Genomic DNA, 57,671 nt, shown 5'->3' on the forward strand with positions numbered 1-57,671 from the left:
TCCAGAAACAGCTCACGCGGAGCGTTGAAGTGGGCCAGCAGCTCCGGCGACAGGTAGAACGCGGTGGGGTCATCGTCGATCATCCGCGTCACCTGCGAGCGATGGGCCGCAATGGCTTCGTCGCGCTGGGCCATGACCGAGCCGATCGGGACCTGCCACACCCGCATTTCTTCGGAACCGGGCATATCGCGCTCGTCGCCCAGTTCCCAAAGCCAGATCAGGTATTCGAGCACCCGCGGCTGGTAGGGCAAGTCCGCCAGTACGGCGTTTAGTATCTGCCACGACGCCCGATGATCGGGATGAGGGTCACGGCGCCAGGGCACAAACACCGCACTGGGATTACTCCTGATCAGCAGCTGCCGCATCTGCGCAACCGCATCCGGGAAGTTTGGTTGGGCTGGTGTGGGTACCTCCCGATCTTTCAGCCGCATGAACAGGGCGTTGCTGGCCGGGACATCCAGCCGGTCGACAGCCTGAAGGGCTTCGGCTTCCCGAACCTGGCTCAGTCGGTCGGCGGGGTAGCTGAGCGAGTTGGGGTGCGACATGGTGCCATCACTCACGAACAGTACGTGTACCTCATACCCCTGCTGCCGTAGTAAGGCAATAGTTCCTCCGCAACCCAGCGATTCATCGTCCGGGTGGGGAGCAATGATCAGCGCGTTACCAATCTGGTGCAGGTCAGCCGGATCGATGAGGTGAGCCCGCTCGTCCAGCACGTGTTTTTTATCCATGCCAGAGATCATGAGCGGGGGTAGTATTATGCAGCACGTACCGGCCAATGTCGACCAGGGTGGCGTCAGGAGCGGGTTGGCGCAGGTAGAAGGTCAGGTCGCGGTGAATCCGTTCGAAGGGCAGCGGTCGCATCAGCCCCCTGGCTCCCACCGAGCGTTCGGCCAGCGGCATCACGCGCAGGCATATTTCTTCGATAGCAGTCCGGGTCATGTTCGCATAGGCGACCAGTCGTCCGGCTTCCTGTTCTTGTGCCAGCCAGTCGTCGGCTTTGGCACCAGCCGCGTTGATCCACTGATTGCCCGATTCGATCAGATAGGCCATCTCAGCGAGCCGGGCCTGCTGAAACGGATCGTCGGTTCGGTTCATCGACGACAGGAACGAGCGAGTTGCTTCATACAGCGCTTCGGCCCCGCCCAGTTGTACCGCTGCAAACCGGATTGCTCCCCCGCTGAAGTGCGGCTGCCGGAAGTAATCGCCGGGCTGGCCCAGCAGGTCGGCCTCGTCCAGCACTACCCCCGTAAAGTCGAGCTTATAGCTTACCGACGCCCGCATGCCCAGGGGCTGCCAGAACTGATCGTCCTGCGGAATGGCTTTCACTTGTTCGGTCGGGATGATGCACATCTGCCAGCCAGACCGGCCCTGCCCTACCAGCTCACCAGTTACCAGTGGTCGCTGAATCCAGCCCGAGCCCGAGCCGAATGTTTTAGCGCCTTCGAGCTCATATCGCCCTCCACCCAGCGCGTGGATACGGACGCCGTCGCCCGCCTGGGTGTTCCAGACACTGAAGAGCCGGTTGGCCTGTTCTACGTCGGCATACCATCTCTGTTTCTGCTCCGTACTGGCATACTGGGCTATCAGTTGCAAGGCGTTGATATGTCCTTCATAAACCCGCCCCACGGCCAGATTACCGGCGCCGATACGTTTCAGCAACTGGAGCAACCGGGCCGTGTTGGCCTGTTGGGGGTCGAGGGGATGGCCGGGCAGGGTAACGGCCAGTAAACCGGCGTCGGCCAGCCACGCAAAAACAGCCTCCGGAAAGGCATCGTCACGATCGGTCTGAGCGGCCTGATCGGCTATGTTCTGGATAAGCTGGTGCAGCTGCCCGGCATCGGGCATGGTCGGCGCCGTCGGTCTGGGGCTGTCGGTCTGAACTACTGTCATAGCCAGACAAGGCCCGGTTCGAGCCAAATGTTTAGTCCACTTTCCCTTTCAAACCACTATCTTATCGAGAGGTCCGTCGGGATGGATCGCCGATCTTCGTCCATAATATGCGGGAAACCTGCTGGGGACGCCCGTTTTTTTCGTACCTTTGCGGGAAATTTGTCCAGCATCAATGGCTTCGTTTAATCCGGTTAAGATTTTTTCGGGCAGTCAATCCACCTATCTGGCTGAGAAAATTGCACATTATTACGGCAAAGATCTTGGCGGCTATACCTGCCGGCGATTCAGTGATGGCGAGATGTCGCCCAGTTTCGAAGAATCGGTTCGGGGGTGCGACGTGTTCCTGATCCAGTCGACGCCCCCTCCGGGCGATAACCTGATGGAACTGCTGCTGATGGTCGATGCCGCCCGGCGCGCATCGGCGCACTATGTCACGGTGGTCATTCCTTATTTTGGCTATGCCCGTCAGGACCGCAAGGACCGGCCCCGCGTTGCCATTGCGGCCAAACTGATGGCTAACATGCTGGCCGCATCGGGAGCCGATCGCCTGATGACCATCGACCTGCACGCCGGACAGATTCAGGGTTTCTTCGACTTCCCGGTCGACCATCTGGAAGGAACGTCGGTGTTTGTGCCTTATATCAAGAGTCTTAACCTCGACAATCTGGTCATTGCCTCGCCGGACGTGGGTGGCGCCAACCGCGCCCGTACGTTCGCCAAGCATTTCAACGCCGACATTGTGCTGTGCGACAAACACCGCAAACGGGCCAACGAAATCGCGTCGATGCAGGTCATCGGCGATGTAGAGGGCGCCAACGTCGTACTGGTCGATGATTTGATCGATACGGGCGGTACCATGGCCAAAGCGGCTCAGATTATCCTGGAGAAAGGCGCACAGTCGGTGCGGGCGGTTTGTACTCACCCCGTCATGTCGGGCAAAGCCCACGAAAACATAGCCGGCTCGGTACTCGATGAACTGGTTGTTGCTGATACGTTACCGCTGCGACAGCCGAACAGTAAAATTAAGGTGCTATCCGTGGCTGAGCTATTCGCCAAAGCCATCGGCCGCATCCGTGATCACGAATCTATTAGTTCTTTGTTTATTAGATATTAAGTGATGGAGTGACTACGAGATGGCGCTTTTTGCCCGTCACGAAAGCACTCAGGCACTTATTCACCCAGTTAAATTTTATCAGTATGAAACAAATCGAGATTGTAGGGTATCAACGAGCGAATCTCGGCCGTGCGGAATCACAAGCGATTCGGGCCGAGGGCAACGTTCCGTGCGTATTGTATGGCGGAGAGAGCCAGGTACATTTCTATGCACCGGCTATTCTGTTCCGCCAGTTGCTCTATACGCCCAATGTATTTGAGGTGCTGCTGAACATCGAAGGTACCGAGTACCGGGCGGTTCTGCAGGAGGCTCAATTCCACCCGGTAAGTGATGTGCTGCTGCACGTTGACTTCCTGGAAGTGGTACCGGGCAAACCCGTTAAACTGGCCGTACCCGTTCGTCTGGTCGGTACAGCACCGGGTGTGCAGAAAGGTGGTAAGCTGGTAACCCGCGTTCGGAAACTGCGCGTGAAAGGCACCATCGAGAATATTCCTGAATTTATCGACGTGGACGTAACCGGCCTCGATCTGGGTAAATCAGTTCGTGTGGGTCAGATTCCGGTTTCGAACATCGAAATGCTCGAACAGGCGTCGAACCCCGTTGCCAGCATCGAAATCCCACGCGCACTGCGGGGTACGGTTGGCAAATAAGCCGATTGGCAAGTCGTTCAGTAAAACTAATAGATTAGCGGAAGCCCACTCACCCGAGTGGGCTTTTTGCGTATTTTGCCCGCTCATCAACTTCCATTCATTACATATGAAGACCATTCTAGTGGTAGGCCTGGGCAAAGTTGGCTCGCTGGTCGGTACGCTGCTCAACAAGCGGTTTACCGTAACGGGTCTCGATCGGCAGGCACCCGCCGAAGCTGTCCCTTTTCCGGTAGTAACGGGCGACGTTACCGACGAGGCTACCTTAGCCGATACCGTCAGCAGTTTCGATGCCGTGGTGTCCTGCCTGCCGTATAACCTGAACCTACCGATTGCCCGTGCCGCCTACGAGGCCGGTATTCATTATTTCGACCTTACCGAAGACGTGCCCACCACGACTGCGATTCGGGAGATGGCTAAAACGGCACGGGGCGTTATGGCGCCCCAATGCGGTCTGGCTCCGGGCCTGATCGGCATCGTTGGTGCCGAACTGGCTGGTCGCTTCGATACGCTTCGCGATATTGAATTGCGCGTGGGTGCGCTGCCCCGCTATCCGAACGGCCTGCTGGGGTACTCGTTTACCTGGTCGCCGGCCGGCGTCATCAACGAATACCTGAACGACTGCGAGGTCATTGCCAACGGACAGGTGAAGATGGTACCGGCCCTCGATGGCATCGAGCAGATCAACATTGAAGGGCAGGAGTTCGAAGCCTTCAGCACCTCGGGCGGACTCGGCACCATGTGCGAAACCTACGCCGGTCGGGTCGACACGCTCAACTACAAAACCATCCGCTACCCGGGCCATTGCCGGCTGATGCGGTTTTTGCTGTATGAGCTGATCCTGAAAGATCAGCGCGCCCTGGTCGAGAAAGTGCTTACCGAAGCCAAGCCACCCGTACAGGACGATGTGGTATACGTGTATGCCGTAGTCGAGGGCTGGAAAAACGGGCAGCTCGCCCGCGAAGAGTTCTACCGCGCCTACCATCCCCGTCTGATCGACGGTCATTCGTGGCGGGCCATTTCCTGGACCACAGCCGGTTCGGTAGCGGCCGTCGTTGAACTGGTAGCGGATGGGCTGCTTCCCCAGACAGGGTTTATCAGGCAGGAAGATATTTCCTTCGCCGATTTTCTCGAAACCCGTAATGGTCAGTTCTTCCGACAGGAAACAAGCGTGCCCGCTTAACTCATATACCCGTTGCCGTGAAAGCACGGCAACGGGTTGGTTTTGACGCCAACGGCAGCGGGGCTCCAATCATTCAGGCTGGAACAGGCTGATAGCAGGGAAAATGGGCGTCGAGGAGGTCTGTACGCTCTTTGGTTGCCAGATTGATGACGTCGAACCGGCGGGTAGCGCTGAACGAGCCCATGTCCGTATCGCTGTTAATCAGAATGGCTCCCATCAAAATCACATACTGACAGTTGTAACTGGTTTTGGCCACCAGCTCCCCGATTCGGTCGTCGATGGCCTCGTAAATGACTTCGGTAGCTTCGTACAGCGGAACCGGCGCCGTGATGATTCGCTGTTTGTGGTTCAGCAGAATCTGCTCAATGGTGTTCATCTGGTAGTCAATATCCCGCACCTCGCCTGCCACAATCGAATCGTTCAGGAGCCGGTTCAGCGCGCCTTTGGCGGCTCCGCAGCAGCTCGATACCCTGGCCTGCCCAAACCGATGAATCTGGCCAACCGTGCCGTCTTTGGAGATCCCGATATGCGGACCGTAGTAGACAAAAACGGCCCCGTTATCCGGAACGTGGCTCGCAAAAGCCCCCATACCGGTCAGGCCGGTAAACGGAAAGCCATCTAGCCCGCCCATTTTAAACGGCCCCAGAAACTCATGCGTCCGGGCCGGATACTGGATGCTGTTGACGTCATCGCTGCATATACTGTCGGCCATCATTATCTGCGTGGGCTCCAGATCCAGTTCATCTTCCACAAAATCGATAAGCCGGTTAACGGTATCAATAGTGGTCATTGCATTCGGGTAATGCTGACGAATGATCGCTAGTTTCTCTCGTTTCTTCATGACGGTTTTCGTTGTGTAAGCCGCTGGTTACCAGACGCCCTTATCTCGCTAAAATAAACGAAAAATGGCCAGTCTCCTTACGACACTGGCCATTTGATCTGTATTATTTAGTAAGCGTACGTTCGTTATTTCTTCGTCACCCGGATGGAGATACGGCGGTTTTGAGCGCGGCCCTCTTCGGTGTCGTTGCTGGCAACCGGGTGCTCCTGCCCATACCCTTCCGACTCCAGCCGATCAGCGGCAATACCCAGCGCCGTCAGTTCTTTCTTTACCGACTGGGCGCGGTCGCCCGACAGCTTAAGGTTGGCGTCGGCGTTGCCCGTATTATCGGTATACCCGCCCAGCTTCACGCTGACGTTCGGATAGGCTTTCAGGATTTCGGCAATGTTCTTCAGCTGCTCCTGCGACTCAGGCTTCAGGGTAGCACTGCCCGTCTCGAACGTCAGCCGGTCAAAATCGAACCAGGTCGTTTTGTCGACGGGTTTGTCGGATTTAATGAAGTTCAGCAGACTGGCTTCGATCCCATCCACGTCGACTCCCGTCAGCAATACGCCACCATCGAGGGTGAGGTCGGTTGGGGTGAAGTTGGGGGTGGCCACGTTGGCGTTATCGGCCGAGGTCGATTTTTCCAGATCCACGCCTTCCACACCGCCAACGGCTTCGATGCCTTCGCGGGCATGACCCGGCTGATCCGACGATTTGATGGCGATATAGGGCGCAATGACCAGGGATACGATCGACATCAGCTTGATGAGGATGTTCATCGATGGGCCCGACGTATCTTTGAACGGGTCACCCACGGTATCGCCCGTTACCGACGCCTTGTGCGGCTCCGATTTTTTGTAGAACATCTCGCCGTTGATCAGCACCCCTTTTTCGAACGACTTCTTGGCGTTATCCCAGGCTCCACCGGCGTTGTTCATGAAAATACCCATCAGCACCCCCGATACCGTTACGCCGGCCAGCAGACCGCCCAGCACCTCGGGACCGAAGATGAAACCGACGATCACCGGCACCGTCAGCGCAATAGCCCCCGGCAGTACCATCTCCCGGATAGATGCCTGAGTCGAGATAGCCACGCATTTTTCGTATTCCGGCTTGCCCGTTCCTTCCATAATACCCGGAATTTCGCGGAACTGACGGCGCACCTCTTCAACCATCGACATGGCCGCCCGACCCACGGCCGCAATGGCCAGCGAGGAGAAAATATACGGAATCATACCGCCCACGAACAGGCCCGACAACACATCGGCCTTGTAAATATCGATGGCCGAAATACCCGATATGCCAACGAAAGCGGCAAACAGCGCCAGCGCCGTCAGCGCTGCGGAGGCAATGGCAAATCCTTTACCGGTAGCTGCGGTGGTGTTACCAACCGCATCCAGAATATCCGTACGACCCCGTACCTCTTCGGGCAGGTAACTCATTTCGGCGATACCACCGGCATTATCGGCAATGGGACCGAACGCGTCGATAGCCAGCTGCATGGCGGTAGTCGCCATCATCCCGGCGGCCGAAATTGCCACCCCGTACAGACCCGCGAAATGATAGGACGTATAGATACCAGCCGCCAGTACCAGAATGGGCAATACCGTCGATTCCATACCGACCGACAGGCCCCCGATAATGTTGGTAGCCGCGCCCGTTGCCGACTGCCGGATAATGGACAGCACCGGCCGACGGCCCATGGCGGTGTAATACTCGGTGATGGTCGACATCAGCGCCCCCACGATCAGGCCCGTCAGAATGGCGTAGAACACGTCCATACGGGTGAACTCGACCCCCCGAATCTGCATCGTCGTGTCGGGAAGAATAGCACCTACCAGAAAGTACGAAGCCACTACGGTCAGGATAATCGACCCCCAGTTGCCCAGGTTCAGCGCTCCCTGTACGTTGCCGTTATCGTCTTTCACCCGTACGAGGTAGCAGGCCAGAATCGAGAAGATCAGCCCCATACCCGCAATCAGAACCGGCAGTACGATGGGCGCATGACCCATAATCGGGTCGTTCGGAATAATAATTTCGCGGCCCAGCACCATGGTAGCCAGAATCGTAGCCACATAGGACCCGAACAGGTCAGCACCCATACCCGCCACGTCACCCACGTTATCGCCTACGTTATCGGCAATGGTAGCGGGGTTGCGCGGATCATCTTCGGGAATGCCGGCTTCTACTTTACCAACCAGGTCGGCCCCTACGTCTGCCGCTTTGGTATAAATTCCGCCAGCCACCCGGGCAAAGAGCGCAATAGACTCAGCGCCGAGCGAGAAACCCGCCAGTACTTCGAGCGCGCGCTCCATCGGGATGCCATTGACTGGCAATATGCCGTTGACCGACTCGGCCCCGGCTACGAAGAAATTATAAAGAATGATAAATAGCACACTAAGCCCTAAAACGGCCAGACCGGCTACCCCGATCCCCATAACGGACCCGCCCGTAAAGGATACGTCGAGGGCGCGCGTCAGGCTGGTGCGGGCGGCATGGGCCGTGCGGACGTTGGCTTTGGTGGCTATTTTCATGCCGATGTACCCGGCCAGCGCCGAAGTGAACGCCCCAAAGGCGAAGGCAATACCGATGCTCCAGTGTGAATTTTCGACCAGCGAGCCTGACCAGGATAAGAGGACGGCCACAATGAGGCCGAAGATGATCAGGACGCGCCACTCGGCTTTTAGAAAGGCAATAGCACCATCTGCAATATACCCTGAGATTTCCTGCATTCGAGCGTCACCGGCATCCTGCCGGGAGACCCATACGAATTTGGCAAACATCACCGCCAGGCCCACCAGACCCAGAAAAGGGACGATGTAAAGACTATTATTCATGCGACTTTGTATAGAGTTTAGAAAAAATAGGACTGCGCGCAAAGATAAAGTTTGACTCTGCATTACCTAGCGAAACAGCGCCAATACTTGCCTTTTTCTGAGGAAAATTGCGTTTTTTCCAAGCGATGTGGGTTTGTCGCCCGAAGAGGCTGTATAAAGTGGGCCGCCAATAGTAATCTGTGTGCTAGCTGTTTATTTTTGCTTTTTCAGAAAACCTACCCCGCTGTGCGTCCTGTTGTCTACCTGATTACCCTATACGCAGCGTTTGCTGCCGCCATCACCTCCGCTCAGGTTCCTTACGGCCCTATAAAGCCAAGCCCGCCGGGCGAGATCCTATCGAACCTGAAAAAGCTGAATGTACTCGGCTCCGTCCTGTACGTAGCGGCCCACCCCGACGATGAAAACACACTGTTTCTGGCGTACCTCTCCAAAGAGCGGCTGCTGCGCACGGGCTATCTGTCATTGACCCGTGGCGACGGCGGACAAAACCTGATCGGTGCCGAACAGGGCGAGAACATCGGTATCATCCGCACCCAGGAGTTGCTGGCCGCCCGGCGCATAGACGGCCCCGACCAGTTCTTCAGCCGGGCCTATGACTTCGGCTTTTCGAAGTCGACCGATGAGGCCGTGCGCACCTGGGGGCAGGACAAAGTGCTGGCCGACGTGGTCTGGATGATTCGTAAATACCAGCCCGATGTGATCATTACCCGTTTCCCGCCCGATGCCCGCGCGGGTCACGGCCATCATAGTGCCTCGGGTTTTCTGGCCGAAGAAGCGTTCAAGATATCCGGCAACCCCGCCCGCTTTCCGGAGCAGCTGGCCTTTGTCAAACCCTGGCAGGCAAAACGCATTCTCTGGAATGTGTTTATCCCGGGTCAGTTTCTGAGCAACCGAAAACCCGACGAAGCCGGTAACCTGATCGGACTGGAAACGGGGCTCTATAATCCGCTGCTGGGCAAATCGTATGGCGAGATAGCCGCCGAAAGCCGCAGTCAGCACAAAAGCCAGGGGTTTGGGGTGCCGGCCAGCCGCGGAGCCAAAGTAGACTACCTGCTGCTGAAAAACGGCGACCCGGTTCAGAACGACCCTTTCGAAGGAATCGACATGAGTTGGAAACGGCTGCCCGGTGGCGAGGCTATTCAGCCGCAGGTCGACCAGCTGATCAGCAGCTTTTCGGCCGATCAGCCGGCCCGGCTGGTTAGTGGCCTAGTACGCCTGTACGGCGCCATCAGCCGGCTGGACACGACTAACCTCTACGTTCGCACGAAGCGGGAGGAAGTGCAGACCCTGATTCAGCAATGCCTGGGCCTGTGGTTCGAAACCAACCCCGCCAGCTATGCCGCCACACCCGGCGAAACCATCAAGCTGACGACCACCGTAGTGGGCCGGTCCGACAGCCCGGTGCGGCTGGTAAAAGTTCAATATTCAACCGGCAAAGACAGCACGCTCAATGTGCTGCTCAAACCCAATGATCAGCTAACCCTGCCCACCACCCTGACCATCCCGAAAACGCAGAAAATCTCGCAGCCCTACTGGCTCGAAAAACCCATCGAGAAGGGTGTTTTTCAGGTCGACAACCAGGCCCTGATCGGTTTGCCCGAAAACCCGGCGGCTTTGTCGGCCACCTACACCATCGAGATTGACGGCCAGCGGTTTGCCTACCGCCGTCCCGTCGTCTACAAATCGACCGATCCGGTTGAGGGAGAAGTTTACCGGCCGTTCATCATTCAGCCCGACGTAACGGCTAATCTCTCCGAGCGCGTCTTCACCTTTGCCGATACCAAAGCAAAAACGGCCGACGTTATCCTGAAAGCCGGACGAGCTAATGTGTCGGGTACCCTCCGGCTCAACGTGCCCGCTGGCTGGCGGGTAGAGCCGGCTTCGCTGCCATTCTCCCTGGCCAATACCGGCGATGAACAGCGGCTGACGTTTACCGTATCGCCGGCGGCAACGGCGCAGAACGGGCTGCTCCGGGCCACGATGACAACCGGCGACGGCAGCACCTTCACGACCGGGCTGCGGACCATTGCCTACAAACACATTCCGACGCAGACGCTCTTCCCGCCGGCCGAAGCCAAACTGGTGAAGCTGGATGTGAACGTACTGGCCAGAAACATCGGCTACATTGTCGGCGCGGGGGATGAGGTACCCGCGGCCCTGCAACAGATGGGGTGCCGGGTTACCCAGCTCGGCCCCGCCGAGCTCAGCCGCGACCTGTCGGGCTACGACGCTATCATAGCCGGAGTCCGGGCCTACAACACCAACGACTGGCTCGGTATCTACCAGAAAAAACTCATGGATTACGTCAGCAACGGCGGCACCATGATCGTACAGTACGTGACCCCGGGTGGGTTTGTCAACAATGGCGGCATCAAAGTAGCTCAGCTGGGCCCTTATCCGTTTACGATTGGCCGCGACCGGGTTACGGAAGAAGATGCGCCCATGACCTTCCTGAACCCGAAACACCCGCTCCTGAATACACCCAATAAAATTACCGACGCTGATTTTACGGGTTGGGTGCAGGAACGCGGCATCTACTTCGCTCAGGACTGGGACAAAGCGTACGAACCGATTTTCTCGGCCCATGACCAGAACGAAGCCGACAAGAAGGGTAGCCTGATTTACGCCCGATACGGCAAAGGCCATTACATGTATACGGGACTGGTTTTTTTCCGGGAGCTGCCCGCGGGTGTACCGGGCGCCTACCGGCTGTTTGCCAACCTGATCTCGGTCGGCAAATAGCCCGACTATCAACTGGCCTGACCAGAATTGTCAGGCCAGTTGCCGTAACCGCAGGTGCTGAAGCAGCATAATGGTTTTGCCGTCTCTGATCTCGCCTGTTCCGATCATGGCCATGGCCTGACTGAGTGGCAGCTCCAGTATATCGATCTCCTCTTCGTCGATCCCGCCACCGGCTTCCCGTTCGGTATCGGCCGTATATTCGGCGAGGTAAAAGAATAGCTTCTCGGTGACCGAGCCGGGACTCATATACGCTTCCATGACCTTCTCGACCGACTGTAGCCGATAGCCGGTTTCTTCTTCCGTTTCGCGCAGAATAGCCGTTTGCGGATCGTCGTTGTCCAGCAGGCCGGCGCAGGTTTCGATCAGCATACCGGCCAGTGGGCCACCGGTATCATTGCCGTTTACGTACGTGGGTAGCCGAAACTGGCGGGTCAGGATAACGGTGTCGGTTTCGGGATTGTGTAGCAGGATGGTCGCGCCGTTGCCACGATCATAGGCTTCGCGCTGCTGCGTAGTCCATTGTCCGTTTTTTCCCAGATAATCGAAGGTATATCGTCGTAATACATACCAGTTGTCAGACAGCAGTTTCTCATCGGTTATGCGAATGCGTTCAGCTACCATTTGTTTGATTATGTTTAAAATTGTTTATTTTTGAACAAAAGAAGAGAAACGACATGAATTTCCAAAATCGCAAACAGCTCATTGTGCAAACGGTAGAGGAACGCGGCTCGGTGGATGTACGCGAACTGGCCGACTTGTTGCAGACCTCCGACATGACTGTTCGGCGCGATTTGGTACAGCTGGCGGCCCAGGGGCTGGTTTACCGGACGCGGGGCGGGGCTATGAAGGTAAGTGCGGCCACCGATGCGTTTCGGTTTGAGAACAAAGCCGCCGTTAATGCTGACCAGAAAGATTATATCTGCCAGCTGGCCGCTCAAACCATTCAGGAAGGCGACATACTCTTCATGGATTGTGGCAGTACCGTTTTCCGGTTATGCCCGTTCATTCGCAACCGACGTATCACGGTCATAACCAATTCGCTGCCGGTCGTAGCCGAGTTGATAAACAGTTCGGTATCGGTGAATCTGGTGGGGGGCGAAGTGGACAAAGACCGGCAGGCAGTACACGGGCTCATGGCCGAGGAGCACATAGCGCGGTACCGAGCCAACCGGGCCTTCATTGGCGTTGACGGCATTTCACTGCGCAGAGGGCTGACAGCCAATAGCGAACGGGAAGCCAGCACGGCCGTAGCCATGGCCCGGCGGGCCGAAACAACGTATCTGCTGTGTCACTCTGCTAAATTAGAAACCGAGAAATACCTCTATTTTGCGCCCTTAACCCTGTTCGACATCCTGATTACGGACAATGAGGCCCGACCCGATGTCGTTGACGCCTACCGGCAGGCGGGGGTTACTGTAATAAACTAACCCATGTGGCAGATCTGGATTGATACAGGCGGCACCTTTACCGACGGGCTTGGCCTGGCCCCCAACGGTGTTTTACACCGCACGAAAGTGCTCAGCAGTAGCCGGCTGCGGGCCCAGCTGATTCATGGCCGACTGACCGCGTCGTGGCTGACCGCTCCCCTCTTCGACGGGTACCAGCTTCGGCTCATCGAAACCGGCGAAACGTTTACGGTAGCCTCGCTAAACACCGACGGGCAGTTAGTCGTAAACACCCCAACCGGCTCCGTAGACGGCTCGGCGCTACTGCGGGCGCAGAAGCTGGACCGGCTAACGGTAGAACTGTTTACGAACGAAGAAGCGCCGGTACTCGCCACGCGGCTGCTGACCCAAACCCCGCTCCATCAGCCTTTTCCGGCCCTGGAGATGCGGCTGGGTACCACCCGGGGCACCAATGCGCTACTCGAGCGAAAAGGGGCCCGGGTTGGGTTGCTGATCACCAAAGGTTTTCGGGATCTGCTCCGAATCGGTACCCAGCAACGGCCCAACCTGTTCCAACTGGCTATACCGCCCGCCGAGGTACTGTACGAAGAGGTCTTTGAGGTTGACGAACGCATGGCTGCCGACGGCCGGGTACTGACGCCACTGGTCGGGCCTGCGCTCGCGCCACTCATCGATCAGCTCCGGCAGCTCAAACCCGAGGCCGTGGCGATCTCGCTGCTGAATGCTTATCGAAATCCGGCGCATGAGCAGCAGCTACGCGATAGGCTGGCTGCCGAAGGATTTCCTGTCATCACTCTCTCCACCGACGTATCGACCGCCCCCGGCTACGTTTCCCGTACCCAGACCGCCGTCATCGACGCGTATCTGACTCCGGTGCTGCGATCGTACCTAAACAACGTGCAGACGCAGCTGGGTAACGGTACCGCGGGCGAACAGCCCGTGCGGGTTATGACCAGTGCGGGCGGGCTGGTGCGGGCGGATCTGTTCCGGCCCAAAGACAGCCTGCTCAGCGGCCCCGCGGGTGGTGTCATCGGGGCAGCGGCAGTAGCCAGCAGCCTGATGCAACCCGGTACGCTTACCCTCGACATGGGCGGCACCAGCACCGATGTAGCCCGGATTCAGCGAACCCCCGACTATCGCTATTCAACCCCTATAGGGCCGTTTGACCTGCAGCTCCCGTCGCTGTCGATTGAAACCGTAGCGGCCGGTGGTGGCTCTATCTGCTGGTTTGACGGCGCCCAGCTGCGCGTGGGGCCACAGAGTGCCGGTGCCAACCCCGGTCCGGCCTGTTACGGGGCCACCTCCGCGTCGGCCCCGGCGCTGTTGACCATTACCGACGTTAACCTGCTGCTGGGCAAACTTCACCCCAGCCAGTTCGGTATTCCGGTCTTTCCCGATAAAGCTATGGATGCCCTACAAACCATACGCCTTCAGATTGAGTCGAAGACCGGCAACCGACCCGATTCAGCTACCCTGCTGCGCGGATTCGAACGCATTGCAAACGAAACGATGGCCGGGGCCATCCGCAAAATTTCGGTAGCCAAAGGGTTTGATCCTGCCCACTATAGCCTGCTGGTCTTCGGCGGAGCCGGCGGACTCCACGGCTGCGCCATTGCCCGGCTTCTGGGTATGGAACGGATTATACTTCCCTTCGACGGGGGGCTGCTCAGCGCCTACGGTATCGGTCAGGCTCGTATCGAACGGATGGCTGCCCGATCGGTGCTTCAGCCCCTTCATCAGGTTAGCGACCAGCTACCGGCCATCGCCAGCGAGCTGGTTGAGCAGGCTACTCGGGCCCTGCGGCAGGATATAGCCGCGGATGCCGCTACCCGAACCGACTCCGTGAGCGTATTTCTTCGGCTCCAGGGGCAGGAGGCCAGCCTGGAGATACCACTCAGCCATAACCTGGCCGACGATTTCCGAACCAGGTACCAGCAACTCTACGGGCACTATCCCGGCACCAGCACCGGCCAGCCCCGCCCGATCGATGTGGAGAGCCTACGGGTTGTTGTCAGTACGATCAGCCCTGACGTTCCGGAAAACGGGCCGCCGGTCAGCCATCAGCATGCCGTTCCGTCGTTCGAGACGGATACCTACCCGGCCTATGACTGGACCCGCTTACGGGAAGGCGACACCTTCCGTGGCCCGGCGTTGCTGCTGAATACCACCTCATCGGCCTTTATTGAACCCGGCTGGCGCGTAGTCATTCAGGCTGACCAGAATGCGCTTATCGACTACATTGCCGACTACGATTCTCCGGATGATTTTAAGCCCGCGCCGGCCTCAGCGGACGAAGCGGAGCAGGCCGACGTTATTCAGCTGGAGCTATTCACCCAGCGCTTTCGGGCCATTGCCGAAGAGATGGGCGCGCAGCTCCAGCGGACTGCGTTCTCGACCAATGTGAAAGAACGACTCGATTTTTCCTGCGCCCTGCTCGATGCCCGGGCCGAGCTGGTAGCCAACGCACCCCATATTCCGGTTCATCTGGGTAGCCTGGGCGTGTGCGCCCGACTTTGCCTCGATAAACTCCCCCTGGCTCCCGGCGACGTTCTTATCACCAACCACCCAAAATACGGCGGTTCTCACCTGCCCGACGTCACCCTCCTGCAGGGCGTCTTTACGGACGATGAGCAGCTGATCGGCTACGTCATCAACCGGGCTCACCACGCCGAAATAGGCGGTAAAGTGCCAGGCTCGATGCCGCCCGATGCTACCCGGCTGGCCGAGGAAGGGGTCGTACTGGAACCCCAGTATGTCGTCAAAGCAGGGCAGTTTTTGTGGGATGACGGTGCGGGAACGGGCTTGCAGGCACGCTTTACGCAGGCACCCTACCCCACCCGCTCCCTGGCCGAGAACCGCGCCGACATAGAAGCCGCCCTGGCCTCGCTACGGGCGGGCGAAACGGCCCTGCGTACCCTCGTCCGGCAATACGGTCTGGCTACGGTTCAGCAGTACATGACCCAGCTCAAGAACGCTGCCACCGCTATTATCACAACCGTACTGCACCGCTTCGACGGACAGACCTTCGCGGCCGACGAATCACTCGACGACGGGCATACGATTCGGGTGAGCCTGACTGTAGCCAATGGGCGTATCACCATCGACTTTTCGGGCACATCGGCCGTACATCCCCAGAATCTGAACGCCAACGTTTCGATTCTGCATAGCGCCATTCTGTATGTGCTCCGGCTGTGGGTAGGGACCGACGCTACCGTCGGCGATATACCACTTAACGAAGGGCTGATGGCGCCTGTGGATCTGGTTCTGCCCGAATCCTCATTCCTGAACCCAATCTTTCCCGACGATGAAACGGAATGTCCGGCTGTGGTGGGCGGCAATACCGAGGTGAGCCAGCGGCTGGTCGATACGCTGCTGAAGGCACTGGGGCTGGCGGCCTGCAGCCAGGGCACCATGAACAATTTTCTGTTCGGCACCGCCACGATGGGCTATTACGAAACCATTGGCGGTGGCACGGGAGCGACGCCGGGCGCTGACGGACGTTCGGCGGTTCATCAGCATATGACCAACACCAAACTAACCGACCCCGAAGAACTGGAACGACGCTACCCCGTCCGGCTCCATCAGTTCGGCATACGCCCCGGCTCGGGCGGCAGCGGTCAGTGGCGCGGTGGCGATGGCATTGTTCGTGAGATCGAGTTTCTGGAGCCCGCCCAGGCCACCCTGCTGAGTCAGCACCGGCTGGTGGCGCCGTATGGCATAGGGGGTGGCCAGCCCGGTGCGGTAGGCCGGCAAACGCTGCTCCGGCAGGATGGCAGTGAAGAAAACATGCCCGGGATTTTCACCCGACCCATGCAGGCTGGCGAACGCATCCGCATCGAAACCCCCGGCGGTGGCGGAATCGGGTAAATCCGCATCGGTCTCCCCTTTTCACCCCAATATCCTGCCAGACCATAGATAGAAAAAACCACCGTTTGCCCGTCAGCACCCTATTTGCCCGACAACTAGCCCGTTAACCAGGCGAGTCGGCTTTTGGGGGCCTCTACCGGGCTTACAGGGGGGAGGCCAATTATCGTTTACTAATTATGTTGTCAACCAGACGGAATTTTTTATCGTCGCTCACGGCACTTACCGGCGCGACGCTGCTCCCCGATATCAAGCCAGCGGAAGGACATCCGGCTGCGCCGGAGCGCCAGCCTCTCTCCTGCAACGCCTATACCTGGAGCACCTTTTACGGGCGTGAGCAGAAAGACTGGATGGCCGACCCCGACGCGTCGTTGAGCGAGTACGTGAAGACCGGGCTAACCGCTTACGAACCGTCGTTTACCAGCGTCGATGAGGTGAAAAAGCTGGCGCCTTACCTGACCAGGTACAAGCTGACGATGCCGTCTCTGTACGTCAACAGCTCGCTGCACCAACCCGACGAAGCCCCAAAATCCATCGCGTCGGTACTGGCTATTGCCGACGCGGTAAAGCCGCTGGGCTCGCGGGTGATCGTTACCAACCCTAACCCCATCCGCTGGGGTACCGACGACGACAAGACCGATGAACAACTGGTCGAACAGGTCAAAAATCTCGACCGGCTCGGGGCCGAACTCCGCCAACGGGGAATGACCCTGGCCTACCATACCCATGCGCCCGAACACCGGCAGGCGGCCCGCGAATTTCACCACATGCTGCTGGGCTCCGATCCTAAAAACGTGTCGCTCTGCCTGGATGCCCACTGGGTATACCGGGGGTCGGGCAATTCGCAGATAGCCCTATTCGATGTGGTCCGGCTTTACGGTAACCGCATCGTTGAGGTACACATCCGCCAGTCGAAAAACGGCATCTGGCAGGAGTCTTTTTCCGACGGCGACATCGACTACCGGCGACTGACCAGCGCCCTGAAAGCGCAGAACCGCCGGCCACTGCTGGTGCTGGAGCAATGTCTCGAAAAAGGCTCTCCAAATACGATGGGAGCGGTTGAGGCCCAAAAACGCAACATCGCTTATTCGAACGAAGTCTTCGCCGGACTCATCTGAGCCCATCAGTCGGTATTAGCAACAATTTCTGTGTGGTCGGGTTATACTTCCAATACATACACACTCATGTTATGACTACCGATCTGAACAAACCGGAAACCCAACAGAAAGAGCCGAAGAACATTCAACCGAATATCGGTCTGGAAAAAGACTCGCTCAAAAAAGCGAACGAACTGCTCAATGCCTACCTGGCCGACCTGCACGTTCTCTATATCAAAACCCGTAAATATCACTGGAACGTAGCGGGCCCGAGCTTCAAAGAATACCACGAGTTTTTTGAAGAGCAATACAAAGCGCTCGAAGAAATGATCGACGAGGTTGCCGAACGAATCCGCACCCTGGGTGGTAAGCCACTCTCGACCATGGCAGAATTCATCAAAGGAACCAGCCTGGAAGAAGACACCAGCGGTGAGGTAAAAACCCGCGATATGTTCGATCGGCTGCTGGCCGATCACGAGCAGATTACCCGCGAACTGCGCGAAGACGTTGACACCTGCGACGAAGACCTGAACGACGCCGGTACGGCCGACTTCCTGACCGGTATGATGGAAGCCCACGAGAAGATGGCGTGGATGCTCCGGAAGTACCTGTCGTAGTAGGCGTTATAAGCGATGAGTTATGAGTTTTAGCGAGTTTGTTTTACATTCATCGCTGATCACTCCTAACTCATCGCTTTTTTGTGCCTAAATCGCTCTCCTTCCGCGCTGGTCTTGGCAGCGTACTTTTCTGGTCGGTCATCTCGGCGGCCTTTATTGGTCCCGGCACCGTTACCACCTGTGCTATGGCTGGCTCCGGCTTCGGCCTTCGGCTACTCTGGGCACTGACCTTCTCCACCCTCGGTACTATTCTGTTGCAGGAAGCCGCAGCCCGGGTAACCATAGCCTCCGGCCTGAGTCTGGGCGAATTGCTGACGCAAACCTACGGCCCCCGGGTACGCTGGCTGATGACGGTACTGTTTGGGGCCGTCGCGCTGGGTTGCGCAGCTTATCAGGCCGGTAATATTCTGGGGGCTGTATCGGGGCTGGCGCTACTAACGGGTGTGTCGAGTCAGGTGTTAACGGTAGGAGTCGGTATTGTCTGCGTAGCGCTGCTGTGGCAGGGATCGACCCGACTCATTGCTAATTTCCTGGGTCTTATTGTCTTCGCTATGGGGCTCTGCTTCGCCTATGTAGCTGTCAGCGTATCACCCAATACGACAGAATTAACCACTGCCCTTTTCATGCCTGCCTTGCCTGATGGGTCTACAGTACTGGTCATTGGGTTGATCGGCACTACCATTGTTCCCTATAATCTGTTTTTAGGCTCGGGCATAGGACAGGGTCAATCGCTGACCGAAATGCGGTTTGGTATTGCGCTGGCCGTACTGATTGGCGGCTTCATTTCAATGGCGATCCTGGTTTCGGGTATGCTCGTTACGGGTGATTTCTCCTTTCAGACGTTTGAACAGACCTTGTCCGCGCGGCTGGGAAACTGGGCAGGTGCGCTGTTTGGCTTCGGGCTTTTTGCCGCGGGCTTTACGTCGGCCCTGACTGCCCCACTGGCCGCTGCCGTTACCGGTCGGAGTCTGCTGGGCTGGTCTGAGCAATCCGGCCGCTACCGGGCAACCTGGCTTATCGTCATGGCCATAGGGTTGACGTTTGGCCTGCTCGGCGTGAAACCCATTCCGGTAATCATTCTGGCGCAGGCGGCAAACGGCCTGCTGCTTCCGCTGGTAACCGTCTTTTTGTTACTGGCCGTCAATAATAAAACCCTTCTACCGGCTCAATACCGCAACCGGCCCTGGCAGAATGTAGCCATGCTGCTGGTCGTAGTGCTTACTGCTTTTCTGGGTTTACGCAATGTATGGCTGGCTATAGCAGCCGGGCAGTTCTAGCGCAGCTCGCTTACCAGCCCGAACTTCCCTATGCCGGATAATGAATAGATACACAGTCGGTAAAAAAATGGGGATTATCGGATACATAGAAATCCTGCCGCTCATTACCTTTACACATATATCATAAGGCAAATAGCCTCTTACCCTGAAGGTTATGAAAGCATCTATTTACGTTAAATGGAGTTTATTCACGGCCGTTATACTGCAAATACTGAGTGGCTGTGCGCCTACCATAACGACCTACCAGCTGGAACCCGCTTCGGGCGATATTACTACCATCGACGGTCGGCCCGTTACAAAAGCAGAAGATAACGGCATAGGCGTTGTGGCGTCTTTCGAACGCGAAGACCTGGAGTACGCTGTACTGGATATTGAAATCAAGAACCGAACCGACCACCCGATCGACATCAACCCCGCCGATTTTCGGTTTGTTGCGCTCGGTCCGCACCAGGATACCCTGCCCGACCCGCGCGGCAACGGCCTGCCCCTCGCCCGATCTGCCGCCGACCCAACCTATGAAGCCAGTCGGATCGGCATTAAACGCAAGCAGGAAGAAAAACGGCTGAAACGGGCTAAGATCATGAATACCGTACTGCTTGTAGCTGCAGTAGCCTCGGATGTATCGTCCTCTACGAATCGAAACCGAACTTCTTACCGGGAGTGGGTGAATAAGCGGATTACCCATGATTTCATGTACCAGGGAATAGCCGCCAAACGCGCCATCGATTACGGTACCTTCGCCAACCGGATGCAACGCTACGATTATGAAGAATACCGCTGGCGTGAACTGGCCCTTAAAGCCAATACCCTTGGGCCTAACGAGTCGATACGCGGGTTTGTATACCTGCCTAAAGTAGCCTCAGCCAACTATATAGCCCTCAGCTATACCTTGCCCGAACAGGCCATCGTACCGCTGCTCTTCAAACAGGGCTTCGTAACGCAAAAGAAAAAACGTCGGCACTAGCCAAACCTACCACTCGTCGTCGTCATCGTCAAACGCCTGCCGGGCTCGCTGCAGCTCCTGTAACGCCTTCTGGTTATTCTGTACCTCTGCCAGCCTGATTCCTTTTTCGTAGAGTCCGGCCGCCTTATCGCGCTCATCCAACTCGGCGTACAAAGCAGCTGCGTGGTAATACGTTGGCAGATAATCAGGATGATCGCTCAGGAGTTGGTCCAAATAAGTCCGTGCCTGCTCGGGCTGACTGTTCATGTATTCCATAGCCAGCGCATAAACATTGAACGGCTCTCCGGGTTCTTCCTGTACAAATCGAATTAATTGTTGGATACGCTCGTTATTCATTCAGGTAAGAAAATTAGTATGCATGCATACTTTCTATAGGCGTATGATTACTTTTGCGCCGTAAAAGTAATGGTTAGTTTTCCGATGTCTGCTGCCAACCGGCAGAAAGCAGGCTTCAAAAAACCGATCATCAGTCACTATATCAACCAAAACCGCATAGCCAATGAAGATTTTAGTGTGTGTGACGAGTGTGCCCGACACCACCACCAAAATTGCCTTTACGGACAATAACACCAGGCTTAACAAAGCGGGTGTAACGTTCATCACCGGCCCTTACGACGACTACGCACTGGCGCGGGCCGTTGAGCTAAAAGAAAAACTGGGTGCCAGCGTAACGGTCTTAAACGTAGGAGAAGCCGACGCCGAGCCCGTTATTCGTAAATGTCTGGCTATCGGAGCCGACGATGCGATCCGGGTTAATGCCGAACCAACCGACGCTTATTTTGTAGCGGAACAGATTGCGGCTATTGCCAAAGATGCGCAGTACGACCTGATCCTGATGGGCCGCGAGTCGATCGATTACAATGGCGGTCAGGTACACGGTATTGTTGGCGAGATGCTTGGTATTCCGTCTATCTCACCGGTTATGCTGCTGGATATCGCCGGCGACACGGCTCAGATCACCCGCGAAATTGAGGGTGGTAAAGAAGAGCTGGAGGCTAAGCTTCCGCTAGTTCTGGGTTGCCAGGAGCCGATTGCTGAATGGAAGATTCCGAACATGCGTGGTATCATGACCGCCCGCACCAAGCCGCTGAAGATCGTAGAGCCAACCGGCACAGACAAACTGACGGCCGTGGGTAGTTATGAACTCCCCGCTCCCCGTGGCAGCGTGAAAATGATCAAGGCCGAAGAAGCCGAAACCCTGATCCAGCTCCTGCGCACCGAAGCTAAAGTTATTTGATAACATGCTGTTTTCACCTGTCGGTTTTCGGGCCTCGTCCAGTGAACCGCGTATCGAAAACTATAAACCGAAATCTCGTATATGTCTGTTCTCATATTTGCCGAATTAGACGAAGGCAAACTCAAAAAATCTTCACAGGAAGCAATTTTTTACGGCGCTAAAGTCGCCGATATGCTCGGCACATCGGCCACCGCCATCGTGATTGGCCAGGCCGACGACAGCGAGCTGGCTTCGGCCGGTCGTTTTGGCGCCACCAAGGTGCTCCACGCGGCCGACGGTAAGCTTAACGAACCTAACGGCATGGCCTACTCAACCGTTGTTGCGGCCGCAGCCCAGCAGGAAAGCAGTAAAGTAGTTGTACTGGCCAAATCATCACTGGCCGATGCGATGACGGCGCGACTGGCCGGCAAACTTAAGGCGGGCCTGGCGGCCAATGTGATCGAATTACCCGATCTGTCGGCTGGCTTCCGGGTCAAAAGTAGCATCTATACCGGCAAAGCCTTTGCCTACAATGATCTGAAAGCCGACGTAAAAATTCTGGCGATCAAGAAAAACACCATCACGCCGGAAGAAACTGAGGCAACGGCCTCCGTAGAGACGTTTTCGCCCGCCCTGAACGAAAGCGATTTTGTAATCACCGTTAAGAAAACCGAAAAAGCCACTGGCGATGTCCTGCTACCCGAAGCCGATCTGGTTGTGTCGGCTGGTCGCGGTCTGAAAGGTCCCGAAAACTGGGCTATTGTAGAAGACCTGGCCAAGGCGTTGGGAGCCGCAACGGCCTGCTCGAAGCCGGTGTCGGATCTGGACTGGCGCCCTCACCATGAGCACGTTGGTCAGACCGGAATCAAAGTAAGCCCGAATTTGTACATAGCCGCCGGTATTTCAGGCGCTATACAACACCTGGCTGGCGTAAACTCCTCGAAGGTAATTGTTGTTATCAACAAAGACCCCGAGGCTCCGTTCTTCAAGTCGGCCGATTATGGTATCGTTGGCGACGTGTTCGACGTATTACCACGGCTTACGAAGGCAGTGCAGGGGCTGTAACTGATCGGGAGTAGCAACAGAGCCACCCCGATTGTCATATAGATGACTAATTTCATAAATTGGTAAGCAACACAAACGCTTACTTATTGTGCACCAGGTGGCCCTGTTACTACTTTTGATTAAATTCGCGCTGTGGATAAGATTAAGCTGGAAATACTAGGACTATCGCCCAGTCAGTCGCAGTCGGGTTCGTTTGCGCTGGTACTGGGTGAGGAATATGGCAACCGCCGGTTGCCAATCATCATTGGCATGTTTGAGGCCCAGGCCATTGCCATTGAGATTGAAAAAATCGTTCCGAATCGGCCGATGACGCACGACCTGTTCAAGCAGTTTGCGGAGCAGTTTCGGTTTACGGTTCGCGAGATCGTAATTTCTGATTTGCGCGAAGGCATCTTCTTCGCCAAAATCGTCTGTTTCGACGGCGTTCGCGAAACGGTCATCGATGCTCGCCCATCCGACGCTATTGCTATCGGCATTCGGTTCGATGTACCCATCTATACGAACGAGTCGATTCTGTCTGAAGCGGGAATCACCGCAAGTGGCACCGACGAAGAGGAAGAGCAGGAAGAGCTGGTCCGCTCGTCGCCCAACCGGCCCTCGTCACGCTCTTTCGGTGATCAGCTGAAAAACGCGTCGTCGGAAGAATTGCAGAAGATGCTCGAAGAAGCTCTTGGCAACGAGGAATACGAGCGAGCTGCCAAGATTCGTGACGAGATGAGCAAACGCAACTAAATCATTTATTTTCAGCATAAGTATACGCAAAAGCCATTCCTGTCAGGGAGTGGCTTTTGCGCTTATTTCTTCCTGCGTTTTCTTACGACCAGTTCCCGGTACCCAAACGCAGGGTCGGGCTCACGCGTATAGGTGATCTCGGGCATGACGCCTATCAACAATTCGGCAGTGGTGTATATTGTACAGCCATCCAGTAGATGACCACCCAGCGTACGCCCTGTCGAGTCGGATACCGACAGATGGATGTGGCTTCCATTGGCGGAAAGAGTCCCAACCAGCGATACGATTTCGAAGTGTCCATGCCAGGTACTGGGTCCTTCCTGATTGGCCAACCGCAGCGTCACGTCAGTCAGACTGCCCACACAGGTCAGTATAGCCCCCGCCCCGATCCGCTGTTGCTGCACCACATTCTCCAGTTCTTTCTTCAGATCCTGTCCCGGCCTGAGCCGGAATGAATACGTTTGCATGGCCGCCCCAACGGGCGTCGGTTGGGCGTATGTGTTGTCTGGAAGCATAACCAGAAGGGGTAAAATCAGCAATAAAAAAGCCTGCATTGGTGTTATGAAATTAGTGATACTGACTGAGGAATGCGAACATACACAACCTGGTTTCGGCAGAAAATTACCCTGCTGCTCCCCTCTCTGCAAGCCTGTTTCTGCCTGCTTTTCTTCACCGCCTTTTCAGGGCCAAACAAATCGGCGGTGCAACCATCTATATCGACAACCGACATACCGCGCCCATCGAAATTCGTTACCGTCGATTATGGCGTAATTGACGCTTACGCCCGCAAGACACCGGAATCGGCAACCCGAAACCTGAATACGCTCAGCGATTACCTGACAGCACCCGCCCGCAGCGAACTGGCCAAGGCCCGCTCGGTCTACGCCTGGATTACGTCGCATGTGCAGTATGACGAGGATGCCTATAGCGGTCAGCGTTACTCTTCCGAGACCGAGTATGCCGGCCGTGTACTCCGGAGCCGGAAGACCGTCTGTACGGGCTTCGCTCTGCTGTATAAACACCTGCTCAACCGGGCCGGTATTGAGGTCGTGAACGTCAAGGGCTACTCCCGTACCAACGATAGTGAGGCAGGTCAGCCGATTCGCTACATTGATCACGAATGGAACGCGGTCCGACTCGATGGCGATTGGTATCTGGTCGATATTGCCTGGGCACAAACAACAGCAAAAGGTGGTCAGCCAAACGACTTTTATTTCCTCACAGAACCCGTTGCGTTCGGCGCCAACCATTTCCCGGCTGACCAGCGCTGGCAGCTTCTTGACAAGCCATTCAGTAAAGCACAGTTCGACCAGTTTCCCAAGATCTATGATGCCTACTTCAGACTTGGATTCGACGACAACTTTCCCAAAACAGGTCTGATCCGGTCGACCAATGCGGTTACACTCACGCTACAAACCAGCCAGCCCGTTGAGTTCATTTGCTCGCTGGGCCGGCAAAATGGCTCTACCACGAGCCATGTTCCGGCCAGCATCCAGTTAACGGCTGATGGCTATCGGTTAACGGTGCCGATCAAACAGCGCGGTACTCATACGTTGCACGTATATGCCAAGCCCAAAGGTACCCGCACCGAACGCTACAAATCCTACGAAGCTATTTCTGCTTTTACCATAGTCAATTAATAACCTTTTTTCCTTGCGTAGTCAGCACCCAATAAAAAAACCGGAAGCGTTGGCTCCCGGTTTTTTTTAGTTGATACTCTGTGCTTATTCTACACCGAACATTACATCCGAACGACGGCCACTGTTGCCACCCCGGCGACGTGGTGTCTGCTTACGAGGTGCAGGCGGTGCCAGCAGTTTCGTACGCTCAGCGTCGGTCAGCGGTTTCAGATCAGTGATCGAGTAGGTGTTGTCGCTGATGATCGTATTGAAGCTTCCCACCTGCTGCTCAGGCTGACCGTTGATCGGCAGCTTGGTGACAGTGAACACAGCGCGGAAGTACGATACCTGCGGACGAACCCGACGACCTTTGTAGCGAATACCACCGTTGTTTTCGATGTTGCTCTTCTCGGTCTGCAGAGTCGTTGCCAGATTGCCTGGGATGTCGCGGAGATTCAGGATAACCGTGTTGGTGTCGAACTCAACTTCACCCGTAGCCAGACGGCGGTTCAGGCTTCTGTAGAACAAACGGTTTTTCTTGATCGTCTTACCGGTGATCTCACCGTTACAGTAACAGATGCTGGTGAAGTCACGTGAGCCAGGCGTTCTGTAGAATACTTCCAGACGCTCCAGACGGTGACGGAACCGAGACTCTTTGTCGATGGGGACACGTACATTGGCGAAGCTTGTTGTAGCCACTTCGCTCATACACGAACCACACTTGGCCGACTGGCGGCTGTGTACCGTTACATAGTAGAAACCACGGTTCAGTTGACCATTCGTAAAGTACTGAGCGGGGAAAGTCAGCGTAGTATCGGTGGTGTTTTCCAGCTGCGCGATCACCTGATCAGCACCCGGAGCACCCGCTACAACTGAATCGGCACGGTAGTACAGACGAGCGGTAAAGGTTTCGTTCTTCGGATTCGGAGTCGTGCTGCGCCAGCTGATAACCGGAGCGGCTGCCGATGGGTTAACAGGCTGATCCGTGTACGAGAGCGATACGCCTTTGAGCGACTGGCCATTGAACTGAACGTTCAGCTGCGGAATAGAATCGCAGGTTGGGCAGACAGTTGGTGCTTTCGGGATCAACTTCTTCTGAACGAATCCTTTGCGAACGGCGACACCAGCGCTAAAGCCACCGTGTTGACGACGGAACTCCAGCAGTTGATCCTGGATACCATTCACAATGATGTAGTTCAGGCGGGTGAAGAAGCCTTGGCCCTGGATACCGATGTTCCAGTTGTTTCTGCCCACCGGGAAGAAAACGCCCAGCGATCCGATTACACCCGGATGATACAGCCGGTAGCTTGGGTTCACAGTCCGAAGCAGAGCACCACCTTCTACGAACGAAGGAATGTTCGTTGGAAGGGATCCACCCTGCGACGGGATGAAGGCCGCGATCGTTGCGGCTTCGGTACGGAACAGACCTCCCCGTACGCCAGCTTCGATAAAGGTGGTAGCGTCTGGGTTACGACGGCTACGAGCTACGGTGAACGTCAGGACCGGACCAACGGTCAGAAACATGTCTTCTGAAGCCCGCTGGCGAATGGTTACCTGATCCCGGTTAACGCCCCGTGCAGCAGCAAGGCCGTATAGGTAATCCCGGTAAACACCGCGCGTAATGTAATTCTGATAACCCAGTGCAGCGCCAACACCGAACCGCAGACGACGGGTTGCAGGTGTCAGGAAGTAATCGATGTTACCCGTGATGTTGAAGCCGGCACCATTGTACAGGGTGTTGTCACGACGGGTAGGACCAAACGTGTTTTCCCAGGTACCGCAATAGGCAAAGTTGGGACCGGCAAACAGTCCGATTCGCCAGGGCGACAGGCGCCGTACGAGTACAAACGTTTGGAACGTGGTGTCGCAATCGTCAAGCTCTGCCACATCGCTCGCCTGTGCTTTGAAGTCATCCCGACGTAACGTGTCGGTGTAAACTCCTTTGCCTAGTCGGTAGATGTTTTCGCGGGAGTAAGCTCGGTTGGGAGTTGTTGAACTCGGTACGGCGTCCCGACGGACTGTGTCAGCCTCTTGAGCAAGACCGACAGAAGGCATTGCAAAACCTAGCAACACGAGTCCAGCCAGCATCCGCATGGGGTGTTGTTGGATAAATGTTCGCATACTTATTGAGTTAATTTTGACGCAATGTTTCAAACTAAACTGTAATTCTCCCAAACGCGGCTACGGAAACTTAGGGAACGGCCTATCCACTGTTAAGGTGTTTTTTTTTACTTTTTAGCCAATCTGTTATGCCTTAGCCACCTATCGGTTAACCTGACAATTCTTCTTGACTAGTTTCCCAAGTAAAATGTTTTCAAAATTTCAGCATCCCTGCAAGGTACCGTGCCTTTGACAATGCTGCTCCTGTCCGTTTGTAACCCGATTGGGCTTGTGGTTGTTGCCGGATGGGTATGCTTACCATCCGCAAACAGCCCTCCAATGGCGAATTTTGGTGCAATGTTAATGGGTTATTACAAAAGTCAATTCATCTGGCTACTTTTTTTTCATCTTCAGAATAAAGTAACCTTTAAAATCATTCCATTTATGTGAGCCTAACGGCGAGATTTCTGCTCATAACCGCTTCAAAACCCCATTTAGCGACTAGAATCGGTATGTTTTACCGGTCTCTATCTAAAAATTATTTATGGTCAATTATAAGTATTGTGTTGTGATTAAAAAATAAGACCAGGTCGTTTTCATTAATAGTTATGATTTTTCTAGTGTAATTCCAATTTGTTCTTCTATTATGGCTGTAATACTAAACACATTAGTGATTAATGGTCCCTAATTCGTCGGTAATCGCTCGCTTCATCTGAAGCATACGCCGATAATGGGGCTTCATCTGACTGTAAGTAAGGTGGGTTTCGCCGACGGATTTGTAGCCATGTTTTTCATAAAAAGCGATAGCGTTTACATTGCTGTCCATTACGTGTAACCAGGTATAATTCCGGCCATAACGGAGGGCGGTTGCGTGCGCATAATTCATGAGCAGTGTTCCAAGACCTAAGCCGGTAAACTCGTTCAAAAAATAGAGTCGCTCGACCTGCAATCCCCCTGGCTCATTAGCAAGATCGCTGTTGAGTTTCATCTTCATATACCCAACCGGTTTGCCATCTACACACGCATAATAAAACTGAACGTCGGCCTCGGCAATCTCTTTCCTAAGTTGATCTGTATTATAGGTATGTTCCTGATACCAGACCCCGTTATCGTACCATAAATGCTGGTAGTGCTGCGGGTAAATAGTCAGGTACAAAGCTGATAGCTCAGCAGCCTGATCGGCCCGCACCGGCGCACTGATTTCTATATACTCCGTACTGCGATTCACTGACGCCCTTTCATAAATTCGCTGGTGGCCGACTTCAGCAGACCGGCAAATGAGTTCAGACAAAAGAGTACTCCTCTGTCAACAAGTGCCTTAGCCTGGTCACCGGTAGCCGCCGTGGTACCTACAATTAAACCCGCTTTCCTGATTCGATCAACTACGCTGCCAATCGTGCGCTTAACCTCGTCATGTCCGGGCCCGTCGTAATACCCCATGCTCATTGCCAGATCGCGGGGGCCTATCACGAACCCGTCTACTCCTTCTACAGCCAGCAGATCATCGAGATTATTGATAGCTTCGCGGTCTTCAATCTGCGGCAGAACCAAGGTCTGCTCATTCGAAAACTGAACGAACTCTCCCTGATTCATGTCCCCCAGCAGGTAATCTGCCGCCCGAACAGGGGCCACTCCCCGACTGCCCAACGGTGGATATTTTACCGCTTTAACGAGGGCTTCCAGCTCCGCTACGGTACGAACCCCCGGCATCATGATTCCCTGCACTCCAGCGTCCAGGTACTGCCCGATGAGCTTGGCGTCATTGCTTCGCGCCCGGGCCAGGGGCGTAATACCACTCGTTTCGCAGGCACGCACAATGTCCTGAACCTGGGCTGTTGTAACAGGGCTGTGCTCACCGTCGATCATATAGAAATCCAGCCCCGAAAAGCCGCACAGTTCTGCTACGGTTGGATCGGTCGTGTTCGACAGCACACCCAGGACAGGCAGGTTATTTTTGAGTCGGGTTTTAACAATGTTTGGCTTCATGAAGCAGATAAAAGAGATCGGTGACAGATCCGAGAGGCTGGCTATATAGGTAAACTGACAAAGTAAAGGAGTTTTGATGGCTAAACTATCCGCCATCGTCCGGGGCTGGCTAGTTAGTACGGCGTCGAAGTTTGTATATGGCTAACGTGCCCATCGGCCTGCCAGCTACCTTTCAATATAAGAGTGGCTGACAATCAGACCGCCGGAGGGTGCTAAAAGCAGCTGGCCCTGGTTGTGGAGAACGACAGGCCTCAGGGCTAAAAAAGGGCTGATAATTTTCGGATAGAAAACAACCAGCCCTTTTTTTAGCACGCCGTATGACGTCTCTTAAGCAGTCACTTTGAATTCAGACGTCAGGTGGAACTGAATGTCCGGATTGTTTTGCTGATTCATTCGCAGCATCCAGTCAGACTCAGCCAGAAATACAGGGTTCTGGTCCTTATCGTAAGCAATCTGGTTGCCTTTAAGCCGGATAAACTCATTGAGTTTAGCGGAGTTTTCGGCCGTTATCCAGCAAGCCTTGGTATAGTTGAGTGGTACCCAGCGGCATTTGGCACCGTATTCGTTTTCCAGCCGGTACTGAATAACTTCGAACTGAAGTTCTCCAACCGTACCTACAATTTTTCGGTTGCCCAACTCTAGGTTGAACAGCTGCGCAACGCCCTCGTCGGTCAACTGCTGAATACCTTTGTCCAGTTGCTTGGATTTCATAGGATCCAGGTTGACCAGCTCTTTGAAGATCTCGGGTGAGAAGCTGGGAATACCCTGAAATTGCAATTCCTCACCTTCGGTCAGGGTATCCCCTATTTTAAATGTACCCGTATCGTAAAGGCCCACCACGTCGCCGGGGAAACCTTCTTCAACTACGCTTTTGCTATCTGCCATGAAGCTGAACGGACTGGCAAAGCGAACGTTCTTGTCGAGCCGGGTATGGTGGTAAAACTTGCCCCGCTCAAAAACGCCCGAGCAGATACGCAGGAAAGCAATACGATCGCGGTGGCGTGGATCGAGGTTGGCGTGAATTTTAAAAATGAACCCACTGAAATTCTTTTCGTCCGGCAGCACTTCTCGTTTATCGGTAGGCCGGGCAATGGGTTCGGGAGAGATATGGCAGAACCCTTCCAGCAGCTCTTTAACCCCGAAATTGTTGACGGCCGAGCCAAAAAATACGGGAGCCAGCTTGCCGTCCAGATAAGCCTGCCGATCGAACGAGTCGTATACGCCTTCGATCAGTTCTACATCTTCGCGCAATTGAGCGGCATCCCGATCACCCACTTTCTGATCCAGCAGGCTATCGGCGAGTTCGATGGGCAGTACGTCGTCCTCAACCTTTGTTTTGTTAACTTTGAAGAAATATAATTTTTTCTCGATCAGGCTGTATACCCCCTTGAAGTCAGAACCCATGTTCACAGGCCATGTCATTGGCCGCACCCGAATGTTGAGTTTCTCTTCCAGCTCATCGAGCAGATCGAACGGATTACGGCCTTCCCGGTCCAGTTTGTTGATGAAAATAATGACCGGTGTGTCGCGCATCCGGCATACTTCCATCAGCCGTTCTGTTTGCTCCTCTACCCCTTTTACGCAGTCGATAACCAGAATAACGCTATCGACTGCCGTCAGCGTCCGGTAGGTGTCTTCGGCAAAATCTTTGTGACCAGGGGTGTCGAGGATATTTATTTTCAGATTGTTGTATTCAAAGGTCATCACCGACGTAGCAACCGAGATACCCCGCTGCTTTTCGATCTCCATGAAGTCTGACGTAGCCGACTTTTTGATCTTATTAGATTTAACGGCCCCCGCCGTCTGAATAGCTCCGCCAAACAGCAGCAGCTTTTCAGTCAGTGTGGTTTTACCAGCATCCGGGTGGCTTATGATGGCGAACGTCCGCCGACGGGCGGTTTCAGCCTGAACAGTAGTTTGCATTATTCTCAGAATCAGACTACAAAGATACAGAATAGAATGGGGAATGAGTACCGGGCGACCTCAAACGAGGGCAGGTCGTTTGAGGCTCGTTCGGTCATCCGATTACAGGAAAGCCCAGGCCAGCAGCGCCCAGCCCGCAATCATCAAAACCCCGCCAATGGGCGTGATAGCCCCCAGCCAGGTAATGCCGGTTGCGCACAGTACATATAACGAGCCCGAAAAAATTAGCGTTCCGCCCAGAAACGAGTTCCCAGCCCAGCCCAGCCACTTGACCGTGGCCGGATTGCTACCAAAAACGTGCATCAACAGGCCTACCAGTACCAGCGCCAGCGCATGGTAAAACTGGTACTTTACGGCCGTTTCGAAGGTGTCGAGCCGCCCCGAAGCGGTTAGTGTTGCGCGCAGGGCGTGGGCCCCGAAGGCGCCAAGTGCAACGCCCAGTAAGCCCAGTATGGCTCCGGATAAGATAAAGAATTTCATAGGATTAAAGCCGAACGTCCACATTCGGCGCTTGCTTAACGAGTGGTAAAGACAGACGTGGACATCTGAGGTTATCGGCTCCCAAAAATAGCACTGCCGACCCGAACTAAGGTGCTGCCTTCCCCGACCGCAATCCTGTAATCACCGCTCATGCCCATCGACAATTCGCGAAACGCAAGCATGGGTCGCTGTATGGTCGCCAGTTTATCGTAGAGCGTTTTGAGGCCGCGAAACTCCCGCCGAATCTGGTCCTGATCGTCCGTGTTGGTCGCCAGCCCCATTAGTCCTATGATGCGAACGTTTGGCAGCGCATCAAGTTCCGGACTATTCAGTAAAACGTCGGCTTCGTCGGGCAGGAGGCCAAACTTGGTCTCTTCGTCGGCAATATAGATCTGGAGCAGGCACTCGATTACCCGGTTGTACCTGGCGGCCTGTTTGTTTACCTCCTGCAATAACTTTAGGCTATCGATCGAATGAATCAGCGTCACGAACGGAGCTATGTACTTCACCTTGTTGGTTTGCAGGTGTCCGATCAGGTGCCACTCTACATCGGCCGGAAGCTGGGGTTGCTTATCGGCCATTTCCTGCACTCTGTTTTCACCAAACAGGCGGCACCCGGCCTCGTAGGCCTCGGCTAACATACTGACAGGTTTCGTTTTTGTGACCGCAATCAGACGGGCGCGGCCCTGTAAATCAGTTTCTATCTGGCGAATGTTTTCGGCAATCATAGGGGGCTGGCCGTCTGTTTTGTAACAGCCGTTTATTAAGATTGTGCAAAGATAGGTTTGAGAACTACGCAGAAACGCGTAGTTTTTCGCCGTGAACCGTCGAATCGTACAATAAGTGACCCAATCAGTTTGTTTTGGTCAAGAATCAACCTAACCTCTCGGCTTACGAATGACACCCATGGAACCCCGACCCCAACCGAAGAACAACAGCCGTAGCTTTCTGCTTGCTGCCCTCTTAATTCTGGCAGCTCTCAACGTTTTATTGCTTTACTTCTGGTACCAGGAACGGCAGGACAACAAAACGAAAGACGCTACCATTGCCGCCAAAACCGAAGAGGTGCTGGTTACCAAAACCAAGCTGGATTCGATCTCGGCTCAGCTGGATGCCAAGATTGCCGAGATTCAGCAATTGGGTGGCAGCGTTGATTCGCTCCTGAAAGTTAAGGAACAACTGGAGGTCGATAAGAAAGAATTACGCAACGTCAACTCATTCGACAGCCGCAAATACGATCAGAAGATCAAGAACTACCAGGCCATACTGGTCCAAAAGGATCAGGAAATTGCCCGGCTGAAAGAAGAAAATAGTATACTCACCCAGCAGAACGAAACCCTGGCTCAGGAAAACTCGGGCCTGAAAGCCGAACGCCAGACACTGAGTGATTCGGTGGCGGCTGTGGTATCAAAAAACCAGGAATTAAGCGAGAAGGTGACCATTGCTGCGGCCCTGCGCGCGGAGAACATCACCGTCAGTGCCATCAATACCCGCGGTAAGGAACGTGACGGCGATAGCTTCAAGGCCCGGCGCATCGATAAGGTCAAGGTGGTAGTTCGGCTGGCTCCGAACGGATTGGCCAAGCAGGATGAGAAAGACCTGTATATGCGTATACTCGACCCGGCAGGGGCTGTCATCGCCGACATGGCAACGGGGTCGGGCGAGTTCACCTATAACGGACAGGGCGTCATCTATACGGCCATGCAGCGGTTTAGCTTCGATAACACCCGCCAGCAGGTTACCTTCGTATACGGGCGCGGTGGTCAGCGTTTCAACGAAGGCAAACATACGATCGAAATTTATTGTGAAGGGTTCCGCATCGGCGAAGGCTCTTTCACCGTGCGGTAATTCCTGACCAGATAGATTGTAAACGAGTGCGATTGGCGGGGCCGGTCGCACTCGTTTCGTTTTTACTGATATTTTCTGGTCGTTCTCTTTCGTGCTTCGGTGATTTTTCTTACCTTTGCGCCCTCATTTCAAACCAATTACGTACAATGTTTCCTAATAACTACGAAACGGTGTTCATTTTAACTCCCGTTTTATCTGAGATTCAGATGAAGGACGCCGTTGACAAGTTCCGCAAAGTGCTGACCGATAATGGGGCGGAGCTCGTTCACGAAGAGAATATGGGCCTGCGCAAGCTTGCCTATCCGATCCAGCACAAGAACACGGGCTACTATCAGCTTTTCGAGTTCAAAGCACCCGGCACGATCATCGAGAAACTCAACACCGAGTATCTCCGCGATGAGCGCATCATCCGTCACCTGACGGTTTCGCTCGACAAGCACGCTGTGGCCTACAACGACCGCAAGCGGAATGGACTGGTGGGAAAGAAAAAACAAACCGAAAACGCTGAGAGCAAGTAATCATGAGCCTGCAGAACGAATCAGTCTCGAAGACCGAGAACCGCAAAAAGTACGACCGCTTCAAGAAAGCCGGTATCAAATATATTGACTACAAAGACGGCAACTTCCTGCTGAAACTGCTTAACGAGCAGGGCAAAATTCTGCCCCGCCGGTTAACCGGTACCAGCCTGAAAAATCAGCGCAAAGTTGCTCAGGCCGTTAAGCGTGCTCGTCATCTTGCCATCCTGCCGTACGTCGGCGATTCATTAAAATAGTTTACGGTTTTCGGTTTACGGGTTCCTGCCTTATCGGCACTCCGTAAACTTATAAACTGTTAACCGAAAACTTTTTTCATAAATGGACATCATCCTAAAAACCGACATCGCCGGTCTGGGCTATAAAAATGACACCGTAACGGTGAAGCCAGGCTACGGCCGCAACTACCTGATCCCGCAGGGGTATGCGATCATGGCAACAGACTCGAACAAAAAAATCGTTGCTGAAAACATCCGTCAGGCAGCTCACAAAGCGGAGAAAATCAAGAACGACGCCCAGTCGCTGGCCGACAACATTGGAGACCTGACGCTGACCATTCCTGCCAAAGCAGGGGAAAGCGGCAAGATCTTCGGACGCGTGACCAACACCCAGGTAGCTGACGCGCTGCGTGAGAAAGGCTTCGACATCGATCGCAAGAAAATTGCGGTTGACGATGTGAAGACCCTGGGCTCGTACGAAGCCGTACTCGACCTGCACAAAGAGGTGAAGCACACGGTGAAATTTGAGGTAGTATCGGCTGAATAAGCGACTACACAATCTCCAGAAAAGGCCCGGCATTTGTTGGGCCTTTTCTGTTTAGTTCAGGCTCGTTTGCTCAATGAGTCCGTAATACAGCTCGAGCGGGGCCTTGCTGTTCTGAAACGCCAGCTGAATTTCGTCAAACGCTTTCCCGTTTTTGAATCGAATATGCCGCCAGTCGTCAGGGACCAGTAGCTTCAGGGTTTCGCATAAAGTCAGTTGACCCGCATTCTGATAGTACGCCAGCTTATTTTTTTCGGCAACCGTTCGATACAGCACATCCCGGGCCCGAACCGACAGCGTTAAATCCCGCAGCCGAAGCTTGGGAAGCTGGTCTATGAAGCGCTGCCGACGGTCAATTTCTTCATGAGCCTGTTCAATAAGTTGGTATAAAGAATCGAAACTAAGGGCTTTGACGCGTTTATCAAGTGACATGCTGGCCGGAAAAGTGGAGTAATTAAGTTGCTCAAATATATAAATCGTAAACCAAAAAGAAACTTTATCTTCATTTGCACAATAAATTTTATCAAGTCATATGTGCATTTTATCGTAATCTCGCATTGATGCGTGCTACTTCCCCTGACGAACGATACTGAAGGGAAGTAACGCGATAATATAAACTTACATACTAATCCACGCTACACCGTCTGACTATGAGTCAATTACCCATCAACAATTACTCTCTTCAGCGGACCTAAACGGACCTGGTTATTGTTAGTTTAGTATGCATTTTCACACTGAATTAACGCCGGTGCCTATTCCGCATCCAATCGGTTTAACTAGCCGAATCGTAACGCTGGGCTCCTGTTTTGCCGAAGTTATGGGACGCCGACTGGCCGATCATAAGCTGATGGTGCTTAACAATCCTTTTGGTACGCTTTTTAACCCGGTGTCGCTGGTGAAGCTGGTCAGTATGGCACTGGATGGCGCTACACCCGATGAAACGCGCTACGTTAACCGCGATGGCGTATGGTTTCATTACGATTTCCATTCTTCGCTATGGGCCCGGAGTCAGCCTGAACTGCGCGATTCCTTACAAAATGTACTTGCCGAAACGGGCGCTTTCCTTCGCACGGCAGATTACCTGCTGCTGACCCTTGGCTCAGCCCTGGTTTACCGACACCTCGAAACCGGTCAGGTTGTTGCCAGCTGCCACAAAATGCCCGGGGCTTTGTTTCAAAAATATATGTATTCATACGAGTACATGATGGATGACATGAAGCACCTGCTCAAGCGATTACACCGGGCCAACCCGAAGCTCAGGGTCATCCTGACGGTTAGTCCGGTTCGTCACACGCGCGATACGCTTCCCTTGAATTCGGCAAGCAAGGCGACCCTGCGGATAGTTGCCCACGAGCTAACCCTTTGGCACGACTGGGTTCAGTACTTCCCGGCTTACGAGATTATGCTGGACGATCTGCGTGACTATCGCTTCTACGAAGCGGATCTGATTCACCCCAACTCCCAGGCCCACGACTATATTTTCGAAAAGTTTGCTGCAAGTGCCTTCGATGACGAACTTCGCGCCTTCGTTGCCGACTGGAAAGCGGTCTCAACTTCCCTGGCGCACCGCCCACTTTATGGCACGGATTCATCCGCTTATCAGCAGTTTCTGATCCGGTTGCGGGAGAAGCTCGAAAAGCTGTCCGGGTCTGTTGACGTTTCAACGGAACTGGCAGAAGTACAAAGCCGTTTAACAGGGCAGAAGAACCAGGATTATGAACCGGGAGAGAAGCAATCTGCCTAGTAGCTGTCATCCTGCTGTTTGCCCCCTCCAGAAAAAATATGTCTGACTACCGATTACATAAAGAAGCCGTTCTACGCGCGCTTGGTACTGTTGAAGAACCGGATCTGAAGCGGGATATCGTATCGCTCGGGATGGTTAAAGAAATAACGCTCGGGATCGACTCGGTACGCTTTACCGTTGTGCTGACTACCCCGGCCTGTCCGCTGAAAGAAGTGATTCGCAAGCGCTGCGAAGATGCCATCCATGCGCACATAGGTCCTGACATAACCGTTACGATTGATATGACATCGGATGTGACGTCAACCCGGATGAACGCACCCACTTTACCGGGCGTTAAAAACATCATTGCGGTATCGTCGGGCAAAGGGGGCGTGGGTAAGTCGACGGTGACGGCTAACCTGGCGATTGCTCTGCACAAATCGGGGGCTAAAGTAGGCATTATCGATGCGGACATCTACGGCCCTTCTATTCCGACCATGTTTGGAGCCGAGGATATGCAGCCGCGGATTTTTCAGGTAGACGGGCAAACCCGTATGGAGCCGATCCGCCAGTTTGGCATCAAGCTGCTATCGATGGGCTTTCTGGTTGCCCCCGGACAGGCTATTATCTGGCGCGGTACCATGGCCGGCCGGGCATTGCAGCAGTTCTTCTCGGATGCAGACTGGGGTGAGCTCGATTATCTGCTGATCGACCTGCCGCCGGGAACGGGCGACATTCACCTGACACTCGTACAGACCGTTCCGGTAACCGGAGCAATCATCGTTACAACCCCGCAGAAAGTGGCGCTGGCCGACGCGACAAAGGGCTTAGCCATGTTCCAGCAGCCGCAAATCAACGTACCTATTCTGGGGGTCATCGAAAATATGTCGTTCTTTACCCCGGCCGAATTACCCGACCACCAGTACTTTATTTTTGGCAAAGGCGGGGGTCGCCAGTTGGCCGAGCAGTTCAGCGTTCCGTTGCTGGGGCAGATTCCGCTCGTACAAAGCATCCGCGAAGCTGGCGATGAGGGCAGGCCAGCTATTAGTGTTGGCGAGCCCGTTGCCTCCGAAGCGTTCCAGGCTACAGCCGAAGCCCTGGCCCAACAGGTAGCCATCCGCAACGCAACTGTCGACCGAACAAAGCGGGTCGAAGTTGCATAAAACCCCGACACCCTGTAACTTTACCGTAAATGCAGAATTTCATGGAGACGGCAGTCAACAACGACCATTTGATTGAGAAAATAGAACGTGCGCTGGACAGCATGCGCCCTTATCTGGCTGCAGACGGCGGCAACGTGAAAGTACTCGAGGTTACCGACGATAAAGTGGTGCGTCTGGAACTAATGGGCACCTGTGGTTCATGCCCAATGTCGGCCATGACGTTCAAAGGTGGTTTGGAAGAAGCCATTCTGAAAGCCGTGCCGGAAATCACGAAAGTAGAAGCAATCAACATTACCCCCGCTTTTTAACAAAGCCGGTTTAGCCAGATTCAGGCCAGTACTTGCTGGACCTGCCCGATCTTATACGGTACCGGTCTTTAGGAATACATCAGCCGCTTGTTTTAAACAGGCGGCTTTTTTGTTTCTTTGTGGGTAGCAATATCCCTCAAATCTGTGAAAATAGGCATTTTCTTCGGTGGTCCGGCGCGGGAGCGCGAAGTATCGTTTGCTGGTGGACGTACCGCGCTGGCAAATCTGGACAAAGGGCTTTTTGAGCCAGTACTCGTATTCGTCGATGGTCGCGGCCGCTTTCGGCTGGTTAAACCCGAGTTTTTACGATCGCCTTCGCTGCGCGATACGCTCCCTGCCGACAGCTCGGGGTTTTCGGTCTATGATGAATCGCTCAGTCCGGATGCCCTGGAGGCCACGCTGCCCGAACTCCGGCCTGAACAGTTCAGCTCCCATTTCGATCTGGCATTCCTGGCCATGCACGGCCCCGATTGTGAAGACGGGGCTATTCAGGGATTGCTCGAATGGTACAAAATGCCGTATACGGGTCCCGGTCTGGTTGGCTCAGCGGTAGGCATCAATAAAATTCTTCAGAATGAGTTGATCGCGCTGGCCAATGGGCAGCAGAAAAAAACGGCGACCATCAGCCGGGATGCTTACGAGCGGGCCGATAAAGCGCAGTTTTTCCAATCCCTGACCGAGCACCTGGGCCTGCCCATTGTCGTAAAAGCCCCCCACCAGGGTTCCAGCATTGGTGTTGCCATTGTACGGGAAGCCGATCTGACGCAGTTCTGCCGGGCTGTTGAACAATGCTTTTTTACCATGACCGTACAGCCCGATGGCTGGTCGAAACTCAGTGCCTGGGGTGAGCTGGCGGCCGACGAAAAGCGGGAGCTGGCGCAGCGCATGGTCAGCCTCGACGCCGGGATCAGCTTTCCGGTGGTTGTTGAGCAGACGGGGCAGGTGATTACTCACCCGGCCCAGTTGATTGAAGTACTTGACGAACGGCAGGGACAGCCTACCCGACTGGCCTCGGTCAATGCCGAAGACGAAGTTCTTTTCGAGGAGTTTATTCGTGGACAGGAGTTTTCCTGTGGCGTTATTCAGGACGATGATCAGATGGCCGTTGCCCTGCCCCCTACCGAGATATACAACGCGGAAGCCTTCGACTTCGAAACCAAATACAAAACCAACGTAGCCAAAAAGCGGATTCCGGTCGGTACGAGTCTCGAAAATAACCGCAAGATCCAGCTTGCCGTTGCCGAAGTTTTTACCAAACTGGGCATCAACGTCTACTCGCGCATCGACGGCTTCCTGACGCCCGACAACCGGGTACTGCTCCACGACCCAAACACCATTCCGGGTATGTCGCCGACCTCCCTGATCTTCAAACAAATGGCGGAGATCGGGCTGAACCTGGCCAACTCGCTGACCTACCTGATTCGCCAGTCGCTCCGCGAGCGGATCCGAACGGGTAAAGATACCTACCGGCTCAAAAGCCTCCTGGCCAGCCTGGACGCCCAGCTGGCCGACCGGAAAGCAAACCCACTACCCGAGCGGGTTATCTCGTTTGGCGAAAGTGACGAGTCGTTTGCCAACGCTAAGCAGCAGTATCATGAACTGGCAGCCAGTGGTACGGTACGGCCAGTATTGCAATACATCAAAAATAAAACCGAGAGCCACGAGGTCCCGGTCTATTGTTTATTCAGGGAAACGATTGTGGAGCTGGAAGCGGCTCTGAACGACCCCCGTCATCCGCTGCTGATTGAAACAACCGAACGTACGGCCCATATCACTTCCCGCTACATCTAAGCCTATTTACCCGTTCTGGCAGACGAACGCACCTGTTTGCCTGCCAGAACGGCGTTTTTACCAGTGGTACGACAGCGTAGTCGAGAACGTGCGGGGAGCAATCGGATTCACACTGTTGTCATCGTGAATCTGGTAACTCAGCACATTGAGCAGATTCGACAACTTGGCCCGAACCGAGAACCGCGCCAGCGAATACCCGACCGATGCGTCGAGTTGCGTATAGGCAGCCACCGGAATCAAGCGGTAGGTGTCGTTATTCACCGTCAGACGAGTTGACCGACCGGCCACGCGCTCACCCATGTAGAAGGCGGTCAACCCAGCGTTCAGCCCTTTGGCCCAGCCCGCCCGCTGCACGGTGTAATAGACACTGGCGTTGGCCGTATGATTGGGGTTGTACCGGAGCAGGCTGCCAACAATGTAAATGTTACTGGCCGTGTACCTGGTCTGGTTGTAGCTGTAGCCTCCCAGCAGGGAGAAACCACCCATCTGCCTGGTTTTAAGATCGACTTCAACACCCCGGCTTGTCACCTCACCGGCCAGTTCTCTGATGCTACTGTTGGTGTTTCCGTTGGCCAGGCTGGTTTGCGCCAGATTACTGTTTTTGATTTGATAAACAGTTACGTTAGCCGACAGGAACCCATTCAGCAGATCGTTTTTTATACCGGCTTCATATTGATCGATAAATGATGGCGGAAGCGCATTTCCGGCTACGTCAACTCCCGTGTTGGTATTGAACGAATTGGCGTAACTGACAAACAGCGACGTGGTCGGGATGGGCTGATACACGAGCCCAAGACGTGGCGTAACGGCCCCGTCGAACGTGGTAACGGCGGTTGTTTTGCTGTCGGCATACGTCAGCACCTGGCTACCGGTCTGCTGATAGCTGTAGCGGAGGCCAGCCAGCAGCTTAATTTTAGTGGAGAAGGCAATCAGATCCTGCGCATATATGCCAACCCGATTGATGGGAGCCTGCGTCAGGCTACGAGCGGTCAGCGTAGGGATGTCTGTACGCTGCCGGTACTGATTCGGATTGTAGATGTTGATGGTGTCATAAACAGCCAGCGGATTGAAAGCAGTGGTGCTGGTCCGATACTGGTCGGCATCAGCGCCGAGGAGTACGGTGTGTTTGATAGCTCCGGTAGTGACCTGACCGGTAAGATCGACCTGACCAATCCAGTAGGTTTCGGCTACTTCTGACCGTTGCAGGCCCCGTATCCAGCGGCCATCCGTACGAATAAACTGACCGCCATTGGGGCGCTGGCTGGCAAATTGTTCACTGTTGTACCGCTGTCCGGAAGCCAGTGCCCGAACCTGCCAGTTCTGGCTGAGCTGGTGTGTCAGGGTAGCCGTGGCACTCCGCTGCTCAATCCGGTTATAGCCCCAGGGCACGCCCAGAAAGCGATTTCGTGGGATGTCGGCAATGGTGTAGTTAACCGCGCCCGTACCGAAATCGGCGGTCCGATCATCATACAGATAGTCGCCTTCGAGCAACAAACTTGTTTTGGGAGCCAGGTTGATGAGTAATGACGGATTTACGTAGAACCGCTTGCTCTTCACCTCGTCCCGGAAACTGTTGCCCTGCTCGTAGGTGGTGTTGAGTCGATACGCGACCCGCTCCCCTTTCCCGATTCCGCCATACACGTCTATGATAGGCTTAACGAAGCCAAAGCTGCCTAAACGCACCGAGGCCGAACCGCCCGACTGAAACTGAGGCTTTTTGGTAACCAGATTGATGATACCGCCAGCCGCTACATTACCGAACAGGATAGCACCGCTGCCTTTCAGGACTTCTACCCGCTCCAGGACGCTGATCTCCGGCATGGCTGCATTATTGAAGCGCGCGCCGTTCTTGAAGGTGTTGCTGCTGTTGAACGCGAACCCGCGGCCTGCCAGTTCTTCCTGGGTACCACTGGCCGTACCCATCACATAAACGCCGTTGGTGTTCATTAGCACGTCGCTCAGGCGCAGCGTCTGCTGGCGTTCGAGTACCTCACGTTCTACCACCGCCACAGCCTGAGGCAGGTCGAGCGGACGGATGGCCACCTTGCCAACGCTGACGGGCTTCTGATTGTCACTCTTGAAACCCTTTACCTGTACTTCATTCAACTGCCGGGCCGTTTCAGCCAGCGCAAACTGAATGTCGGCCGACCGACCGGCCGTTACCTTTACGGATTGCTCCTGAGGCTGCAAGCCAACAAACGTAGCAACCAGCGTGTACTCGCCCGCTGGCAAATGACGCAGGGTGAAATTGCCTTCTTCGGTGGATACGGTCCCCTTGTTGGTTCCTTTTACCGAGATACTGACAAAAGGAGCAGGCTTCCGATCGCTGGTGTACACCCGACCACGCACCGACCCCGCCGGAACGGGCGGCCCATCTTCTGCCAGTACAAGTTGCACACTGAATAAAACCGTTAAAACTATAGTTAAAAAAGAGGAAGGTAAACGGTACAAGTGCATGTAATTTTAATTTAGATTAATTCTTTACAGCGCAAAAGTGGCACTTATTTAGAATTCATCCAAACAACTACGAAACAAAAAAAACAGACTTGTCTACGGCACCTGTTAGAATAAATACCCTATTGAATGAACTCACTAATTCTTCACCTATCAACCAGTTCGAGCTCAGTTTCTACGTATTCCAGCAAGTCACCGGGTTGGCAGTCAAGGGCCCTGCAAAGCGCTTCCAGTGTCTCAAACCGTATGGCTTTTGCTTTGCCCGTTTTCAGAATAGACAGGTTCGCCAGGGTGATACCGACCCGATTGGCCAGTTCGGTCAGCGACATTTTACGTCGGGCCATCATAACATCGACATTGACGACTATAGGCATATTGCAGTCAGATGGTTAGTTCATGTTCCTGCCTGAGTTGCAGACCATAGGTAAAAACATGAGCTAGTGTAAGTATCACGGCTCCTACGAAAAAGGTTGCACTCCCGGCCGGCCAGCCCCAGCCAAGGCGTACCGTCGGGCTCATGACCAACCCATAGTCCAAAAGGGCAGTACGCACATACCAGAACTTAAGCACGTGGATAATGAATTCAGACAAACCATACCCCATGAATAGCCACCCGATAGTAGTTAACCGGCTCACTTGCTGTTGCTCAAAAAAACCTCTCTGGGTTATCCCATCAAACAAACGCTTACCCATGTACGTAATGACCACGGTCAGGACAATCGTAAGCAGAGGATATACGATGGTCAGCAGGATTACCGGCAACGGTAATGTCCTGAAGTCAGCCCAGCTACTCCACCTGTACTCCAGGTGATGCGTGGAAGAGGCTGAAGGCGCTTTCGAAATATAAACGGCCGATGTATTATCTATTCTGACAGGCAAAGGCGTTTTTAGAAAGGTAGCCCATTTTGTATAGTGAACATGCCGCCAGTAAGGATTTACCGTAGCGTTTATCTCCAGATAAGAAGACATCCAGCTATTCGGTTCCTCGTTGTTCCGCTGCTGTTTTGATAAAGGTGACTGCGTTTTTGATAACTGCTGACCCTGATCAGCTTCCGGCTCACCCGGCTTCTGCACTCTGATAACAGACGAGGTTGGGTGAGTTGACCGAACGAACAAAACAATTCCTATGGGGGTCATCACAAACAGAAACAGCAACTCCCCGTAGAACAGCATCGTGAGAAGCCGTTGCATGAACCTGATTAATCGACTTGATTTCATCCTGCGGATTCAGATTAAACTGATAGACAAGTTTCAATAAAAATTTATTCCAAATCAATAAATTTTTATCATAAAGCACAACATGCCGTGAAATCCTTAGCGTAACCTACCTATCGGATTTGCGGGGTAGCGGTGTAATCGTAATTTTGGCCACAAATAATTGACTCTTACGATCAACCTTCAATATGACAGCACAAACCCTTGATTCAGCTACTCAGCAGCGTGTAGAGCAATGGCTCGGCGGCAATTACGATGCCGACACCAAAGAAGCGATTCAGCACCTGCTCGATGCGGGTAACTTCAATGAACTTACCGATTCGTTCTACCGGGATCTGGAATTTGGTACGGGTGGCTTACGGGGTGTACTGGGCGTGGGGTCTAACCGCATGAACCGATACACCGTAGGAGCAGCTACACAGGGGCTTTGCAACTACATCAATCGGTACGCCGAAGCGGCCGCTTTCCCCGGCCAGGACATCAGTGTCGCCATCGCTCACGACAGCCGTCGGATGAGCCCGGAGTTTGCCCGGTTAGTAGCCGATATTTTTTCGGCCAATGGCATCAAAGTCTACCTCTTCAGCGCCCTGCGCCCTACTCCCGAACTCTCGTTTGCCATCCGCCAGTTGGGTTGCCAGAGTGGTATTGTCGTTACGGCTTCCCACAACCCGCCCGAATACAACGGCTATAAAGTTTACTGGAACGACGGTGCTCAGGTGGTAGCCCCCCATGATAAAGCTATCATTGCCGAAGTAAACAAGATCACCTCGGTCGACGATATTAAGTTTGACGGGGTTCCGGAACGCATCCAGCTGATCGACGAAGAAATCGATGCGCCCTACATCGAGCGGATAAAGTCGAACGCGGTCAATCCGGATGTGATCAAGCGACAGGCCGATCTGAACATTGTCTTTACGCCTATTCACGGTACGGGAATCACGCTGGTTCCGCGGGCGCTGGAAGCCCTGGGCTTCACCAACGTGCATATCGTCAGCGAACAGGCAACGCCAGACGGTAATTTCCCGACGGTGAAGTCGCCGAACCCCGAAGAGCGGGCCGCTATGCAGCTGGCTCTGGATATGGCCCTGGCCATCAATGCCGATCTGGTGATTGCAACCGACCCCGACGCTGACCGGGTCGGCGCCGGCGCACGCAATCACCATGGCGAGTTTGAGCTGCTGAACGGCAACCAGATGGCCAGCCTGATCATCTACTACCTGCTGAATGCCTGGCGCGATGCCGGCAAGCTGACGGGTAAGGAGTTCGTTGCCAAGACGATCGTCACGACCGATCTGATTGACCGGATGTGCGAACGCTACGGGGTAAACTGCTACAACACCCTTACCGGCTTCAAATACATCGCCGAAGTGATCCGCGAACTGGAAGGCAAAGAACAGTTTATTGGTGGTGGCGAAGAAAGCTACGGCTACCTGATCGGTGATTTCGTTCGGGACAAAGATGCGGTGGCCAGCTGCGCCATGATTGCCGAACTGACAGCGTATGCGAAGGACCGTGGGCAGAGTCTGTTCGATATGCTGATGGCCATGTATCAGGAGAACGGGTTTTTCTACGAAGCCCTCGTTTCCATTACCAAGAAGGGAAAGAGTGGCGCTGAAGAAATTCAGGAAATGATGGCCGGTTTCCGGGCTAATCCACCCAAGGAGATTGCCGGATCGCCGGTTGTTCGGATCGATGACTACAAAGCGCTGACCCGGACTGACGCGCAGGGCCAGAGCTCGCCCATCGAAGCCGGCAAAATGGGCATCGAATCGTCGAATGTGCTTCAGTTCATTACCGCCGACGGCACTAAAGTGTCGGCCCGGCCCAGCGGCACCGAGCCTAAAATCAAGTTTTACGTCAGTGTGGTGGAGCCACTGGCGAGTAAAGAAGCGTTCGATGATACCTATGCGCAGCTAAAAGCTAAAGTACAACGGGTTATTGACGAGCTGAAGTTAATTTAAGCCAAAACTAACGTCCTGGAAAGCCGCCCGTCGGCTGTTTGCGCAAGCAGACAGTTGACGGGCGGCTTTTAGTTTTATCACAATTTTACTGAAAATACTTATAAAAAACTGTTAGAAATAGTCGATAGACTACTTTTTCGATTAATACTCTAGTAGTATTACTCAATTCAACCTATCTAATTATATTTTCTATCATGAAGAACGCTTACCAAAAAGCGTGTCGGGTACTGCCATTACTTTTCGTTAGTTGGCTACTCTGCACCGGGGCTTTTGCCCAGGAACGCCGTATCACGGGTCGCGTGACAGACGGTAATGATAACAGCCCATTACCCGGGGCCAATGTCGTCGTAAAAGGTACCCAAACAGGTATGGTTACCGATGCCAATGGGCAGTTCATCCTCAACGTCCCATCCGGCCGAAATGTACTGACCATCTCGGCCATTGGTTTCACCGGACAGGAAGTTACCATCGGAAACCGGACGGAGGTTAATGTGGTACTCGCTGCGGACATCAAGACGCTGAATGAAGTAGTGGTTACCGGGTATGGCGCGCAGTCGAAACGTGATATTACGGGTGCGGTAGCTACCGTAAACACCCGTGAATTACTGTCCGTACCAGCCACTAACGTAGCTCAGGCGCTACAGGGGCGGGTTGCGGGCGTAACCGTCGGCAACGAAAACTCGCCGGGTGGTGGGGTTATCGTTCGAATCAGGGGATTTGGTACCCTGAACGACAATTCACCGCTCTACATCATTGATGGTGTACCTACCAAAGGCAACCTGAACACCCTGAACCAGAACGATATCGAGTCACTTCAGGTGCTGAAAGATGCCGCAGCGGCTTCACAATACGGCGCCCGGGCTGGTAACGGGGTCGTTATCATTACCACCAAAAAGGGGAAAGCAGGAAAGCCGAAACTCACCTACGATGCTTATTACGGCACTCAGCGTCATGGGAAGCTATTGGAGCTACTGAATACCCAGCAATATGCCAACCTATGGTGGGAGTCGCGCCGAAACTCTGGTATTCTGGTAAACGGAAACCCCCGAAATGCCCAGTTCGGAAACGGCCCCCAGCCTGTTATTCCAGATTACATATTCCCCGACGGAGCCATGAACGGCGACCCGCGTGTTGACCCGGCCAACTACTCGACCGATATCGACGCGCCCGAATTTCGACGAACCAAATGGCTCATCACCAAAGCTAACAAAGAAGGCACCAACTGGATGGAGGAAATCTTCAATCCGGCCGCGATTCAGAACCACCAGCTGGGCGTATCGGGCGGCACTGAGGGAGGCCGTTACGCCATTTCGCTCAACTACTTCAACCAGGAGGGGATCATGAAGTATACGGGCTACAAGCGCTATTCGGCCCGGGCCAATACCGAGTTTAACGTGAGCAAGCGGGTCCGGATTGGCGAAAACCTACAGGTCGCCTACGCCGAGCGTATTGGCGGTCCCTTCTCTACCCGGGGTATTGCCAGTAACCAGAGCGAGAGCAATGCCGTATCGTTTGCTTATCGGATGCAGCCTATTATTCCGGTATACGATATAATGGGAAACTTTGCCGGCACGAAGGGGGGGGATCTCGATAATGCCCGGAACCCGGTATCGGATCTGTACAGAAACCGGACCAACATCAACAAAGAAACCCGCTTGTTTGGTAACGCCTATGCCGAAGTCGATATCCTGAAAAACCTGACGGCTCGTACCAGCTTTGGCCTCGACTATAACCTGTTCAACGTGCGCGTTTATACCCCCCGCGACTTTGAATCGTCTGAGTCGGCCGGTACCAATCAGCTCCAGACACGTAGCGACTACGAGGCTACCTGGACCTGGACCAACACGCTGAACTATAATACGACCCTGTTCAACAAGCTTAAGCTAAACGTTATTGCCGGTACGGAGTCGATCAAGAACTATTACGAGTTCCTGAACGCCGTACGGAGCCGCTTCGCTACCGATGATCTGAACAACCAGTATCTGGCGGCTGGTAATGCGGGTACGCAGACCAACGACGGAAGCGCTACCTACTGGCGTTTAGCTTCCGAATTTGCCGTTGCCAACTTTTCCTACAACGACAAATACCTGCTGAGCGGTACGATCCGGAGAGACCGTTCGTCCCGTTTCGCGCCTGATTTCCGGATCGCATACTTCCCCGCCGTATCCGGCGGATGGCGGATTTCGGAGGAAAACTTCATGAAAAATAGCACGTCGGGTTGGCTGAGCGATCTGAAATTACGGGCCAGCTGGGGTCAGACAGGTAACCAGGAGATTGGTAACTTTAACCCGTATACTTTCTACGGCACCAGTCCGGCCAATAGTTTCTACGACCTGAACGGCTCGCGTACGTCAGCCCTGCAGGGATATGATCTATTCCAGTTCGGAAATGCCGAAGCCAGGTGGGAAACGACCACCCAGACCGACTTCGGCTTCGACGCGTCACTGCTGAAAGGCAAAGTCGATGTTAATTTCGACTGGTTCAACCGCGTCACGACAGATGCACTCTTTCCCGTTGAACTACCCTTTACGGCTGGTAACGCCACGAACCCCTTCCGGAACATTGCTTCGTTCCGCAACCGGGGTATTGAACTCAATATTGCCTATAACGGCAAAGCGCTGGCCAATGAGTTGACCTATACCCTATCGGGCAATCTGTCAACCTACCGTAACGTCGTTCTGTCGACGAACGGTGACCCCAATACGCAGTACTTCGGTTTTGCCACCCGCCTGCCGGCCATGACGGTTACCCAGCAGGGTTTCCCCATCTCATCGTTCTTTGGCTACATAGTGGACGGCATCAACAACAGCCCACAGGAAGCCGCTGCCGGCCCCATCTGGAAAGGGTATAACGACGTCGTTACGTACCGCAACGCTGATGGAACCGGCGTTATCGGCGCTGGCACATTCCGGTATCGCGATATCAATGGCGATGGGCTCATCACCCCCGCCGACCGCACAATCATTGGCTCGCCCCACCCTAAGTTCAGCTATGGCCTGAACCTGAGTGTCAACTACAAAAACTTCGGGTTGCAGGTATTCGGTCAGGGCGTTTACGGCAACGACCTCTTCAACTACGTCCGGTACTGGACGGATTTCCCGACGTTTGGCGGCAACCGGAGCATCCGGATGTACGAACAGTCGTGGCGCCCGGGGGCCGACAACAGCAACGCCAAGCTACCCATCGTACGGGCTGCTGACAACGTAAGCTCGGTACCGTCTACCTATTACCTGGAGTCGGGCTCATACCTGCGGATGCGTAACATCCAGCTATCGTATAACCTGCCCCGGTCGCTGATGAACCGCCTGGGCATGGGGTCGGCTCAATTCTACATTCAGGGCCAGAACCTGCTTACGGTCACCAACTACACCGGTATGGATCCGGAGATTAACGTTCGCAACTCGCAGGGAGCTGTTTCGGGCAACACCGGTACAACAGCCGGTCAGAACCAGGACCGCCATATCGGCGTCGATGAAGGGCTTTACCCGGTTGCCAAATCGGTTCTGGTTGGCCTAAGCCTAAGCTTCTAACCTAGTAGCGATCAGGTACCTGTATCGCCAGCCTGCCAGTTCTGGTACGGCTTAGCAGGTCCATAATCCCTTATACTAATCATGAAAAAGACAATCATACTTTCTTCATTATTGGCCGTATTCCTGGTGAGCGGCTGCAAGGATGAATTTCTTGACGTAAAACCACCGGCCGTATTCGACGAAGCCGGTCTGCAAAACCGGGCCGGGGTCAACTTCCTGCTGGTTGGGGCTTATTCTATGCTCGACGGCGTTGGCTCTGGTGCTACTTCCTGGCACGGTTCTGCCGATAACTGGATCTACGGTACGGTAGCCGCTGACGATGCCTACAAAGGATCAACATCGGGCGACCAGCCTGAGATCACATTCATCGAGATCAAGAATATTTTGTCAGACAACTCCCACTTCCGGGGCAAATGGCGAACCGTATACGATGGGGTAGCCCGATCAAACGACGTCCTGCGGATTGTGGAGAAAGCTGCCGATCTACCTGAAGCGGAGAAAGTGCAGATTCGTGCTCAGGCCCGCTTCCTCCGCGCCTGGTATCATTTTGAAGCGAAGCGGATGTTCAATATGGTGCCCTACCTGGATGAGAAAACCTATAATCCGGAAGATCCCAACAGCACCAAAATACCGAACGACAAAGATATCTGGCCCAACATCGAAGCTGATCTCAAGTTCGCTTACGACAACTTACCCGGTACTCAGTCGCAGCCGGGCCGGGCTACGAAATGGGCGGCCGCGGCTACGCTGGCCAAAGCCCAGATGCACCAGAAGAAATGGAGCGATGCCAAAACCCTGCTGACCGCCATTGTAAGCAGTGGTCGGTACCGGCTCATGGAGCGGTATCACGATAACTTCCGGGCCGCCACCAACAACAATGCCGAATCGGTACTGGAAGCGCAGAACTCGGTGAACGACGGGGCAGGCGGGGGCGAAAATGGGAACAGCGGAGCCACGCTCAACTACCCATACGCCGGACCGACGACCTGCTGCGGGTTTTTCCAGCCCTCGCAGAACCTCGTCAATGCGTATAAAACTGACGCCAACGGGCTGCCGCTGCTGACAACCTTCAACGATGCTGACGTGACCAACGATCAGGGTATCGAGGCCAACCAGCCTTTTACCCCCTACGCGGGTAGCGTTGACCCTCGCCTGGACTGGACAGTGGGCCGGCGGGGTATTCCTTTCCTCGACTGGGGTCCCATGCCGGGCAAATCGTGGATTCGGGATCAGGGTAATGGAGGCCCTTACGTTTCTAAAAAACACCTCTTCTACCGGTCTGACGTGGGTACTAACACTTTTGCCAACAACTCGCGCCTGAATGCCAACAACACCCGGCTAATCCGCTACGCCCACGTACTGCTCATGCTGGCCGAATGCGAGATCGAACTGAATAACCTGGAAGCGGCCAGAGGACTGGTCAACCAGATCCGCAAACGGGCGGCCAACCCCGATGGGTTTGTAAAAAATGCGGATGGTACCAATGCAGCTAACTACGTAATCAAAGAATACACCGCCCCCTGGACCGATGCCAGCGTGGCCAGAAACGCGCTCCGGTTCGAAACGCGCCTGGAGCTGGCCCTGGAGGGCCACCGTTTCTTCGATCTGGTACGCTGGGGTATTGCCGACCAGGTCTTGAACGCGTATATGCAGAAGGAAGCCCGACTGCGCCCTTACTTCACCGGCGCTACGTTTATCAAAGGCAAACACGAATACTACCCGATTCCGCTGCTGGAGATTACGAATAGTGCCATCAATGGAAAACCTGTACTGAAGCAGAATCCGCAGTACTAGGCAAACCCGCTAATCAGCATCCCTGCTGGGACTGCCAAAGACCAACAACGGTGTAGGTGAGTAAAATACATCAACCATCATCTTGTTAGTCTACGGAAGTTATGGCGGGGATGCTGCTTTCCGTTCGTCTCTTCGTCAAACCCTGACCACTAGCTGTTTTTCCGACTATGAACGCGTTGTCAAATTCATCCAACCGCCGGACGTTCCTGAAGCAGGCAACCGGACTGGCTGCTTTCTATATTGTTCCGCGGCATGTGCTTGGCCGGGGATTTGTAGCGCCCAGCGATCAGATTACCATCGGGTTTATTGGGCTGGGTCGACAAAGCAACGGCTTGCGCGGTCAGTTTCTGAAAAACGGCGGTCGCGTTATTGCCGCCTGCGACGTTGATGCCAGTAAAGTAGGCTCCTTTGCCGACGCGGTCAATACGCACTATGCTGCCCAGGCAGATAAAGCCACCTACCAGGGCTGCGAACGCTATGATGATTACCGAAAACTGCTCGACAATAAAGCCATCGATGCCGTCGTCATTGCTACACCCGATCACTGGCATAGCGTCATCGCCATTCAGGCAGCCAGAGCGGGCAAAGACATCTACTGCGAAAAGCCACTCTCGCTGACAGTAAAGGAAGGCCGCGACATGGTCAAAGCTACGCGCCGGCATAAACGCGTATTTCAGACCGGGAGTATGCAGCGATCATGGCCCGAGTTCCGGCAGGCGGTTGAACTGGTCCGGGGTGGCTTCATTGGCAACGTCAGAACCGTGAACATCAACGTCGGCGGCCCACCGCGGCCATGGGACCTGGAGGCTCAGCCACTCCCAGCCGGCGTGAACTGGGATGCCTGGCTTGGCCCAAATACCGTAACCCGTCCGTATAACGGCGTGCTCTTACCGACGCCCAACGATAAGTTCTGGGGAAAATGGCGCGACATTGATGAGTTTGGCGGGGGCGGCATGACCGATTGGGGGGCTCACATGTTCGATATTGCGCAGTGGGGACTCGGCATGGACAACTCGGGACCTGTGCAGCTTACTCCCCCAACCGACGGAAGTGGTAAAGGGCTGGTCTACCAGTATGCCAATGGGGTTATTATGAATCACCAACCGGTTGAGGGCAGGCAGTATTGTCACTTCATCGGTACCGAAGGTGAAGTGAAAGTTGGCCGTGGCGAGTTGATAACAACGCCGGCCAGCTTAAAAGACAAAGTAATAGCCGAATCAGACCGCCACGTTTACTTCAGCGAAAACCACTACAAAGACTTTCTTGACGCCATCAAAACCCGCAAAGCTCCCATTTGCGACGTAGAAGTGGGGCATCGCACAGCCTCGGTCTGCACAATCGGCAACATTGCCTACCGGCTCAAGCGTCCCTTACGCTGGAATCCTGATAAAGAAACCTTTCAAAACGACCCGGAAGCTAACCAACTTCTCAGTAGACCCATGCGAAAAGAGTGGTCCGTCTAAAATTCCGTATCTTTGCGGGCCGATAAGCAGGACGCGACCATGATAACGCATTTCCATCGACTCGACGAACTTGATGCCGTTGCCCACCAGCTGCTTGCCGAAGGGCGAACCCAGTCGGTCTGGCTGTTTGAGGGTGAGATGGGAGCGGGAAAAACAACCCTCATCAAGGCCTTATGCCGGGCTCTGGGCGTCGTTAGCATGGTCCAAAGCCCGACGTTTGCCATCGTAAACGAATACACGACCCACGAAGGACATTCCATTTACCATTTTGATTGTTACCGGCTCCGAAACGAAGCCGAAGCGTTGGATATTGGTATGGAAGAATACTTCGATTCGGGCAACTACTGCTTTGTCGAGTGGCCGGAACAGATTCCATCGCTCTGGCCCGCAACCTATTACAAAGTCCATATTTCGGCCGACTTAGACGGTCGCCGGACGGTTGAAACGCAGTCGGTTTACTAGTGCTCAGCTATTGATCGAAGGTTGTCCGTTTGTGAGGATAGCCGCTATCGCTCAATGCCTGACTACTGAAAACTAAAAAAAGGTGACTGGATTCGAAGAACTGGCCAAACAAACGGCCCTATATCCTAAAGAAGCTCCGCTGGCCCTGAAGACCAGCAGAAACAGCCTGCTTATCGGTCTGCCCAAGGAAGTGTCGCTTCAGGAAAACCGGATTGCGCTGACGCCCGAAGCCGTAGCCATTCTGGTGCGCAACGGCCACAATGTTATCGTTGAGCGGGGAGCCGGCGAAAAAGCCAAGTTCTCAGACACCGAATACAGCGAAGCGGGGGCGCAGATTGCCCAGTCGGCCCAGGAGGTATACGAAGCCAACCTGATCTTGAAGATTGAACCGCTCGTTTATAGCGAATTCGATCATGTCCGATCAGGGAGCACGGTTATTTCGGCACTCAACCTGCCGGCTCACGAACGTGGCTATTTCGAAAAAATCAACGAAAAAAGCATCACCGCCATCGGGTACGAGTTCATTCAGGACAAGGCCGGTAATATGCCGGTGATCCGGTCAATGAGCGAAATAGCGGGCAGTGCCGTGATGCTCATTGCGGGCGAATACCTGAGCAATGCCGACAATGGCCGGGGCATTATCCTGGGCGGTATAACGGGCGTTCCGCCGACCAAAGTGGTTATGCTGGGCGCCGGTACCGTTACCGAATACGCCGTTCGGGCCGCCCTGGGTATGGGAGCCGATATCAAAGTATTTGACAAACACCTCTACAAACTTCAGCGGCTCAAATATGCAGTTGGTCAGCATGTCTATACGTCCATCATCGACTCCGATACCATGGCCGAGGCCATTCAGCGGGCCGATGTGGTTATTGGCGCCATGCGGGCCGAAGACGGACTCAGTCCGGTGGTGGTTACCGAAGAAATGATCGGTCGGATGAAACCGGACTCGGTTATTATCGACGTGTCCATCGACCAGGGGGGCAACTTTGAAACCTCCCGCATGACTACCCATAAGCAACCGACCTTCAAGCATATGGGCGTTATCCATTATTGCGTGCCCAACATTGCGGCCCGGGTTGCCTATACGGCTAGTATGGCGCTGAGTAACATCTTCTTACCCTTTCTGCTGGAGACCGGAACCACCGGCGGCATCGAACAGATGATGTATACGAACCGCTGGTTCATGAAAGGTGTTTATGCTCATAAAGGCACGCTTACCAACCTCTACATTGCCCGCAAGTTCAACATGCGCTTCAAAGATCTGCAATTGTTGCTGGCGGCCCGGTTCTAGGTCGAAACGTGTTGATGCTTCGGCGTTTTGCTGACGTATAAACGGTATCCATTCTCATGATCAACCACAGCAACGAAAACACCCTGCTCGACGATGCTAACTCGCCCGAGATCAATAAACAGTTGATGGGGCAGATTTCGTCGGATTTTGTCAAAGTAGCCGACCCGCTCAAGGAAGCCTCCTATCAGATTCGGCAGCGGGGTTTTTCTGACTATCCCGTCTTTGTAGCGTCGCGCCGGGACGTACCCGTAGGCCAGCTCCTGATCGGCATCGGCGAACTGGAGAATCAGTGGTCGTACAAAGCCAGTTTTCTGGATGAATTTGTTCAGCGCGGCCTGATTGGCCCTGAGTCGGTAGACCTCTGGAAAGAGAACTACAAAAAGCCCGACGAATACAGCTGTCTGTTTGTGGTTCATGGCGATTTTGCCGGCTTTGTGTACATTCCCTATCCGGAAGATTAGCCGCTGACAGCCAGGCTACCCAGCCTCTGACAGACCGAATTTTGTGAGCAAAAAGCCAGGCCAGATCGAGATCGGCCTGGCTTTTTGCTGGGCCATGCAATAATACTTTTTCGGGAATAGCTGGGCCGGGATCCGGGCGGCTTTATTCGGTCAGATTGGTAAAAGTTTCTGCCTGCCATGCCGGTAAAACACGCTAACTCACCAGGAGGAAAAGGGCTTAGAATGGGCCTCAGACGCCATTATTGGCACGTAAGCTTACTTTTTTGTATTTTATGGAAATCTTAGCGATTTGGCTAGGAAAAAACCCTTATTTTTTGTATTTTTACAATCTGTAAAGCGCCCTTATACGGGCTGTTTCCTGATCCCCAAACAGCAAATTTTCTGACACTATTCAATTCTGATATGACCAGCGAAACCATCGAAGCAGAATCACCTATTGAGACCGCACCCAACAGCAATTATGGTGCCGACAACATTACCGTTCTGGAAGGCCTGGAAGCCGTTCGTAAGCGCCCGGCCATGTACATCGGCGATGTGGGTATTCGCGGTTTACACCACCTCATCTGGGAGGTCGTTGATAACTCCATAGACGAAGCTTTGGCGGGTCACTGCGACAAGATTACGGTTACGATCAATCCCGACAATTCCATTACAGTACAGGACAACGGCCGGGGTATCCCGACTGGCATTAACACGAAGATGGGCAAGTCAGCCCTTGAAGTGGTCATGACCGTTCTGCACGCCGGTGGTAAGTTTGATAAAGATACGTACAAGGTATCGGGTGGTCTGCACGGTGTGGGCGTTTCCTGCGTGAATGCCCTTTCGACAGACCTTCGCGTAGAAGTGCACCGCGACGGCAAAATCTTTGAACAGGAGTATAAAATAGGCGTTCCTCAGTACGACGTGCGCGTTATTGGCGAAGCCGACGATCATGGCACAACGGTTCACTTCAAACCTGACCCGACCATTTTTACCGAAACCGTTTACAAGTACGACACCGTAGCCGGCCGCCTGCGCGAACTGGCGTACCTCAACAAAGGCATTCATATTTTCCTGAATGACCTGCGCGAGCTGGACGAAGCCGGACAACCGGTCAACAAAGACGACTTTTATTCGCAGGGTGGCCTGGTTGAGTTTGTTGAGTATCTGGATCAGACCCGCCCCTCGCTGGACGGCATGAAGCCGATCTACATGGAGTCGGATAAAGGTTCGACCCCCGTGCAGGTTGCGCTCGTCTACAACTACGAAGCCGGCGAGAACGTCCTGTCGTATGTCAACAATATCAGTACCATTGAGGGCGGTACCCACGTACAGGGTTTCCGCTCGGCTTTAACGCGGGTACTGAAAAACTATGCCGACAAAAACCCCGGTGTTCTTCCGAAGAACGTGGGTAAAGTAACCTTCAGTGGCGAAGATTTCCGGAAAGGACTGACGGCCGTTGTGTCAGTGAAAGTACAGGAGCCTCAGTTTGAAGGACAGACCAAAACCAAACTGGGTAATCAGGAGGTCGTAAGTGCTGTCAGCCAGGCTATGGCCGACCTGCTGGAGACGTGGCTCGAAGAAAACCCGAACACGGCCAAAGGTATTGTGAAGAAAGTGCTGGTGTCGGCCCAGGCGCGCATCGCGGCCGATCTGGCCTACAAGCGCATCATGACCGAGCGCAAAGACTTCATGGGTGGTATGGGACTGCCGGGCAAACTGGCCGACTGTTCCGATACCGATCCCGAGAAGTGCGAGCTCTATCTGGTGGAGGGTGACTCGGCGGGTGGTACAGCCAAACAGGGTCGCAACCGGGCTTTCCAGGCTATACTGCCGCTACGCGGTAAAATCCTGAACGTCGAGAAAGCCCTCGAACACCGGATTTACGAAAACGAAGAAATCAAGAATATCTGGACCGCCCTCGGCGTGCGGCTCGAGAAGAAAGATGATGAGACGGTAATGAACCTGGAAAAGCTTCGTTATCACAAGATTATCATCATGACCGATGCCGACGTTGATGGCAGCCACATCCGGACGCTTATTCTGACCCTGTTCTACCGGAACATGAAAGCGCTCATCGACAATGGGTACATCTACATTGCGCAGCCGCCCCTGTATCTGGTCAAGAAAGGGAAAGAGGAGCGGTATTGCTGGACCGAAGTTCAGCGCGAAGCAGCCGTAAAAGAACTGGCCGGAACCGGTCGGGAGGAAAACGTTGGTGTTCAGCGTTACAAAGGACTGGGCGAAATGAACGCCGAGCAGCTCTGGAGCACCACCATGAACCCTGATACGCGTAGCCTGAAAGTGGTTACCGTTGAATCAGCAGCCGATGCTGACCACGTGTTCTCGACGCTGATGGGCGACGAAGTAGCTCCACGGCGAGAGTTTATCGAACGAAACGCGAAGTACGCCCGAATCGATGTTTAACCGAATGATAACATAAAGCGGGCTTTGGGGCCCGCTTTTTTGTTGTATTTGTACGTACGAAATGAACTGAGTATGCGTAACCCCCTTAACTCAAACCGAACGATGCTGGGCACTCTGGTCTCCAGATTTACCCAGCGAAATCCGGATAAGACCTCCCAGACCAGCGATAAAATGGCAAAGGTTAGCGAAAAAGTCAGCAGTGTAATCGATCAGAGCAATTACCTCAGCCGCGATCTTAGCTGGCTCAAATTTAACGAACGCGTGCTGGACCAGGCCCGCAATGATAGCCGTACGCTGCTGGAACGTCTTAAGTTTCTGGCTATTTCAGCCTCGAACCTCGATGAGTTCTTCATGATCCGCGTGGGTAGTTTGTACAACTACCTGGATTACCAGAAACAACGCGTCGACTATTCGGGGCTGCGGGAAGTCCCATTCCGGAAGGCACTCATGACCACGGCCCAGCAGTTTTGTCATGACCAGCAGGATGTGTTCGTCAACAACCTGCTGCCGCTGTTTGCCGAAAATGACATGCAGCTGGTGGCGTTCAATGCGCTATTGCCCGACGAACAGCAGGAAGCCAACAACTACTTTGACCGGACCATTTTCCCTACGCTGACCCCAATGCTGTACGACTACACGCACACGTTTCCGGTGCTGTTGGCGAAAGTGCTGATTTTTGGCGTAGTAACTCAAAACCCTGACGGAGCTAACCTGCAAAGTCTGCGGTCAGAAGACGAAGAAGACCGTCAGCGGCTGTCGTTTGTGCAGATACCTGCCAACCTGCCCCGTTTCATGTCGTTCGAGCGGGACGAGAAGATCCTGTTCCTGCCTATTGAGGAAGTCGTTCGCCATAATATCAAGAAGCTGTATCGGAACGTAGAAATCTCTTCCGTGAGCCTGTTCAGAATTACCCGG

48 protein-coding genes (1 of these 48 running past the window's edge) are annotated in these 57,671 nt (G+C 54.3%); 31 read left to right on the plus strand and 17 right to left on the minus strand.

Annotation, left to right across the window (positions count from 1 at the left end):
- Both B1C80_RS14515 and B1C80_RS14520 read right to left on the minus strand, forming a co-directional pair.
- The coding region (locus tag B1C80_RS14515) for a PIG-L deacetylase family protein (protein ID WP_077922050.1) at positions 1-743 on the minus strand (743 nt) is incomplete at its 3' end.
- A complete protein-coding gene (locus B1C80_RS14520) occupies positions 724-1,893 on the minus strand; it encodes an acyl-CoA dehydrogenase family protein (RefSeq protein ID WP_077921914.1) in 1,170 nt (389 codons plus the stop codon). The genes B1C80_RS14515 and B1C80_RS14520, both read right to left, overlap by 20 nt.
- A 172-nt stretch (positions 1,894-2,065) precedes the next feature.
- On the opposite strand from B1C80_RS14520, the gene B1C80_RS14525 reads away from it, so the two are divergent.
- The 3 genes from B1C80_RS14525 to B1C80_RS14535 all read left to right on the plus strand — a co-directional run bounded on the left by B1C80_RS14525 (position 2,066) and on the right by B1C80_RS14535 (position 4,837).
- On the plus strand, positions 2,066-3,007 hold the full coding sequence (locus B1C80_RS14525) for a ribose-phosphate pyrophosphokinase (protein ID WP_077921915.1): 942 nt from the start codon (positions 2,066-2,068) through the stop codon (positions 3,005-3,007).
- An 83-nt stretch (positions 3,008-3,090) separates the two neighbouring features.
- The gene (locus B1C80_RS14530; RefSeq protein WP_077921916.1) at positions 3,091-3,657 is read left to right on the plus strand and encodes a 50S ribosomal protein L25/general stress protein Ctc; all 567 of its coding nucleotides are present in this window, start codon (positions 3,091-3,093) and stop codon (positions 3,655-3,657) included.
- Positions 3,658-3,763: 106 nt separating this feature from the next.
- Positions 3,764-4,837 carry a saccharopine dehydrogenase family protein gene (locus B1C80_RS14535; RefSeq protein ID WP_077921917.1) on the plus strand — a complete coding sequence of 358 codons (1,074 nt, stop codon included), beginning with the start codon at positions 3,764-3,766 and terminating at the stop codon, positions 4,835-4,837.
- Between the two features lie 73 nt (positions 4,838-4,910).
- Here B1C80_RS14535 and B1C80_RS14540 read toward each other — a convergent pair whose 3' ends face one another.
- Both B1C80_RS14540 and B1C80_RS14545 read right to left on the minus strand, forming a co-directional pair.
- On the minus strand, positions 4,911-5,678 hold the full coding sequence (locus B1C80_RS14540) for a hypothetical protein (protein ID WP_077921918.1): 768 nt from the start codon (positions 5,676-5,678) through the stop codon (positions 4,911-4,913).
- A 125-nt stretch (positions 5,679-5,803) separates the two neighbouring features.
- Entirely contained in the window at positions 5,804-8,500 is a 2,697-nt protein-coding gene (locus B1C80_RS14545; RefSeq protein ID WP_077921919.1) for a sodium-translocating pyrophosphatase, read from the minus strand.
- A gap of 225 nt (positions 8,501-8,725) precedes the next feature.
- On the opposite strand from B1C80_RS14545, the gene B1C80_RS14550 reads away from it, so the two are divergent.
- Positions 8,726-11,242, plus strand: coding sequence for a PIG-L family deacetylase (locus tag B1C80_RS14550; protein WP_077922051.1), 2,517 nt, complete (start codon positions 8,726-8,728; stop codon positions 11,240-11,242).
- A 30-nt stretch (positions 11,243-11,272) separates the two neighbouring features.
- Here the strand turns inward: B1C80_RS14550 and B1C80_RS14555 are convergent, their stop codons facing one another.
- Positions 11,273-11,863, minus strand: coding sequence for an NUDIX domain-containing protein (locus B1C80_RS14555; RefSeq protein WP_077921920.1), 591 nt, complete (start codon positions 11,861-11,863; stop codon positions 11,273-11,275).
- A gap of 53 nt (positions 11,864-11,916) precedes the next feature.
- Here B1C80_RS14555 and B1C80_RS14560 point away from each other — a divergent pair, with 53 nt between their 5' ends.
- From B1C80_RS14560 to B1C80_RS14585, 6 genes are all read left to right on the plus strand, one after another.
- Positions 11,917-12,669: a DeoR/GlpR family DNA-binding transcription regulator gene (locus B1C80_RS14560; protein WP_077921921.1), complete on the plus strand. Its 753-nt coding sequence runs from the start codon at positions 11,917-11,919 to the stop codon at positions 12,667-12,669.
- A gap of 3 nt (positions 12,670-12,672) precedes the next feature.
- The gene (locus B1C80_RS14565) at positions 12,673-16,515 is read left to right on the plus strand and encodes a hydantoinase B/oxoprolinase family protein (RefSeq protein ID WP_077921922.1); all 3,843 of its coding nucleotides are present in this window, start codon (positions 12,673-12,675) and stop codon (positions 16,513-16,515) included.
- Between the two features lie 176 nt (positions 16,516-16,691).
- Positions 16,692-17,630, plus strand: coding sequence for a sugar phosphate isomerase/epimerase (locus B1C80_RS14570; protein WP_077921923.1), 939 nt, complete (start codon positions 16,692-16,694; stop codon positions 17,628-17,630).
- A 71-nt stretch (positions 17,631-17,701) separates the two neighbouring features.
- A complete protein-coding gene (locus tag B1C80_RS14575) occupies positions 17,702-18,226 on the plus strand; it encodes a Dps family protein (protein ID WP_077921924.1) in 525 nt (174 codons plus the stop codon).
- 83 nt (positions 18,227-18,309) lie between these two features.
- Positions 18,310-19,503, plus strand: a complete 1,194-nt coding sequence (locus B1C80_RS14580; protein WP_077921925.1) for an Nramp family divalent metal transporter — start codon at positions 18,310-18,312, stop codon at positions 19,501-19,503.
- A 154-nt stretch (positions 19,504-19,657) separates the two neighbouring features.
- The gene (locus B1C80_RS14585) at positions 19,658-20,467 is read left to right on the plus strand and encodes a hypothetical protein (protein ID WP_077921926.1); all 810 of its coding nucleotides are present in this window, start codon (positions 19,658-19,660) and stop codon (positions 20,465-20,467) included.
- A 6-nt stretch (positions 20,468-20,473) separates the two neighbouring features.
- Here B1C80_RS14585 and B1C80_RS14590 read toward each other — a convergent pair whose 3' ends face one another.
- On the minus strand, positions 20,474-20,803 hold the full coding sequence (locus B1C80_RS14590) for an enzyme of heme biosynthesis (protein WP_077921927.1): 330 nt from the start codon (positions 20,801-20,803) through the stop codon (positions 20,474-20,476).
- Between the two features lie 163 nt (positions 20,804-20,966).
- Here B1C80_RS14590 and B1C80_RS14595 point away from each other — a divergent pair, with 163 nt between their 5' ends.
- The 3 genes from B1C80_RS14595 (at position 20,967) to B1C80_RS14605 (ending at position 23,480) form a co-directional block, all read left to right on the plus strand.
- Entirely contained in the window at positions 20,967-21,704 is a 738-nt protein-coding gene (locus B1C80_RS14595; RefSeq protein WP_077921928.1) for an electron transfer flavoprotein subunit beta/FixA family protein, read from the plus strand.
- 81 nt (positions 21,705-21,785) lie between these two features.
- Complete coding sequence (locus B1C80_RS14600; RefSeq protein WP_077921929.1) at positions 21,786-22,748, plus strand: electron transfer flavoprotein subunit alpha/FixB family protein; 963 nt, start codon at positions 21,786-21,788, stop codon at positions 22,746-22,748.
- Between the two features lie 132 nt (positions 22,749-22,880).
- Positions 22,881-23,480: a bifunctional nuclease family protein gene (locus tag B1C80_RS14605; RefSeq protein ID WP_077921930.1), complete on the plus strand. Its 600-nt coding sequence runs from the start codon at positions 22,881-22,883 to the stop codon at positions 23,478-23,480.
- A 62-nt stretch (positions 23,481-23,542) separates the two neighbouring features.
- On the opposite strand, the gene B1C80_RS14610 is transcribed toward B1C80_RS14605, so the two are convergent.
- Positions 23,543-23,995 (minus strand): PPC domain-containing DNA-binding protein, encoded by a 453-nt coding sequence (locus B1C80_RS14610; protein ID WP_236648795.1) that lies wholly within the window; start codon positions 23,993-23,995, stop codon positions 23,543-23,545.
- 72 nt (positions 23,996-24,067) lie between these two features.
- Between B1C80_RS14610 and B1C80_RS14615 the strand changes: the two genes are divergently transcribed.
- A complete protein-coding gene (locus B1C80_RS14615; RefSeq protein ID WP_077921931.1) occupies positions 24,068-25,120 on the plus strand; it encodes a transglutaminase domain-containing protein in 1,053 nt (350 codons plus the stop codon).
- 84 nt (positions 25,121-25,204) lie between these two features.
- On the opposite strand, the gene B1C80_RS14620 is transcribed toward B1C80_RS14615, so the two are convergent.
- The 6 genes from B1C80_RS14620 to B1C80_RS14645 all read right to left on the minus strand — a co-directional run bounded on the left by B1C80_RS14620 (position 25,205) and on the right by B1C80_RS14645 (position 32,316).
- A complete protein-coding gene (locus B1C80_RS14620) occupies positions 25,205-27,220 on the minus strand; it encodes a hypothetical protein (RefSeq protein ID WP_369822704.1) in 2,016 nt (671 codons plus the stop codon).
- A gap of 646 nt (positions 27,221-27,866) precedes the next feature.
- Complete coding sequence (locus B1C80_RS14625; protein ID WP_161492770.1) at positions 27,867-28,427, minus strand: GNAT family N-acetyltransferase; 561 nt, start codon at positions 28,425-28,427, stop codon at positions 27,867-27,869.
- Entirely contained in the window at positions 28,424-29,185 is a 762-nt protein-coding gene (locus B1C80_RS14630) for an HpcH/HpaI aldolase/citrate lyase family protein (RefSeq protein ID WP_077922054.1), read from the minus strand. The genes B1C80_RS14625 and B1C80_RS14630 overlap by 4 nt, the downstream gene beginning before the upstream one ends.
- Before the next feature lie 327 nt (positions 29,186-29,512).
- Positions 29,513-31,108 carry a peptide chain release factor 3 gene (locus B1C80_RS14635; RefSeq protein WP_077921933.1) on the minus strand — a complete coding sequence of 532 codons (1,596 nt, stop codon included), beginning with the start codon at positions 31,106-31,108 and terminating at the stop codon, positions 29,513-29,515.
- 102 nt (positions 31,109-31,210) lie between these two features.
- Positions 31,211-31,588 (minus strand): DUF423 domain-containing protein, encoded by a 378-nt coding sequence (locus tag B1C80_RS14640; protein WP_077922055.1) that lies wholly within the window; start codon positions 31,586-31,588, stop codon positions 31,211-31,213.
- Positions 31,589-31,659: 71 nt separating this feature from the next.
- Positions 31,660-32,316, minus strand: coding sequence for a YggS family pyridoxal phosphate-dependent enzyme (locus B1C80_RS14645; protein ID WP_077921934.1), 657 nt, complete (start codon positions 32,314-32,316; stop codon positions 31,660-31,662).
- A gap of 178 nt (positions 32,317-32,494) precedes the next feature.
- Here B1C80_RS14645 and B1C80_RS14650 point away from each other — a divergent pair, with 178 nt between their 5' ends.
- The 4 genes from B1C80_RS14650 to rplI all read left to right on the plus strand — a co-directional run bounded on the left by B1C80_RS14650 (position 32,495) and on the right by rplI (position 34,734).
- On the plus strand, positions 32,495-33,436 hold the full coding sequence (locus B1C80_RS14650; RefSeq protein ID WP_077921935.1) for a hypothetical protein: 942 nt from the start codon (positions 32,495-32,497) through the stop codon (positions 33,434-33,436).
- Between the two features lie 146 nt (positions 33,437-33,582).
- On the plus strand, positions 33,583-33,954 hold the full coding sequence (rpsF, locus tag B1C80_RS14655) for a 30S ribosomal protein S6 (RefSeq protein WP_077921936.1): 372 nt from the start codon (positions 33,583-33,585) through the stop codon (positions 33,952-33,954).
- Between the two features lie 2 nt (positions 33,955-33,956).
- Positions 33,957-34,208 (plus strand): 30S ribosomal protein S18, encoded by a 252-nt coding sequence (gene rpsR / locus B1C80_RS14660; protein ID WP_012925715.1) that lies wholly within the window; start codon positions 33,957-33,959, stop codon positions 34,206-34,208.
- 82 nt (positions 34,209-34,290) lie between these two features.
- A complete protein-coding gene (gene rplI / locus B1C80_RS14665) occupies positions 34,291-34,734 on the plus strand; it encodes a 50S ribosomal protein L9 (RefSeq protein WP_077921937.1) in 444 nt (147 codons plus the stop codon).
- A 51-nt stretch (positions 34,735-34,785) separates the two neighbouring features.
- Here the strand turns inward: rplI and B1C80_RS14670 are convergent, their stop codons facing one another.
- Positions 34,786-35,163, minus strand: coding sequence for a hypothetical protein (locus tag B1C80_RS14670; protein WP_077921938.1), 378 nt, complete (start codon positions 35,161-35,163; stop codon positions 34,786-34,788).
- A 289-nt stretch (positions 35,164-35,452) separates the two neighbouring features.
- Here B1C80_RS14670 and B1C80_RS14675 point away from each other — a divergent pair, with 289 nt between their 5' ends.
- The 4 genes from B1C80_RS14675 to B1C80_RS14690 all read left to right on the plus strand — a co-directional run bounded on the left by B1C80_RS14675 (position 35,453) and on the right by B1C80_RS14690 (position 39,716).
- A complete protein-coding gene (locus B1C80_RS14675) occupies positions 35,453-36,475 on the plus strand; it encodes a GSCFA domain-containing protein (protein ID WP_077921939.1) in 1,023 nt (340 codons plus the stop codon).
- Positions 36,476-36,513: 38 nt separating this feature from the next.
- The gene (locus B1C80_RS14680; RefSeq protein ID WP_077921940.1) at positions 36,514-37,617 is read left to right on the plus strand and encodes an Mrp/NBP35 family ATP-binding protein; all 1,104 of its coding nucleotides are present in this window, start codon (positions 36,514-36,516) and stop codon (positions 37,615-37,617) included.
- Positions 37,618-37,658: 41 nt separating this feature from the next.
- Entirely contained in the window at positions 37,659-37,925 is a 267-nt protein-coding gene (locus tag B1C80_RS14685; RefSeq protein WP_077922056.1) for a NifU family protein, read from the plus strand.
- 144 nt (positions 37,926-38,069) lie between these two features.
- Positions 38,070-39,716, plus strand: a complete 1,647-nt coding sequence (locus B1C80_RS14690; protein ID WP_077922057.1) for a D-alanine--D-alanine ligase — start codon at positions 38,070-38,072, stop codon at positions 39,714-39,716.
- Positions 39,717-39,773: 57 nt separating this feature from the next.
- Here B1C80_RS14690 and B1C80_RS14695 read toward each other — a convergent pair whose 3' ends face one another.
- From B1C80_RS14695 to B1C80_RS14705, 3 genes are all read right to left on the minus strand, one after another.
- A complete protein-coding gene (locus B1C80_RS14695) occupies positions 39,774-42,113 on the minus strand; it encodes a TonB-dependent receptor (protein WP_236648796.1) in 2,340 nt (779 codons plus the stop codon).
- Between the two features lie 203 nt (positions 42,114-42,316).
- Positions 42,317-42,544 carry a helix-turn-helix transcriptional regulator gene (locus tag B1C80_RS14700; protein ID WP_077921942.1) on the minus strand — a complete coding sequence of 76 codons (228 nt, stop codon included), beginning with the start codon at positions 42,542-42,544 and terminating at the stop codon, positions 42,317-42,319.
- Positions 42,545-42,551: 7 nt separating this feature from the next.
- Entirely contained in the window at positions 42,552-43,361 is an 810-nt protein-coding gene (locus tag B1C80_RS14705) for a DUF2975 domain-containing protein (protein WP_161492771.1), read from the minus strand.
- A 212-nt stretch (positions 43,362-43,573) separates the two neighbouring features.
- Here B1C80_RS14705 and B1C80_RS14710 point away from each other — a divergent pair, with 212 nt between their 5' ends.
- The 9 genes from B1C80_RS14710 to ppk1 form a co-directional block, all read left to right on the plus strand.
- Entirely contained in the window at positions 43,574-45,346 is a 1,773-nt protein-coding gene (locus B1C80_RS14710) for a phospho-sugar mutase (protein ID WP_077921944.1), read from the plus strand.
- 194 nt (positions 45,347-45,540) lie between these two features.
- Entirely contained in the window at positions 45,541-48,876 is a 3,336-nt protein-coding gene (locus tag B1C80_RS14715; protein WP_077921945.1) for a TonB-dependent receptor, read from the plus strand.
- 81 nt (positions 48,877-48,957) lie between these two features.
- On the plus strand, positions 48,958-50,670 hold the full coding sequence (locus B1C80_RS14720; RefSeq protein WP_077921946.1) for a RagB/SusD family nutrient uptake outer membrane protein: 1,713 nt from the start codon (positions 48,958-48,960) through the stop codon (positions 50,668-50,670).
- A gap of 167 nt (positions 50,671-50,837) precedes the next feature.
- Positions 50,838-52,133 carry a Gfo/Idh/MocA family protein gene (locus B1C80_RS14725; protein ID WP_077921947.1) on the plus strand — a complete coding sequence of 432 codons (1,296 nt, stop codon included), beginning with the start codon at positions 50,838-50,840 and terminating at the stop codon, positions 52,131-52,133.
- Positions 52,134-52,172: 39 nt separating this feature from the next.
- A complete protein-coding gene (tsaE, locus tag B1C80_RS14730) occupies positions 52,173-52,595 on the plus strand; it encodes a tRNA (adenosine(37)-N6)-threonylcarbamoyltransferase complex ATPase subunit type 1 TsaE (RefSeq protein WP_077922058.1) in 423 nt (140 codons plus the stop codon).
- Between the two features lie 82 nt (positions 52,596-52,677).
- Positions 52,678-53,889: an alanine dehydrogenase gene (locus tag B1C80_RS14735; protein ID WP_077921948.1), complete on the plus strand. Its 1,212-nt coding sequence runs from the start codon at positions 52,678-52,680 to the stop codon at positions 53,887-53,889.
- A 56-nt stretch (positions 53,890-53,945) separates the two neighbouring features.
- Positions 53,946-54,350 carry a hypothetical protein gene (locus B1C80_RS14740; RefSeq protein WP_077921949.1) on the plus strand — a complete coding sequence of 135 codons (405 nt, stop codon included), beginning with the start codon at positions 53,946-53,948 and terminating at the stop codon, positions 54,348-54,350.
- A 402-nt stretch (positions 54,351-54,752) separates the two neighbouring features.
- The gene (gyrB, locus tag B1C80_RS14745) at positions 54,753-56,756 is read left to right on the plus strand and encodes a DNA topoisomerase (ATP-hydrolyzing) subunit B (protein ID WP_077921950.1); all 2,004 of its coding nucleotides are present in this window, start codon (positions 54,753-54,755) and stop codon (positions 56,754-56,756) included.
- Positions 56,757-56,828: 72 nt separating this feature from the next.
- A protein-coding gene (gene ppk1, locus B1C80_RS14750) for a polyphosphate kinase 1 (RefSeq protein ID WP_077921951.1) crosses the window boundary here: on the plus strand, positions 56,829-57,671 show its beginning. Its footprint extends 1,509 nt past the window's final position; only the first 843 of its 2,352 coding nucleotides appear in the window; it begins with the start codon at positions 56,829-56,831; the stop codon falls past the right edge of the window.

This window comes from Spirosoma sp. 209 (assembly GCF_002006735.1).
Classification (GTDB): domain Bacteria; phylum Bacteroidota; class Bacteroidia; order Cytophagales; family Spirosomataceae; genus Spirosoma; species Spirosoma sordidisoli.

What these genes read in the sequence shown, in the direction of transcription:
- B1C80_RS14560 (WP_077921921.1), top strand. Translation starts at nt 11,917, where the DNA reads ATGAATTTCCAAAATCGCAAACAGCTCATTGTGCAAACGGTAGAGGAA.
- B1C80_RS14670 (WP_077921938.1), bottom strand. Translation starts at nt 35,163, where the DNA reads ATGTCACTTGATAAACGCGTCAAAGCCCTTAGTTTCGATTCTTTATAC.
- B1C80_RS14600 (WP_077921929.1), top strand. Translation starts at nt 21,786, where the DNA reads ATGTCTGTTCTCATATTTGCCGAATTAGACGAAGGCAAACTCAAAAAA.
- B1C80_RS14685 (WP_077922056.1), top strand. Translation starts at nt 37,659, where the DNA reads ATGGAGACGGCAGTCAACAACGACCATTTGATTGAGAAAATAGAACGT.
- B1C80_RS14720 (WP_077921946.1), top strand. Translation starts at nt 48,958, where the DNA reads ATGAAAAAGACAATCATACTTTCTTCATTATTGGCCGTATTCCTGGTG.
- B1C80_RS14615 (WP_077921931.1), top strand. Translation starts at nt 24,068, where the DNA reads ATGCGAACATACACAACCTGGTTTCGGCAGAAAATTACCCTGCTGCTC.
- B1C80_RS14520 (WP_077921914.1), bottom strand. Translation starts at nt 1,893, where the DNA reads ATGACAGTAGTTCAGACCGACAGCCCCAGACCGACGGCGCCGACCATG.
- B1C80_RS14595 (WP_077921928.1), top strand. Translation starts at nt 20,967, where the DNA reads ATGAAGATTTTAGTGTGTGTGACGAGTGTGCCCGACACCACCACCAAA.
- B1C80_RS14540 (WP_077921918.1), bottom strand. Translation starts at nt 5,678, where the DNA reads ATGAAGAAACGAGAGAAACTAGCGATCATTCGTCAGCATTACCCGAAT.
- B1C80_RS14725 (WP_077921947.1), top strand. Translation starts at nt 50,838, where the DNA reads ATGAACGCGTTGTCAAATTCATCCAACCGCCGGACGTTCCTGAAGCAG.
- B1C80_RS14705 (WP_161492771.1), bottom strand. Translation starts at nt 43,361, where the DNA reads ATGCAACGGCTTCTCACGATGCTGTTCTACGGGGAGTTGCTGTTTCTG.
- B1C80_RS14680 (WP_077921940.1), top strand. Translation starts at nt 36,514, where the DNA reads ATGTCTGACTACCGATTACATAAAGAAGCCGTTCTACGCGCGCTTGGT.
- B1C80_RS14640 (WP_077922055.1), bottom strand. Translation starts at nt 31,588, where the DNA reads ATGAAATTCTTTATCTTATCCGGAGCCATACTGGGCTTACTGGGCGTT.
- B1C80_RS14535 (WP_077921917.1), top strand. Translation starts at nt 3,764, where the DNA reads ATGAAGACCATTCTAGTGGTAGGCCTGGGCAAAGTTGGCTCGCTGGTC.
- B1C80_RS14590 (WP_077921927.1), bottom strand. Translation starts at nt 20,803, where the DNA reads ATGAATAACGAGCGTATCCAACAATTAATTCGATTTGTACAGGAAGAA.
- B1C80_RS14570 (WP_077921923.1), top strand. Translation starts at nt 16,692, where the DNA reads ATGTTGTCAACCAGACGGAATTTTTTATCGTCGCTCACGGCACTTACC.
- B1C80_RS14715 (WP_077921945.1), top strand. Translation starts at nt 45,541, where the DNA reads ATGAAGAACGCTTACCAAAAAGCGTGTCGGGTACTGCCATTACTTTTC.
- gyrB (WP_077921950.1), top strand. Translation starts at nt 54,753, where the DNA reads ATGACCAGCGAAACCATCGAAGCAGAATCACCTATTGAGACCGCACCC.
- rpsR (WP_012925715.1), top strand. Translation starts at nt 33,957, where the DNA reads ATGAGCCTGCAGAACGAATCAGTCTCGAAGACCGAGAACCGCAAAAAG.
- B1C80_RS14575 (WP_077921924.1), top strand. Translation starts at nt 17,702, where the DNA reads ATGACTACCGATCTGAACAAACCGGAAACCCAACAGAAAGAGCCGAAG.
- B1C80_RS14710 (WP_077921944.1), top strand. Translation starts at nt 43,574, where the DNA reads ATGACAGCACAAACCCTTGATTCAGCTACTCAGCAGCGTGTAGAGCAA.
- B1C80_RS14675 (WP_077921939.1), top strand. Translation starts at nt 35,453, where the DNA reads ATGCATTTTCACACTGAATTAACGCCGGTGCCTATTCCGCATCCAATC.
- B1C80_RS14585 (WP_077921926.1), top strand. Translation starts at nt 19,658, where the DNA reads ATGAAAGCATCTATTTACGTTAAATGGAGTTTATTCACGGCCGTTATA.
- B1C80_RS14610 (WP_236648795.1), bottom strand. Translation starts at nt 23,995, where the DNA reads ATGCTTCCAGACAACACATACGCCCAACCGACGCCCGTTGGGGCGGCC.
- B1C80_RS14620 (WP_369822704.1), bottom strand. Translation starts at nt 27,220, where the DNA reads ATGCGAACATTTATCCAACAACACCCCATGCGGATGCTGGCTGGACTC.
- B1C80_RS14630 (WP_077922054.1), bottom strand. Translation starts at nt 29,185, where the DNA reads ATGAAGCCAAACATTGTTAAAACCCGACTCAAAAATAACCTGCCTGTC.
- B1C80_RS14530 (WP_077921916.1), top strand. Translation starts at nt 3,091, where the DNA reads ATGAAACAAATCGAGATTGTAGGGTATCAACGAGCGAATCTCGGCCGT.
- B1C80_RS14525 (WP_077921915.1), top strand. Translation starts at nt 2,066, where the DNA reads ATGGCTTCGTTTAATCCGGTTAAGATTTTTTCGGGCAGTCAATCCACC.
- tsaE (WP_077922058.1), top strand. Translation starts at nt 52,173, where the DNA reads ATGATAACGCATTTCCATCGACTCGACGAACTTGATGCCGTTGCCCAC.
- rplI (WP_077921937.1), top strand. Translation starts at nt 34,291, where the DNA reads ATGGACATCATCCTAAAAACCGACATCGCCGGTCTGGGCTATAAAAAT.
- B1C80_RS14635 (WP_077921933.1), bottom strand. Translation starts at nt 31,108, where the DNA reads ATGCAAACTACTGTTCAGGCTGAAACCGCCCGTCGGCGGACGTTCGCC.
- B1C80_RS14545 (WP_077921919.1), bottom strand. Translation starts at nt 8,500, where the DNA reads ATGAATAATAGTCTTTACATCGTCCCTTTTCTGGGTCTGGTGGGCCTG.
- B1C80_RS14740 (WP_077921949.1), top strand. Translation starts at nt 53,946, where the DNA reads ATGATCAACCACAGCAACGAAAACACCCTGCTCGACGATGCTAACTCG.
- B1C80_RS14645 (WP_077921934.1), bottom strand. Translation starts at nt 32,316, where the DNA reads ATGATTGCCGAAAACATTCGCCAGATAGAAACTGATTTACAGGGCCGC.
- B1C80_RS14700 (WP_077921942.1), bottom strand. Translation starts at nt 42,544, where the DNA reads ATGCCTATAGTCGTCAATGTCGATGTTATGATGGCCCGACGTAAAATG.
- rpsF (WP_077921936.1), top strand. Translation starts at nt 33,583, where the DNA reads ATGTTTCCTAATAACTACGAAACGGTGTTCATTTTAACTCCCGTTTTA.
- B1C80_RS14565 (WP_077921922.1), top strand. Translation starts at nt 12,673, where the DNA reads ATGTGGCAGATCTGGATTGATACAGGCGGCACCTTTACCGACGGGCTT.
- B1C80_RS14650 (WP_077921935.1), top strand. Translation starts at nt 32,495, where the DNA reads ATGGAACCCCGACCCCAACCGAAGAACAACAGCCGTAGCTTTCTGCTT.
- B1C80_RS14555 (WP_077921920.1), bottom strand. Translation starts at nt 11,863, where the DNA reads ATGGTAGCTGAACGCATTCGCATAACCGATGAGAAACTGCTGTCTGAC.